The 57,671-nt window shown below is 39.1% G+C and carries 46 protein-coding genes and 10 tRNA genes; 14 read left to right on the top strand and 42 right to left on the bottom strand.

The window, feature by feature from the left end:
- Positions 1-329: 329 nt before the first annotated feature.
- Complete coding sequence (locus C9J45_RS17655; protein WP_107208315.1) at positions 330-1,415, bottom strand: linear amide C-N hydrolase; 1,086 nt, start codon at positions 1,413-1,415, stop codon at positions 330-332.
- 145 nt (positions 1,416-1,560) lie between these two features.
- Complete coding sequence (locus C9J45_RS17650; protein WP_107208314.1) at positions 1,561-2,928, bottom strand: NCS2 family permease; 1,368 nt, start codon at positions 2,926-2,928, stop codon at positions 1,561-1,563.
- A gap of 481 nt (positions 2,929-3,409) precedes the next feature.
- Between C9J45_RS17650 and C9J45_RS17645 the strand changes: the two genes are divergently transcribed.
- Positions 3,410-4,705: a serine dehydratase subunit alpha family protein gene (locus C9J45_RS17645; protein WP_107292825.1), complete on the top strand. Its 1,296-nt coding sequence runs from the start codon at positions 3,410-3,412 to the stop codon at positions 4,703-4,705.
- A 37-nt stretch (positions 4,706-4,742) separates the two neighbouring features.
- Here the strand turns inward: C9J45_RS17645 and C9J45_RS21575 are convergent, their stop codons facing one another.
- Positions 4,743-4,880 (bottom strand): hypothetical protein, encoded by a 138-nt coding sequence (locus C9J45_RS21575; protein WP_158260231.1) that lies wholly within the window; start codon positions 4,878-4,880, stop codon positions 4,743-4,745.
- Positions 4,881-4,998: 118 nt separating this feature from the next.
- Here C9J45_RS21575 and C9J45_RS17640 point away from each other — a divergent pair, with 118 nt between their 5' ends.
- On the top strand, positions 4,999-6,321 hold the full coding sequence (locus tag C9J45_RS17640; protein WP_158260230.1) for an amino acid permease: 1,323 nt from the start codon (positions 4,999-5,001) through the stop codon (positions 6,319-6,321).
- 92 nt (positions 6,322-6,413) lie between these two features.
- Here the strand turns inward: C9J45_RS17640 and C9J45_RS17635 are convergent, their stop codons facing one another.
- From C9J45_RS17635 to C9J45_RS17570, 14 genes are all read right to left on the bottom strand, one after another.
- Positions 6,414-7,307: a DMT family transporter gene (locus tag C9J45_RS17635; protein ID WP_107292824.1), complete on the bottom strand. Its 894-nt coding sequence runs from the start codon at positions 7,305-7,307 to the stop codon at positions 6,414-6,416.
- 276 nt (positions 7,308-7,583) lie between these two features.
- A complete protein-coding gene (locus C9J45_RS17630) occupies positions 7,584-7,913 on the bottom strand; it encodes an SMR family transporter (RefSeq protein ID WP_107292823.1) in 330 nt (109 codons plus the stop codon).
- A gap of 17 nt (positions 7,914-7,930) precedes the next feature.
- Entirely contained in the window at positions 7,931-8,296 is a 366-nt protein-coding gene (locus C9J45_RS17625; RefSeq protein ID WP_107208310.1) for an SMR family transporter, read from the bottom strand.
- 189 nt (positions 8,297-8,485) lie between these two features.
- Complete coding sequence (locus tag C9J45_RS17620; RefSeq protein WP_107208309.1) at positions 8,486-9,400, bottom strand: LysR family transcriptional regulator; 915 nt, start codon at positions 9,398-9,400, stop codon at positions 8,486-8,488.
- 128 nt (positions 9,401-9,528) lie between these two features.
- A complete protein-coding gene (locus C9J45_RS17615; RefSeq protein WP_107208327.1) occupies positions 9,529-9,990 on the bottom strand; it encodes a GNAT family N-acetyltransferase in 462 nt (153 codons plus the stop codon).
- Between the two features lie 56 nt (positions 9,991-10,046).
- Positions 10,047-11,975: a transcription antiterminator gene (locus C9J45_RS17610; protein WP_107208308.1), complete on the bottom strand. Its 1,929-nt coding sequence runs from the start codon at positions 11,973-11,975 to the stop codon at positions 10,047-10,049.
- A gap of 172 nt (positions 11,976-12,147) precedes the next feature.
- Positions 12,148-12,888: a KDGP aldolase family protein gene (locus C9J45_RS17605; RefSeq protein ID WP_107208307.1), complete on the bottom strand. Its 741-nt coding sequence runs from the start codon at positions 12,886-12,888 to the stop codon at positions 12,148-12,150.
- A gap of 20 nt (positions 12,889-12,908) precedes the next feature.
- Positions 12,909-14,012 (bottom strand): DgaE family pyridoxal phosphate-dependent ammonia lyase, encoded by a 1,104-nt coding sequence (locus tag C9J45_RS17600; protein ID WP_107208306.1) that lies wholly within the window; start codon positions 14,010-14,012, stop codon positions 12,909-12,911.
- Positions 13,996-15,129 carry an amidohydrolase/deacetylase family metallohydrolase gene (locus tag C9J45_RS17595; RefSeq protein ID WP_107208326.1) on the bottom strand — a complete coding sequence of 378 codons (1,134 nt, stop codon included), beginning with the start codon at positions 15,127-15,129 and terminating at the stop codon, positions 13,996-13,998. Before C9J45_RS17595 ends, C9J45_RS17600 begins: the two co-directional genes overlap by 17 nt.
- A 55-nt stretch (positions 15,130-15,184) precedes the next feature.
- Positions 15,185-15,835, bottom strand: a complete 651-nt coding sequence (locus tag C9J45_RS17590; RefSeq protein WP_107208305.1) for a DUF4310 family protein — start codon at positions 15,833-15,835, stop codon at positions 15,185-15,187.
- A gap of 20 nt (positions 15,836-15,855) precedes the next feature.
- On the bottom strand, positions 15,856-16,632 hold the full coding sequence (locus tag C9J45_RS17585) for a DUF4311 domain-containing protein (RefSeq protein ID WP_060989726.1): 777 nt from the start codon (positions 16,630-16,632) through the stop codon (positions 15,856-15,858).
- A 46-nt stretch (positions 16,633-16,678) separates the two neighbouring features.
- Entirely contained in the window at positions 16,679-16,975 is a 297-nt protein-coding gene (locus C9J45_RS17580; protein ID WP_107208304.1) for a DUF4312 family protein, read from the bottom strand.
- 1 nt (position 16,976) lies between these two features.
- A complete protein-coding gene (locus tag C9J45_RS17575) occupies positions 16,977-17,339 on the bottom strand; it encodes a glycine-rich SFCGS family protein (RefSeq protein ID WP_060989724.1) in 363 nt (120 codons plus the stop codon).
- Positions 17,340-17,341: 2 nt separating this feature from the next.
- Positions 17,342-17,689, bottom strand: coding sequence for a transcriptional regulator (locus tag C9J45_RS17570; RefSeq protein ID WP_107208303.1), 348 nt, complete (start codon positions 17,687-17,689; stop codon positions 17,342-17,344).
- Positions 17,690-18,182: 493 nt separating this feature from the next.
- Between C9J45_RS17570 and C9J45_RS17565 the strand changes: the two genes are divergently transcribed.
- Genes C9J45_RS17565 through C9J45_RS17555 form a run of 3 tightly spaced genes read left to right on the top strand, consistent with a single transcriptional unit; the run spans position 18,183 to position 21,288 of the window.
- Positions 18,183-19,055 (top strand): hypothetical protein, encoded by an 873-nt coding sequence (locus tag C9J45_RS17565; RefSeq protein ID WP_107208302.1) that lies wholly within the window; start codon positions 18,183-18,185, stop codon positions 19,053-19,055.
- Positions 19,056-19,069: 14 nt separating this feature from the next.
- The gene (locus tag C9J45_RS17560; protein WP_107208301.1) at positions 19,070-20,197 is read left to right on the top strand and encodes a BamA/TamA family outer membrane protein; all 1,128 of its coding nucleotides are present in this window, start codon (positions 19,070-19,072) and stop codon (positions 20,195-20,197) included.
- Positions 20,197-21,288: a DUF4056 domain-containing protein gene (locus C9J45_RS17555; RefSeq protein WP_107208300.1), complete on the top strand. Its 1,092-nt coding sequence runs from the start codon at positions 20,197-20,199 to the stop codon at positions 21,286-21,288. Before C9J45_RS17560 ends, C9J45_RS17555 begins: the two co-directional genes overlap by 1 nt.
- Before the next feature lie 106 nt (positions 21,289-21,394).
- On the opposite strand, the gene C9J45_RS17550 is transcribed toward C9J45_RS17555, so the two are convergent.
- The 13 genes from C9J45_RS17550 to C9J45_RS17490 form a co-directional block, all read right to left on the bottom strand.
- Entirely contained in the window at positions 21,395-22,834 is a 1,440-nt protein-coding gene (locus tag C9J45_RS17550; protein WP_107208299.1) for an EAL domain-containing protein, read from the bottom strand.
- A gap of 643 nt (positions 22,835-23,477) precedes the next feature.
- Complete coding sequence (uvrB, locus tag C9J45_RS17545; protein WP_107208298.1) at positions 23,478-25,448, bottom strand: excinuclease ABC subunit UvrB; 1,971 nt, start codon at positions 25,446-25,448, stop codon at positions 23,478-23,480.
- Between the two features lie 243 nt (positions 25,449-25,691).
- Positions 25,692-26,252, bottom strand: coding sequence for a 3'-5' exonuclease (locus C9J45_RS17540; protein ID WP_107208297.1), 561 nt, complete (start codon positions 26,250-26,252; stop codon positions 25,692-25,694).
- Between the two features lie 410 nt (positions 26,253-26,662).
- Positions 26,663-26,738 (bottom strand) — tRNA-Asn (locus C9J45_RS17535).
- A 7-nt stretch (positions 26,739-26,745) separates the two neighbouring features.
- A tRNA-Tyr gene (locus tag C9J45_RS17530) sits at positions 26,746-26,830 on the bottom strand.
- Positions 26,831-26,839: 9 nt separating this feature from the next.
- A tRNA-Thr gene (locus C9J45_RS17525) sits at positions 26,840-26,915 on the bottom strand.
- Positions 26,916-26,958: 43 nt separating this feature from the next.
- A tRNA-Asp gene (locus C9J45_RS17520) sits at positions 26,959-27,035 on the bottom strand.
- A 39-nt stretch (positions 27,036-27,074) separates the two neighbouring features.
- Positions 27,075-27,165 (bottom strand) — tRNA-Ser (locus C9J45_RS17515).
- Between the two features lie 455 nt (positions 27,166-27,620).
- Positions 27,621-27,696: transfer RNA gene (locus C9J45_RS17510), tRNA-Asn, on the bottom strand.
- Positions 27,697-27,703: 7 nt separating this feature from the next.
- Positions 27,704-27,788: transfer RNA gene (locus tag C9J45_RS17505), tRNA-Tyr, on the bottom strand.
- Between the two features lie 9 nt (positions 27,789-27,797).
- Positions 27,798-27,873 (bottom strand) — tRNA-Thr (locus C9J45_RS17500).
- 43 nt (positions 27,874-27,916) lie between these two features.
- Positions 27,917-27,993: transfer RNA gene (locus tag C9J45_RS17495), tRNA-Asp, on the bottom strand.
- 39 nt (positions 27,994-28,032) lie between these two features.
- Positions 28,033-28,123 (bottom strand) — tRNA-Ser (locus C9J45_RS17490).
- 268 nt (positions 28,124-28,391) lie between these two features.
- On the opposite strand from C9J45_RS17490, the gene C9J45_RS17485 reads away from it, so the two are divergent.
- A complete protein-coding gene (locus C9J45_RS17485) occupies positions 28,392-29,015 on the top strand; it encodes a hypothetical protein (protein WP_107208296.1) in 624 nt (207 codons plus the stop codon).
- Between the two features lie 73 nt (positions 29,016-29,088).
- Positions 29,089-29,892, top strand: a complete 804-nt coding sequence (locus tag C9J45_RS17480) for a helix-turn-helix transcriptional regulator (protein WP_105061658.1) — start codon at positions 29,089-29,091, stop codon at positions 29,890-29,892.
- A gap of 44 nt (positions 29,893-29,936) precedes the next feature.
- Here C9J45_RS17480 and C9J45_RS17475 read toward each other — a convergent pair whose 3' ends face one another.
- The 4 genes from C9J45_RS17475 to C9J45_RS17460 all read right to left on the bottom strand — a co-directional run bounded on the left by C9J45_RS17475 (position 29,937) and on the right by C9J45_RS17460 (position 39,735).
- Positions 29,937-30,221 carry a hypothetical protein gene (locus C9J45_RS17475; RefSeq protein ID WP_105061657.1) on the bottom strand — a complete coding sequence of 95 codons (285 nt, stop codon included), beginning with the start codon at positions 30,219-30,221 and terminating at the stop codon, positions 29,937-29,939.
- A gap of 244 nt (positions 30,222-30,465) precedes the next feature.
- Positions 30,466-34,863 (bottom strand): M36 family metallopeptidase, encoded by a 4,398-nt coding sequence (locus tag C9J45_RS17470; protein ID WP_107292822.1) that lies wholly within the window; start codon positions 34,861-34,863, stop codon positions 30,466-30,468.
- 403 nt (positions 34,864-35,266) lie between these two features.
- Positions 35,267-37,567, bottom strand: coding sequence for a patatin-like phospholipase family protein (locus tag C9J45_RS17465; RefSeq protein ID WP_107208294.1), 2,301 nt, complete (start codon positions 37,565-37,567; stop codon positions 35,267-35,269).
- Positions 37,568-37,734: 167 nt separating this feature from the next.
- The gene (locus tag C9J45_RS17460; RefSeq protein WP_107208293.1) at positions 37,735-39,735 is read right to left on the bottom strand and encodes a replication initiator protein RctB domain-containing protein; all 2,001 of its coding nucleotides are present in this window, start codon (positions 39,733-39,735) and stop codon (positions 37,735-37,737) included.
- Positions 39,736-41,092: 1,357 nt separating this feature from the next.
- On the opposite strand from C9J45_RS17460, the gene C9J45_RS17450 reads away from it, so the two are divergent.
- The 3 genes from C9J45_RS17450 (at position 41,093) to C9J45_RS17440 (ending at position 45,483) form a co-directional block, all read left to right on the top strand.
- Complete coding sequence (locus C9J45_RS17450; protein WP_045085008.1) at positions 41,093-42,307, top strand: AAA family ATPase; 1,215 nt, start codon at positions 41,093-41,095, stop codon at positions 42,305-42,307.
- 7 nt (positions 42,308-42,314) lie between these two features.
- Positions 42,315-43,289: a ParB/RepB/Spo0J family partition protein gene (locus C9J45_RS17445; RefSeq protein WP_045085007.1), complete on the top strand. Its 975-nt coding sequence runs from the start codon at positions 42,315-42,317 to the stop codon at positions 43,287-43,289.
- A gap of 100 nt (positions 43,290-43,389) precedes the next feature.
- Positions 43,390-45,483 (top strand): tRNA(Met) cytidine acetyltransferase TmcA, encoded by a 2,094-nt coding sequence (locus tag C9J45_RS17440; RefSeq protein WP_107208291.1) that lies wholly within the window; start codon positions 43,390-43,392, stop codon positions 45,481-45,483.
- Between the two features lie 839 nt (positions 45,484-46,322).
- Here C9J45_RS17440 and C9J45_RS17435 read toward each other — a convergent pair.
- Positions 46,323-48,275 carry an EAL domain-containing protein gene (locus C9J45_RS17435; RefSeq protein ID WP_233217825.1) on the bottom strand — a complete coding sequence of 651 codons (1,953 nt, stop codon included), beginning with the start codon at positions 48,273-48,275 and terminating at the stop codon, positions 46,323-46,325.
- 269 nt (positions 48,276-48,544) lie between these two features.
- On the opposite strand from C9J45_RS17435, the gene pdxH reads away from it, so the two are divergent.
- Positions 48,545-49,180, top strand: coding sequence for a pyridoxamine 5'-phosphate oxidase (gene pdxH / locus C9J45_RS17430; protein ID WP_107208290.1), 636 nt, complete (start codon positions 48,545-48,547; stop codon positions 49,178-49,180).
- Between the two features lie 41 nt (positions 49,181-49,221).
- On the opposite strand, the gene C9J45_RS17425 is transcribed toward pdxH, so the two are convergent.
- Both C9J45_RS17425 and C9J45_RS17420 read right to left on the bottom strand, forming a co-directional pair.
- Positions 49,222-49,938 carry a PAS domain-containing protein gene (locus tag C9J45_RS17425; RefSeq protein WP_107208289.1) on the bottom strand — a complete coding sequence of 239 codons (717 nt, stop codon included), beginning with the start codon at positions 49,936-49,938 and terminating at the stop codon, positions 49,222-49,224.
- A gap of 372 nt (positions 49,939-50,310) precedes the next feature.
- The gene (locus C9J45_RS17420; RefSeq protein ID WP_107208288.1) at positions 50,311-50,742 is read right to left on the bottom strand and encodes a YhbP family protein; all 432 of its coding nucleotides are present in this window, start codon (positions 50,740-50,742) and stop codon (positions 50,311-50,313) included.
- A gap of 592 nt (positions 50,743-51,334) precedes the next feature.
- Between C9J45_RS17420 and C9J45_RS17415 the strand changes: the two genes are divergently transcribed.
- Positions 51,335-52,597: a tetratricopeptide repeat protein gene (locus C9J45_RS17415; protein ID WP_107208287.1), complete on the top strand. Its 1,263-nt coding sequence runs from the start codon at positions 51,335-51,337 to the stop codon at positions 52,595-52,597.
- A 58-nt stretch (positions 52,598-52,655) separates the two neighbouring features.
- On the opposite strand, the gene C9J45_RS17410 is transcribed toward C9J45_RS17415, so the two are convergent.
- The 5 genes from C9J45_RS17410 to C9J45_RS17395 form a co-directional block, all read right to left on the bottom strand.
- Positions 52,656-53,021: a DUF333 domain-containing protein gene (locus C9J45_RS17410; protein WP_107208286.1), complete on the bottom strand. Its 366-nt coding sequence runs from the start codon at positions 53,019-53,021 to the stop codon at positions 52,656-52,658.
- A gap of 31 nt (positions 53,022-53,052) precedes the next feature.
- Positions 53,053-53,316, bottom strand: a complete 264-nt coding sequence (locus C9J45_RS17405; RefSeq protein ID WP_107208285.1) for a DUF333 domain-containing protein — start codon at positions 53,314-53,316, stop codon at positions 53,053-53,055.
- Between the two features lie 316 nt (positions 53,317-53,632).
- The gene (locus C9J45_RS17400; RefSeq protein ID WP_233217824.1) at positions 53,633-54,004 is read right to left on the bottom strand and encodes a DUF333 domain-containing protein; all 372 of its coding nucleotides are present in this window, start codon (positions 54,002-54,004) and stop codon (positions 53,633-53,635) included.
- 66 nt (positions 54,005-54,070) lie between these two features.
- Positions 54,071-54,208 (bottom strand): hypothetical protein, encoded by a 138-nt coding sequence (locus tag C9J45_RS21570; RefSeq protein ID WP_158259297.1) that lies wholly within the window; start codon positions 54,206-54,208, stop codon positions 54,071-54,073.
- A gap of 219 nt (positions 54,209-54,427) precedes the next feature.
- Positions 54,428-54,883 (bottom strand): hypothetical protein, encoded by a 456-nt coding sequence (locus tag C9J45_RS17395; RefSeq protein WP_107208284.1) that lies wholly within the window; start codon positions 54,881-54,883, stop codon positions 54,428-54,430.
- 76 nt (positions 54,884-54,959) lie between these two features.
- Here C9J45_RS17395 and C9J45_RS17390 point away from each other — a divergent pair, with 76 nt between their 5' ends.
- Together C9J45_RS17390 and C9J45_RS17385 are read left to right on the top strand one after the other, a co-directional pair.
- Positions 54,960-55,622: a CatB-related O-acetyltransferase gene (locus C9J45_RS17390; RefSeq protein WP_107208283.1), complete on the top strand. Its 663-nt coding sequence runs from the start codon at positions 54,960-54,962 to the stop codon at positions 55,620-55,622.
- 429 nt (positions 55,623-56,051) lie between these two features.
- Entirely contained in the window at positions 56,052-57,257 is a 1,206-nt protein-coding gene (locus C9J45_RS17385; RefSeq protein ID WP_107247877.1) for an acetate/propionate family kinase, read from the top strand.
- Positions 57,258-57,671 lie beyond the last annotated feature (414 nt).

Raw genomic sequence — 57,671 nt, 5'->3', positions numbered from 1 at the left:
TTGTGCATAAATGGTAGATTCAAATTTTTTTAATCTTTTTCTGGTTTTATCTTAGGAGTTATAAATACGCAACCCAACACCTTCTTTAAAGAAGAATAATAAGTTTATTAAAAACAATAATATAAATTATAAAAAGATACTAAATAATGACACAATCGCGCATAAATAGTATGGGGTACGCAATAATAGTAGTGAATAATTAACGATCAAGTATGAATAAAATGCAAGATTGCAAAAATGATCGTTTCTAGATTCATTTTTGACACAAAAAAAGACAATAAAAAGGGCAACATGCTGTTGCCCTCATAATAGCGACTAGGTGTTTGTGGTTATTTAATCACTACATCTTGAGTAGTAAACTTACCATTATCAAGTGGTTGCTTGTGTTCTGTCTTCGCATTGAAATCTAATTTAGATAACTCTACACGACGAATAGTACTGTCATGCATCGTTTTATAGAACAGTTCACCATTGCCTTGATCAATAACAGATGTCCACTGAGTCGCACTTGGTAAATCAGGGATATGTGACTTATCGTTAAACTCACTGCCAATTGGAATATCGAAGTTATTTAAAATATGGAAAGCTTGTGATACTGCTTCTTGCGATGTCTTCAATACAGGTGCGCTATTTACATAGAATGCAGCGCGAACAAAACGTGACGGTGGAGAAATATCACCAGGTAAGCCCACAAAGTTAGAGCCGACACCAAACGATTGGGCTTCTACCCCATTGATCTTTTGTGGCGCACTGATACCCGGGTGAAGGTTAATATAGTTATTTAAATTCGTTACCTGCCACTTGTAATCTGGCGAGTTAGTTAGCACTTTAGCCGTGTTCTTATAAATATTTATCTTACCGTGATCCATTATCTCAATCACGATGCTGTTACCTTGCTTATCCGACACACGCCAGTGCGCCGTTGGTGATGGGTTACCTTCAGCATCAAAGTAAACAGTGACAATCTTGATCTTACTTAACGCAGCTTCAACTTCTGCAACCGTTGAATATTGACTTAACATCCAACGTACGAAATCCATATCCGTGATGTTATTTGCGGTATTGTTAGGATCATATTTCGCAAGTGAGCCATAACCACGGAAATAGAATAAACCCGCCGTTAAGCCTTTTTCGTTAATACCTTCAGCAATAAAACGATCATCACTAACAGAGATCCCAGCAAAGCCATATTTACTTTTCCAAGTTAACCCTTGCTTTTGATCTGGCATTATCGATGTATAGCTATAATTACGAGGAGAAACAATTAACTTACTATTTAAATCGCTATGACCCCACTCGATGGTACGAGCTTGAATATGATCATTGCCTGTTGTGCCAAGTGTAATTCCAGTACAAGCACTTGCAGCGGAGCTAAAACATGACGCCAACAGCAATGTTAATATCGTTTTTTTCATAAATATGCCTGTGAATGTGAACGCATATAATTAATCCTTGATAATAGTCCATTATGGAAAATAAAAACAACGTGTTATATGTTGATATGTATAAAAAAGCCCACTTTTAGTGGGCTTAAAAAATACTTTACTATAGAACTAGTCGCTAGATAGCCCAGCCGCCAGCATAGAAAACAACTAAGGCAATCGCAATAACGACAGTACCTATATTGAGCTTTTTCACTTCACCAGAAACTAATCGACCGATAACTAATGCAGTAAAACCAAGCATAATACCAGTAACAATATTACTTGTTAGAACAATGAAAACAGCACACAGTAAGCCAGATAATGCATCAACAGAATCTTCCATATCTAACTTGCTAACATTACTTAGCATTAATAGGCCAACATACATCAGTGCAGGCGCTGTCGCATAGGAAGGGACTAAGTAGCTTAATGGTGCAAGAAACAACATGAAGATGAACAGTACACCTACCGTAGTTGCTGTTAAGCCTGTTTTACCACCAGCAGCTGTACCTGCCGCAGATTCAATGTATACCGCAGCAGGAGAACCACCAACTAGGCCTGCAAAAATGCTACTAACAGAATCAGACGTTAATGCCTTACCACCATTGATAATATGACCACGTTGGTTAAGTAAATTCGCCTGTCCTGCTACTGCACGAATCGTACCTGTTGCATCAAAAATTGCCGTCATCACAAGTGCTAATACTGTAGGCAAAATAACTGGGTTTAGGGCACCCATAATGTCCATTGTACCTAATAAGGATTCGCCATCATGACCAAATGTCGGCATTGCAAAGAAACCGTGGTACGTCACTTTCGGATCAAAGATAAGACCAATGATAGAAATGGCAATAATCACTAATAAAATGCCACCAGGAACACGGCGCTTTTCTAATCCTAAAATAGCCGCCAAGCCTAAAATAGACATGAAGACTGGAAACGCGGTGAAATCACCAAAAGCAACGGGTAAGCCTTCAGCTGGGTTTTTGATCACTAGCCCAACGCCATTCGCTGCAATCAAAAGTAAAAATAATCCAATACCAATCCCAGTACCATGAGCAATACCATTGGGCATATTTTTCATGATCCAAGTACGCACACCCGTTACCGTTATTAATGTAAAGACAACCCCCATTAAGAATACGGCACCTAAGGCAACAGGCACACTCACGTCTTGCCCTAGTACTAAGCTAAATGCAGTAAATGCGGTAAGTGAAATAGCACAACCAATGGCCATCGGTAAACGCGCCCATAACCCCATAAGTAATGAACCAAATGCAGCCACTAAACAGGTTGCGATAAAAACCGCACCTTGATTAAAACCCGCAGCACCCAACATGCTAGGCACCACAATCACGGAATACACCATGGCTAGAAATGTGGTTAAACCCGCAATTATTTCCTGTTTGACATTACTGCCGCGAGCTGTAATTTCAAAATAGCTATCTAGTTTACTCTTAGGTTCTAAATGAGAAGGGCGTTGATGTGTGCTATCAGCAGACATGGTAAATTCCTATTTGATCAAAAAAGCGATATTTTTCAGCAAATCTAATGTATTGCCAAATTAACGCAAACGTTTCCGTTTCTATTCAAAATAAAAGGCTGATGCTAGCACCAACCTTCATTCTATGACGACGTGATCATACCTATAAATAGCCTCAATTCGCTAGTGTTAAATCAATTTTCCAGTTGAAATACTCTGCATTTTATCTCCACTACCTAAATGGACTTATCATTTAGATAAAAACATAACCTCTAAAAATGTGATAAACACAACAGAACATTCAACAATAAATAAAATAATAGAATATTTTTCTATTTTATCTTTAATTTTCATTTAAATAGGAAATTTATTTCTTCGTTATCGAGCGTATATTTGCAGCGATTAAAATACCCATGAAGTTAAAGAGGATATTAAAAAAATAAAGCCTCCTCTCTTCGTTGTCGGTTTATTTTCCTCCGGTTGGAACATTAAGGTAGTAGTTATGAAAACCCATCTTTGGCCTGCATTTATTAACGTGATCAAACGTGATGTTGTTCCTGCTTTAGGCTGCACAGAGCCTGTGTCTGTGGCACTTGCAGCTGCTATTGCGATGGAACAACTTCCACTTCATGAACGCAATATCACCCATATTGATGTGCGTGTTTCTCCTAACTTGATGAAAAATGGCATCGGCGTCATGGTACCCGGTACGGGAATGGCAGGTTTAGCTATTGCATCAACTTTAGGTGCACTGGCTGGCAATAGCCAAGCGAAATTAGAAGTATTAAAGGACATTACGCCAGATAACGTTAAACAAGCTAAAGCATTATTAGATGCCAATAAAGTCACGGTTAACGTCGCTGATGTCACTAATATTCTTTATGCCAAGGTAAGTATTTATAACCAAGCTCATTGTGCGACAGTGACTATCGCAGATAGCCATACTCAAGTGATCAGTATTGAACTTGATGGTGTTACAGTTTTCGAAACGTCACCTAACGAGCAAAAGGTCATTGAAATATCGAACTCACCTTTTAGTGATGCTGGCGTTCAAGATATTTTTGATTTCGCGACCAATGCGCCTATTACTGATATTCAATTTATCGAACAAGCTTATGAGCTCAATAACGCATTATCTTGTGAAGGGCTAAAGGGCCAATATGGATTAGAAATTGGCGCGACATTTCAACGTAACATTGATCGCGGTTTATTATCAGGCGGTCTACTCACCGATGTATTACTCCGCACGGCTGCCGCTTCTGATGCGCGTATGGGAGGAGCTATGAAACCGGCGATGAGTAATTCAGGCTCTGGTAACCAAGGTATTGCCGCCACCATGCCTGTAGTGGTCGTTGCCGATTTTGTAAATGCTGATAATGAGCATTTGATCCGCGCCTTAATACTTTCTCATTTAATGGCAATTTATATTAAAAGCTATCAAAACAAGCTGTCTGCATTATGCGGCGCAACAACTGCGTCAATGGGGGCGGTATCTGGTATTACATGGTTATTGGGCGGAAATGTGGAGCAAATCAGTGCAGCGATTTGCAGTATGATCGGAGATATCACCGGTATTATTTGTGACGGCGCAAAAGCCAGCTGTGCGATGAAAGTCTCTTCTGCTGCCGGATCTGCTGTTAAATCTGCCTTAATGGCATTAGATGGTATTCGAGTAACGGGCAATGAAGGCATTGTCGCTGATGATGTCGATACGACTATTCGTAATTTATCTGCATTAGCAAATGGCGCTATGACCCATACTGATATTCAGATCCTTGATATTATGATTAACAAATAATGTTCTAACACATGTGATTAATAAATAATCGACAAGACTAAACCAGAGCTATTTTGCTCTGGTTTCCTATTTTTAATCGCTTAAATGCCTTTTCTTTTTTCCTCTTTAAAAGAGCATTCTGTCCTCTTCTGTCATCGCTAAAAGTAAAACAATCATTAAAAGCACCTAATTGCATCTTTTATACTCCTATAGTTTATATATTATAACTTTTAGTTATTTAGTAACTATACGACTAGATCCATAATCCAGCTATTCGCTGTCAGCATAACAATGATAATAAGCTGGAATATATAATGAAACCTACTACAGAAACCGCCCTTTCAAACACCAGTGTCCCCCTATACCAACAGGCAAACATGACACCTCAACAATGGAAGGCTGCAACAAAATTCGACAGTGTTGATGTCGGTTGGATTGTCATGAGCATCGGTATGGCCATTGGCGCTGGGATTGTTTTTCTCCCAGTACAAGTTGGCGTCATGGGATTATGGGTCTTTTTACTGTCTTCTGTCATTGGCTACCCTGCCATGTATTTGTTTCAGAAACTCTTTATCAATACTCTTGCTGAATCAAAGAAATGTACCGATTATCCAGGCGTGATCAGCGGCTACTTAGGTAAAAACTGGGGCATCGCATTAGGCATTTTATATTTCATCATGCTGGTGATTTGGGTATTGGTTTACTCTCTCGCCATCACTAATGACAGTGCCTCGTACCTATATACTTTTGGCGTTACTGAATCTCATTTAAACCATAATATTTTCTATGGCTTAGCATTAATCTGCTTACTGAGCTATATCGGCTCAAAAAGTGAAAAGTTCCTGTTTAAGATCTCAGGGGTTATGGCGGTAACGGTGATCACCTTAGTCGCGGTGATGGGCGTACTGCTGATCCCACAATGGAATTTTAGCAATATTACCGCTGTTAGCGACTGGGACAAGATGCTTAAAGATGCAATCATCACCCTACCTTTTACCTTAACCTCGATTTTATTTATTCAATCGTTGAGCCCAATGGTGATTTCGTACCGCTCACATGAAAAATCGATTGAAGTGGCACGTTATAAAGCATCACGTGCGATGAAAATAGCCTTTAGTATTTTGTTTGTGGTGGTCTTTTTCTTTGCCATCTCGTTCACCTTTGCGATCAGCCAGTCTGAAGCACAACATGCGATGCAAGAAAATATCTCTGCCCTTGCGATGATTGCACATTACTTCCCCGGCAGTTGGGCAACAATCGTCGGTATCGTGATCAACATCTTTGCGGTCGTGACGTCGTTCTTTGGGGTGTTCTTGGCGTTTAAAGAGGCGTGTAAAGGGCTGGCAATGAACATGCTTGAACGTAAGTATGCTCACCACGACATCAATACTGAGTTAGTAAATAAACTAACGACGGTATTTATTATTCTGATCGCATGGGCGGCAGTGGCATTGAATCTACCGATCTTATCGTTCACTTCTATTTGTTCACCAATCTTCGGCATTGTTGGCTGCTTGATCCCAGCCTACTTGGTATACAAGGTACCATCATTGAACAAATATAAAGGCACAGCAACCTACTTGATCATCCTCACCGGTATTTTGCTCTGCATCTCGCCGCTATTAGCTTTCCTTTAATAGCTAACAGCTAAATTTCTGACACAAAAAAACGCCGTTGTACGCAGCTTAAATAAGCTTCAATACAACGGCGTTTTATATCAATGTCGTGCTTAAGCAGGTGTCATTGCCACTTTTGCTTTCTTCGCTTTAATGCGTTTCTGAGCCAGCGCAACACCCGTTAATACCATGATGCCACCAATATAATGGTAAGACTCTAGTTTCTCGTTGAGCATCACGCTCGCAATACCTGCCGCCATAATTGGCAATAGGTTCATGAACATCGCGGTACGATCGGCACCTAAACGTTCAATTGATAACATCCATAACCAAGGTGCAATCACTGACGCAAGCAATGCAGCATAAGCAATCAAAGGGACTGCAGATGCTGTAATTGCCATACGATCGCTACTTAGTAGCAATGGCGTTAACATAATGACCGCAAATAAACACTGAACGTACACAGATTTCCACGTCGAGAACGGCATTTTCCAGCGTTTTAACAACACACAGTAAAGCGCATAAACCGCTGCTGCAATCAACATCAACATATCGCCTTGCTTGATACCCTGTGAGATCAAGCTTTTCACATCGCCATGGCTTAGCATCAATACTAAACCACTTAGTGATAACACTGCGCCAACCAATGCGAACGGTGATAAGCGTTGACCTAAAATAGGCACACTTAAGAACATGCTGATCAACGGCACTAATGAAATGATCAGGGCAATATTCGTTGCCGTGGTGGTCGCTGCTGCGAAGTAGCCTAACGATTGGTTTAGCACCATACCTAACAAACCAAGGAATGCTAATTTCGCTAGATAAGGTTTAATCACCGCACGATCACGCCAAACAGATTTAGCAACAAAAGGAGTTAACATGACTAATGCGAAGAACCAACGATAAAACGATATCGCACCGGGATCGATGACACTGAATGCCATCTTGTTGACAATGGCGTTCCCTGCCCATATTGCAACGGTAATTAAGGGTAATAGATAGAACATTGTCTGCCTTTCTCAGATTTTTCTAGTCCAGATACCTATATCTGAATCATTAACGAGGCTATTCTGTCACGTCTTTTAAGATACATATATCTCTAATCGGACATAATAAGTCTTTTGTCAGACATATTAATCAACAAAAAAGCAAGACTATTTCAGCCTTTAGAGCAGAACATGTTGAATTCTCGCTATTAATTTTTTCTCCCAATATTCACCGCAGAAAAAAGGCAACAAAAAGCCCAATGGATTCAACATCACATTGGGCTTTAAAATACGTAATTACGCTGTTTTCATAACAATCACAGCGGAGATCATCACAGCAATCCCCACCCAACCGATAGGCTTAAGTTTTTGCTTAAACAGCAGCGAGCCACCAATCGCGGTACCTAAAATACCGATAGCTCCCCATGACGCATACGCCACCGCTAAATCGATCTCTTTGACCGCTTGCGCTAGCAGGGTAAATGCCAATATGACTAAGACGATCGCAGTAATACCCCAACGTTTATGACTAAAGCCATTTGATCGAGTTAATGCCATGTTCGCTAAAATATCGACAAACGCAGCAAGGACAACAAAACCAAATGATAGTGTAAAAAATTGACTCATTTCATTGCCTCCTGTTGTTATGCCGACACGCTTGTGGGCGAATGACTGGGTTTATCGCTGTGACTTTCACCAAGTGTCACTAATACGATCCCGACAGTTGCCATCGCTAAACCAATCAGCTCTTGCGTATTTAATTGCGCATCAAGCACAAACACCGAAACCATTGTAATAAGCGCAATACCTAGCCCTTCCCAAACCGCATAGGCAACACCAATAGCGATCTTTTTTGCTGCCAACGACAAGAAAAAATATGAAATACAAATTAAGCTATACATCACCCAGTACCCCCAATTTCCACCTTCACTGGAAATAAGGCTCATGGTACTGGTACCAGCCACTTCTGCGGCAATGGCTAATAATAAAAATATTCGTGCTAACCACATGATTGACTCCACTGTGCTAATTTTTTAGGTAGATAGCATCAAATTTCACGCATTCTCGTAGTGAAAATACATAAAGTTAATGCATCTACTCGCAAGACTACCGCAGCGCACAAAAGCACAATAGGTAATTGAGATATTCAAATTTGAATATCTCTAAAAGGGTAAATAGCGCAGAAATGATCAGAGAATTTAACCGAATGCGGCCTGTATCACCTGATGTAAATGTTGGTAGAGCGGATAATTACGATGGGTTTGAAGATAACCACCTGAGACCACAAAATGGCTGAAATTACGGTTCACCACAGGCATCGGATAGGCATGTAATTCCGGCATTAAATCGGCAGTACTTTCGCTAGCAAACATGATTGCGTTGGTTTCCAACAGCATTTGGCAAGCGACCCGTAAATTAAAGGTTTTGAGTAACACTTTTGGCTCATAACCCATGCGTTGATATTCAGATTCAACGGTACACAAAGGTTTATAAGCGGCAGGCGCTGGCAGCGAGACCAATGACAATGGTGCTATCGATGCCCAATCATTACTATCGAGCCGTAAACTTGGGTGATCTTTTTTCGCCAAGATCACTCGCTTTTCCTTAAATAACGGCTGCATGTAGATATCTTTCGCAATGTCCGTTTCTTGATCCAAAATGCAGTAATCGACTTTCCCTTCCAGCATGTCATCTTGGCTGATGCTATCCCAATTAGAAAACACCAATGACGCCTTTGGAAATGCCTTGTGACAGCAAGATAGTAGGTGTTGACCATGCTCATCCATCAAATAGGGATCAACCACAAGAGAAATCGAGCCTTGGTAGGTTTCTGGTTTAAATTCAGAGAACTCCAGTAACACTTTTTCTATAGGCGCTAAGATATTATCAAATTCATCAGCGAGACGAATCGCAAGGGGTGATGGTTCTACTCCATGGGCTTTGCGCACAAACAGCGGATCATTAAAGAACTGTTTAAGCCTCACTACGCCACGACTGGCACTTGGCTGTGAGATCCCTAACTGCATGGCTGCTAATTTAATACTGCGATGTTCCACCACCGCTTTTAATAACCGTATTAAATTCAGATCTAACTCTTCTAACTGATACGACATTTGCTTTCTCACCGATAAAACGTCTTTACTGATAATAAAGCCTAAAACAAAACAAGATAGCCAGTTTAACAGCTATCTTGTTTAAAGATGAGGCCAAATACGGCGCAGAGATAAACTAAAAAACGGTATTAATCCGAGCAAACGTTTCGGGCAATCATAAACACTTCATCAGCAGAATAGAGCGATTTGATCGTCATTTCCACCTCGGCGCCTAATAGCTTCTGATAGATCTGTTGCGCATAGTTATCAGCACGAGTATTGACCAAAATATGCTTTAATTTACTGTCTTGTTCCGCTAATCGCTGTTTCACTTGTGGTAGTGATTGAGTGATAAGTTGTGTCGCTATCCCTTGGTTATGATGGCTTGGCAACACTGCAAGTTGCTCTAACTCTAAAATCACTTCAGGACGAAAACCGCTTTTTTGCCCCCAAACGATATACCCCACCACTTCACTATTAAGCTCAGCGACAAAATTTAAAAAGCGCGGGGCGGCATTAAAGTTACATTCGATCCACTCATAGGAGCGTTGCTGACGTACAAACGCCTGTTGATGCACCTTTGCTGCTTGCTCTAAATCAGCGTGTTCCATTACACGAATAATCACATTAGTTCCTTCTATTATATCGACCACTTACAGTTGATAAATTACCAATCTTTCTTGCAGTTATTCCAACACTCATTGGCAACATGGGTAAAGTGCTCAAATGAATAACATGCCAACAAATGTTCGACCGCCTTACTCTTCATTAAAGTGACAAAGAGATCGTAAAGCCCCATGGCTTCTTCATAATCATCTTTGTTGATCGCTAATAGGAAAATGACATAGGCACGTTTTCCTTCTCCCCATTCAATCCCTTGTGGCGAAAGGACGGTATAGACTGCACTTTGCTTAGCACATAGACCGAGAGAATGCGGGATCGCAATACCGTCACCTAACATGGTCGAAGTAATATTTTCTCGCTCAATAACCGATGGGTGAAAATGGCTTGGCACAATCCCTTTTGCTTCTAGCTCTGTAGACAATTGCGCAAAAAGTTGATGTTGCGTCATAGGCGTTTCAATTCGAGTGAATAAACTTGGCTGAAAGAACTTACCTAACGCATTAATATGGTTACTATTCTCATGCACCAGTTTATTCAATTGCTCTAATTGAAAAGAGCTAGCAATCGGTGAAAACACCATGGTTGGCTTATTTTTTACCACCAGCTTTTCTGTTGAAACCACAAAGTCTTCAGTAACTTCATGTAATGCATCGTATTCACGTATCGAGTGCATTTTATGGATCACTAACTGTGGGATAGCTTTAAGCAATTGAGATTCCAACATTCGGATCACCGATGTGCCAGAGTTACATACCAGCAGTACTATCGGCTGCTGTTCTTTTTTTTGCACATAATTACGCTCTATTCCAACACCAACATGCATCACTAAAAAACTAATTTCACCATCTGGGATTTGTCGTCCGTCCCAACTAGATACAGCACCCACAGTCATATCATAAGCAAGCGGATAATAACGTTTAATATGATCAGCTAATGGATTGGGTATCGTTATTTGATGCTCAACACGCAGTAACATTGGATGAACATGAGCCAGTAAGTCATGTTTTAGCTGCAGATCATTGAGCAAGTTGTAATTAAAGTGATCGTTAATAAAATGAAGTAAATGATCAATAAAAGCATCAGCATCATTGTCATTACGATCATCAACATGCCAATGCTTGATCCCAGTAACGCGACGGGCAGCAATTTGAATCGCGAGATGATTTAGTTCACAAGGTTCGATAATGGTTTGAGTTTCGCTCGCCATTAAGGCTGCGATTTCTTTGGCTGCTGATAGTGCATTATTTGGCACGTTAGCACATGTGGTTTGATCGCAACCCAAACCACGCTTTAAACGGCTGATCGCCACGCCACAGTAAACCATTAACTGATGCAGACCTTCATCGGTCAAATTAATACTATTCTGCTGCATTGCCGTTAACAGTGGCTGCTCTAATTGTGCAAAATCACACTCAGAGTAAAATAGCTCACATAAATTGATAAATGTAGGATCTGACGCCTTAAATTGGTACAAGATATGGGCAATACAAGCACGTATGGATGACTCTTTGCCAAACACTAACAGCCCATAATGGGGCTTGCTGTCTATCTCTAAATGGTATGACTGAAACAACTCACGTACTTCGGTCATATCAGCCTGTAAACAGGTACGGCTGACAAACCACTGATTAGCCAAATCATCCAATTTACAGCCATCTTGCTGGTTCAATAAACGCAACATCAAATATGTCACCCGATCTTTAACACTACGTGGTGACTGCTTCATTTGTTGGGTTTGCTGAGTGATATTGCTGTAACGTTGCTGATCATAAATATCAATGTAATACCCTTCACCTCGACGTAATAACAACTGAGCACCGTAGTGCGCTAAGGTATCATTTAATGCTGAAATGTCAGTACGAATCGTTCTGGTAGAAACATCAAAACGTTGTGCCAACTCTTGCTGCGGCAGTGTCTGCATCAGCAGTGCATCAAAAATTAAATTAAGACGAGGATAAGGGAATTGAATCATTGAATAATCCGTTAAATGATGTCCGTTTATATACGGAGGCTAACATTTGAAAACAATGCGTCATAAGACCTGGGTCATATTCACATTGGTTTCTAAATATTAACTGTTTCACAATATTTCATAGACTTATAAATATTAACGGACCGTTTCCGGTCCGTTAAATCAGATCACGTTATTTTAACAAATTCTTGGTCATATCAAGTAAAACACGCACATCTTGAGGGCGAGTATTACCCGTTTCTTTATCAATGATTGAGCTATAAATATGTGGAATGATTTTAGTTACACCGGCCTCTAGCGCAATTTGCATGATTTCTTCAAAGTTTTCTAAATCAATCCCGCCTGTCGGCTCTAACCAGAAATCTTGCTCAGCACACGCTTTAGCGACATAGGCGAATTCTTCACGGGTTTCTAACCCTCCCATTGGGAAGTATTTCACCGAGCTACCACCCATGTCTTTCAGCATCGCAATCGCTGATTCCACAGGAACGATCGCTTCTTTATTGCACGAGCTTAAAGGGCCGGTTGAGATCTTCACCATGCCCACAGTGCCTGTTGGTGAAATTAAGCCGTTAACAATACTTTGATCTTGACCGACTAATGCACGACTGGTTGCCACGCCAGTAAATACCTGATTAATGTGTTGTGGCTGAATATGCTGAGAGATCAGCGAAACCATCATCGATTGGTTTGGATCGCCAGCGCCAAGGCCAACAGAAACAGCGTTATTGATCTTATCGCTGTATTTTTTCATCTCTTCAACCGCTGTTTGTACATCAGGGTAGTTCTTAGATAGTACGCCAACTAAGACATGACCTTCTGCGGCATCATAGATTTCTGCTGCGTTATCAATAGAGCCAGCCAACACGTTTAAACATACGCGGTTTTTGTAGAATTTTGCTTTCAATGACATAGTGGTGTTCTCTTAAAAATTTAAAATAATGCTTTAATATTCTGATAAATAACGTCAAGTTGTGCGCTTGTGACACTGCGTACATCTATTTCAATGATCCCATCATTAGCTTTGTAGCCACGACAATAAATCGCAGGATCACCACCCTGAAGTCGTGCCACAATCTCAGGTGTTGTCATTGCTAATACCGTTTCATCAAAACAGATTTCTGCACGTGCAATGTCGCGTCCTGCGCTGTCCCAAACCACACGGCAATCAATGCCATTAAGGGTCTTGAGTTGCGCCACAAAGTGTTCCATTTTGGCCACCATTTGCTGACCAGTTTCTTTTTCAGTTTGCAGGTACTCGGTAATGGCGTGGGTTAAACCTAAAATGCCTTCTTTACCAACTTTCATTGCACGACCAATACCTAATGACTGCTTACGCACCCATGCAATATATTGGCTACGTCCAACCACTAAACCACTGGTTGGCCCTTCAATGGCTTTTGCACCACTGTAAATAACCAGATCAGCACCCATGTTGTAGTAACACTGCAGATCTTCTTCAGCTGCAGCATCCACAATCAAAGGTAAGTCATGCTGTTTGGCAACGGCTGCCGCTTCTGCTACGGATAAAATGCTCTTTTGTACACAGTGATGGGATTTGATGTATAAAATCGCTGCTGTTTGCGGGGTGATCATGGCGGCTAACTGAGCAGGCGAACACTCATTGGCATAGCCCGCTTCTTTTAGTGTGCCACCACCTAATGTCACCATGGTGCCGACTGGTGCACCAAAGTTAACGTTGTGGCCTTTTGGCATCACAATTTCTGACGCCACGTTATGAGCGTGAGCGTGTAAATTTTCGAGTAAATACGGATCGTCTTTCACAATCACCGCAGCCACTGATTGAGCGATACCCGCCGAGGCACAAGAAACCACAATCGCATCTTCTACATTTAGCAACTTGGCAATATAAGCACCGGTTTTCACCACCAGATCTTTCATTTCAAAATACTGGCCAAGACCATCACGCACCGCATCCATCACGGTTTCTGTTGGTGTCGAAACACCTAAAATAGTCATACGACCTGACGCATTAATGACTTCTTTTAATTGGTATTTTTCATGAATTGAAGACATCGAATCCTACTCCGTAATTTGTCGTCATGATCTTGCCAGCAACCATGGCTGCGGCAGGTTTTAAGCTCGTCTTGCCACTGCGCTGATCATTATCAGAATCCACCAGCTCAACAGTTTCAGTGTTTAAATGGAAAAACGTTAAATCCGCATCTTTACCTACTTCTAACTGCCCTTTATTTTCTAACTTAAGTAACTTGGCAGCGTTTACTGTGACGCAATCAATCACTTGTTGTAGCGGTAAACCAATCGCTAAAAACTTATCCATAATGTGAGCGAGACTACGCACCGGGCCATGAATACGATTCTTGCAATAAATGTCAGAGCTAATCATGTCAGGATAAATACCTTGTTTAATCGCTTGCTCTGCCACTGCAAAACTAAAGCTTGCACCACCGTGTCCCACATCGAGTTTCACACCACGCTCAAGAGCACGTTGCATCGACGGTTTTAACTCACCTTCTGCAGTTAAAATGCGATTCGGTTTGCCGTTATAGCAATGGGTAATGATGTCCCCTTCACCTAATAAATCCGCTACGTCATCTAAATTAGGTGGGTTATTACCAATGTGTACCATCAAAGGTAATGGGCACTGATTACGTTGGATCTCTTTAGCTTTTATCAACGGTTTTAAACCATTGGCTTCCACCACACTGCCACTCATTCGGGCTTTGATCCCAACGATAAAATCGGGATACTGATTGACGGCTTGTTTCACTAACTCACCATCAATGTCTGCCATATCGGCTAATTCGTTTTGTCGCAGCAAACCAATTCGAGAAATATTTAAGATACTGTAAACATTGGTTTTTACTTGCTGACAACAGTGATAGAAATCACCCACATCATCGGCACCTACGCTACCAGCATCAATCACAGTGGTAACGCCAGTCTCAACCCCGACTAAGTCTGGTTCATCGTTATAAATCGGTGATTTGGAGTAGCAATGGGTATGACCATCAATCCACCCCGCGCTGATATAAAAATCACCCGCTAAATCCACCACCTTTTTTGCTGTTACATCCAGTTGACCCAGTGCTGCAATCTTGCCGTTCAGAACCGCAACATCCACCACTTCGCCACTCACTAACTTGCCTTGCTTAATTAATACGTCATACATTGCTTTGCCTTTATTGTGCTCTGCACCCAACATGCAGAGCACAACCTTTCAAGGATTAACTGATAGCAACAGGGAACAGTGAACCAAACACCATTGCACCGATAATCGCACCACCTGTAATAGGTTTATTCCATTGATAGAAAGCAAGCGCACCAATTAAAGAGCCAATACCGATTGGTAGTGATGCTGCAATTGCTGATAACACAATCAGAGGACCTAAGAAGCGACCCGAAGAGTTACCTGCGCCCATCATGACATCGGCACCGTAAGTCGAGTTACTTTGGTTGATGGTGTACTTTCGCGCTAGGATGATCACATAACCAATAGCGACACCAAGGAAGAAACCCACAACCAATGAGGCAGCAAAGTTTTCGAGTGGATATACAATACCTGCGCCTAATAACAGTGCTGGTACACCTAAACCAATACCAGTTTGAATAGCACCACCGATATCTAAGATACCCACCAAGGAACCTTCAATGATGCGAGCAAAAAGGAAACTTGCACCAAACGCCGCTACTGCACCGTAAACACCGGTATCCATACCCGCTCTTAACATGGCGACGAAAGCCACCTCGTTAAAAGCACCGATACCGTAGAGGTAATACATGTGTGTACCAGCAAAAACACCTGATGACAGCAAACCAACAAAGAATGGGAAAGACCAGTCAGCGTACCAAAAATCATTCTTTAATTTATCGTCCATTTTCTTCAACTCCGGCTCGGTTATTTACCGCTGATACTTCCGTGGATGTAATGCAGCCAATCAGGAACAGTTAGGCTAAAGGATTCTAATACCGCAATATCAAAGCCACGGAAGAAGCCACTTAGAACAAACAGAGCGATAACGGCAAACAACATACTTTTCGTTACTTTATTCCAACCGCTATCTTCCACACCTTTACCAATCAAGATACCAAGTACTAAACCAGGCACGGCGTTACCCATGATCATTTGTGCCAAACCACCGAAAATAGTTGCCCAAAAACCAGAACGCTTACCTGCTTCAATCGCTGCTAACCAGAAGATCACCGGCATCGCCACGTTAACCAGCATGTTTGCTGCCGGAACCAGCACTTTTACCGCTGTAATTTGTAAGCTTTCAGGTACCGCTGATGCGGTTGAGTTAAGAAATGCCACGACAATCATACCGATGATGCCGCAGGCAATACCCATCTTCTTCGGATCATGTAAGGTTTGGGTGACATCACGATTTTTTACCATCAATGCCGCTGCGCCCCAGTTCGGTAAAATACGGTGGTCAACGTCTTGGGTAAATGCACCAGCAGCGACTGATGATGCCCAAGCATTGAAGAAAAAGCCTAAACCGAAAGAGAAGTGAGAAGCAGGATCCCCTTCACACGAGTTTAATTCCCCTAAAGTACGGAATGCCCCCATACCTTGAATAGTTGGAGCGTGATACATACGAGCAGCGCCGACACCCACGCCAACACCCACTAATGCACCAATAATTAGTGACTTTATTAAAATAATGAAGAACATTTATATACCTTTATATGTAGACACAAATAATGTTCGTAGCTAATAATTAGATTTGTTTGAAATTTAATTCATCAGTTTCTATTAATGTAATATTTACAGTGACATTAATAGTGATGGAATAAATAGATTTTTCTCGTGGTAAGAAAAAGAACATAAACTTCTCAGTAGTTTGTTTATGTTCTGCACTTATTATTTCAACATCCACAGGTTCAATTCGTAAAATAACGTTATTAGTTTCTTTTAGAATTGTTTTTTGAACATTATTTAGTGCAGAACTAAAAGCTGATTGTTTTGTATTTCCTTTACCACTGACTTCAACCGTCGTAGTAATAGATTTTTTCATATTAACCGTGATGCTTTTTAATAAAGGCTTCAACTAACTTTTGACCAAGCTCTTCTTTATCCATAAAGCCAAAGCCTAAAACGTTACAACCTTCATTGATAGCTGTTACACCTTCTTCAACAGAACGCATACCGTAACGTGCTTTGTAACCATATTTGGTTTGGGCAGTAATTGCCCCAGCACCACCACTACCACAGAATGAAATACCAAAATCAGCTTGCTCTTGGTGCATCACATCACCTAGCTTCATATCTGCTGCCATACCAGGGATCACCGTTACAGCGCCGCCTGCAGCTTCAACACCCAAACCTACTTTTTGACCTTTACCTAAACGATCACCAATTACTACTTTAATAGTTGTCATAATTACACTCCTAATTCACACGTTAATTCGTTTTCTTTTGCCACTTCAAAGTGGACTGATAATAAATAGGTTTCTTCGTACGCTAAGGTAGGGAACCAAGAAACCACATCTGCTGATAATTGATGAGATAGTGGGGAAATATCTTCAAACATATCGACTTCAATTTCTGGTAATGACTCTTTTGTATAAGAGCGAATGACCATTGCTTTTAAATGTGTAAATAACATTTGTTGCTGAATAGCATCAGGAAAAATATTATTTTCTTTTAAAAGTGAAATTGCTTTTTTATAGGTTTCTTCGCATTCCAACTCATAAATGCTGTAATCAACCGAAAACTTATTTCCAGACACTTTATCTCTCCTTAGTAATATAAGTGTCACCACTTATTGAATATGGTCATAATATTGATACGTTGAGCTAATGTGTAGATGATTGATTTCCATTTCAAAGCGGAAAAGGAAATTAATAGCAGATCTATGTCATATTTTTCTTATTAACCGCATATAAATCAGTAATTTATCAATTAATAAGAAATAAAAAACCACCAAAGAAAAGAAATACTTATCGTTAATTCTGTGATTTCCTCCACAAGCGAGCAGAAAACGGCAAATAAAATAGCGCTATAAACATAAAGGTATATGCAATTTGGAAATAGAAAACGATTACACTTCTTTGCTTTCTTTGAACTAGGGACTGTAACAATGTTCTGAATTCGGTAACTTGAAATCAGTTGGGTATAGTTATGTAACATATACTTACATTATAGATAAATCATTAAGTATGCTTAAATCAAATGTCAACTTAAAATGCGCGCCATTATAGAATTTAACTGGCATTACACACATGCGATTAGCGCATTCACTTTTCCTTAGTAGCCTAGCGTTTTCCTCATCCACTTATACATATGCTCAATCTTTTACTCTCCCTCTTTGGAAAGAAGAAGCTCAAGCTTTAGGTTACGAATTACCCAAACCGATTGGCTTTAATTTGAGTTACATGGCATTAGAGCAAGGCATTGATGTAACTAGCATTGGCTTTAATGGCCTTAACCTACCTTCTTTTGTGCGCAACATCGATATGCAAGCAGAGCAAGGCAAACAAACCAGTGAAGTGCTCACCCTACGGGCGGATATGTGGCTATTTCCGTTTCTGAACCTCTATGTCTTAGGTGGCAAGATGACGGGTAAATCGGAAACTGCAGTGAACTATGATGTTGCTATTAAGCCTTTATTCCCAAACCGCCCAGACCGTCACCTCAAAGGCCGCATTGATAACTTCAAGCTTGATCTTGATGGCTACTTATATGGTGGTGGTGTAGTGCTTGCCGGTGGCTATAAGCGATTCTTTGGCTTAGTTGATATCAGCTATACCGAAACAGAGCTAACCGTCATCGACGGCAGTATTTCTGCATGGGTGATCAGCCCTCGTGTAGGTTACGACTTTTATCAACAAGGTGTACCACTACGAGTTTGGGCCGGTGCGATGTATCAAAATGTTGAGCAATCGCTATCTGGCAAACTCACCGATCTCAATCTTCCTTCAGGATTACAACCTTGGGTTAAAAATGGCAGTTTCCATATCGAGCAACAACTGTCGACACCATGGAACCCAATCCTCGGGATGCAATATCAGCTCAATCCAAGTCTGTATTTATTGGCAGAAGCCGGCTTTGGCGATCGCTCCAGCTTATTTACATCCATTGATTTTCGTTTTTAAGTCAGAGATCAGCAATGAAACCTTGGCAACTTTCCCCATTATTGATTATTTGTAGTTTTTCTCACTTAGCCTGTGCTGATACAACACAATCAGGTTGGGTAGATCAACTACTGGAAAAACTCGGCGCTAGTGAAACGATTGATACTTCAGAAGGTATTGATTGGGGAGTATTGCCGGGGCCTTTTGCTAACCCTGAACAAGGGGTCGGATTTGGAATGGCTGCGGTTGGGCTTTACTCACCGACAGGCTGGACACCCAGTACACCGTATTCAACATTAGCGATTAAATCCTATCTATCCTCAACTGGCTCTTATGGATTAGGGGTTGAAAATCGCAGTTACTTAAATCAAGACAAACTGCGCTTGATCGGTGATGCATGGATCAGCCATTCCCCCCAACATTACTGGGGAGTAGGAAAAGCTGCCGCACAAAACGACAACAATAAACGTGAGTATAACGGCCAGATCATCAAACTTGCGCCAAAGGTGTCATACCAGTTTTTACCTCATCAATACGTCAGTGTTGGCTGGGATTATCAACATTATTCACAACAAACCTTAGCAAAGACTAACGATGTTGGTGAGCACAAACTTTCAAATCAACAAAGCAGTGGTATAAGCATTGCGTTGGAATATGACAGCCGAGATTTTGAACCCAACCCATACCGTGGTCAATTGTGGTTCGCGGAATGGGTTGATTACAAAACCACATTAGGCTCTGATCAAAATTACACACGCCTGACCATGAACTACCGTCAATATGTTCAACTTGATAGCAATAACATTATTGCTTGGGATGTCTACAGGCAACGGGTTGATGGTGATATTCCTTGGTATGGCTATGCGGAAATGGGTAACGATAAACGTATGCGTGGTTACTATACAGGGCAATACCGTGATCGTTATTTACTGTCTGGACAAATAGAATGGCGTCATCGTTTTAACCATCGTCATGGTATGGTGACCTGGTTTGGCGGAGGTAATATCGCCAATAAAAGTGAGCAGTTACTTTCAAGTAAGCTATTACCTAGTTTAGGTGTCGGCTATCGCTTTGCCTTTAAGCCCCGAATAAATGTGCGTGTCGATTACGCCATTGGTAAAGACAGTTCCGGTTTTTATTTTCACATCAATGAAGCTTTTTAATGAAAATACACGCACCTTTGATCGCAGCATTCAGCCTTTGTGCTTTATTCGTCAGCCCATACAGTAAAGCATTGGATGCGCCTATTGGCGTACGTCCATGCTGTGCCTTTGGTCAAGATTTAAAAACCGAATTATTAGGTATGCCCATTCCTTTTTTCTCAGTAGAGAATATTGTCGATATACCAATGCTCGGTAAACATAGCTACAACGATGGATCGCAAAGCGTTATTTCAAGCTTATTCGGATTAGGCGGTGAATCTAATGGCTTAATCTTTACGAGTAAGGGGGGATTTATCGATACAGCTCACGTCCGAGATACGGCAGATTTCACTTATTATTTATATCAACAAATTCGCCAGCATCTTGGATCCCATTATCGAATAATCTTACCCACGGAATTACGGGCGCGCCACATTCGGTTACAAGAGAATAAGCAACTACTTACAAATAAAGAGAAACAATCACTGAGTCTCGAGCTTGCGGCTCTATTAGCTTTTCGATTAGCACAATGGCATGAAATCGCACAGTGGTTTGGCTATGAATCAATTATTGGCTTTCCTGAATATGTCTCTGCTTTTTCACCTGAAGATCTCTATTCCAACATGTTAGGTGCTATCACAGCTAAACAAGTGCTAGAGCAGCAACCCGATCTTTCTCCGTCAGATTTTTCTCAAGCCATGACTGATGCTTTTAACGATCAATTACAGCAATTAGGCAGTGTTTCAGCAGAAGAAACCAAACGCAACATACAGCAGTTAAATGGTCAGTGGTGGGATCACAATACACGTTTGCCACAAAAGTGGGTGGTGTTAAAACGTGATTATCAACTGGGATTAACTCTCTACCCTAATGGGGTAAAAAACGGAGTTCCTCTTTCTTTATCTACCGAACTGAGCAACGGTGATAATAATGGTATGTGGGCGGAGTTGTATTTACATAATGTAGGCAATGAAGAAACGTTTAACGCGCTCGCTCCTGAGCTCACAAACAATATGGTCTGGCAACCCGCTCAATTTCAACAACTCGCTACTTTTGCAAAACAACAAGATTATAAAGAACGCGGCAAAACTACCCAGGTAGTTAAAGACTAGAGTTAGCAAATACTCACTTACGATTAACCTTATAAAATGACAGAGCTAAAAAAACTCTTCTTCCACAGAGTACAAGAAGAGTCAGGGTTCTCACTAAGATGCTATATTAGTGAGAACTATATATATCCATAAAGCTTTCTATTGACATCGGCTTATAAAAGTAAAACCCTTGATATTGCTTAATTCCCCATTGATCTAACATCTGTTTTTGTTTTTCTGTTTCAACGCCTTCAGAGATGACAGAAAGCTCCAGTTTTTGGGCTAATAGCACTAAAGATTCAACAACATAAATCGATTTAGGATTATGTTCAATTTGCTCAATAAAACAACGATCTATTTTTAAATAATCAAAATTATAATCCGTCAAATAATACGGTGAAGAGTACCCTGTACCATAATCGTCAAGCGCAAAGAACATGCCATTTTGATGAAATTTTTCCATACGCGCTTTCACATGAACATTCGAAAATGGTGCTGATTCCGTAAACTCAAGCACCAGTTCAAACTTAGGCGCCAATAATAAACTCGCTTTATAAATACTTTCGTCAAACAAACAACGTTCCGTCAAATTAAAACTCAATTTTAGTTGTTTACTCAAAACCATTAACTGACTTTGATAAACCTGTGTCATCAAAGAGCAGGTTAACAAGGATGTTAAGTGTTGACTCTCTATATAGGGTATAAATAAATAAGGCGGTAAAACCTGACCTTTTTTAGTAATCCAACGAGCTAAGACTTCAGCCCCAATAATATCGCCTTCCTTATTAACAATGGGTTGAAGGTATGGACGAATAATATTGCGTTTGATACAAACTCGTACCCAGATTTTTTTGCAGTAAGCGGCCGATGTATAACTACTTACCATGCAGCCCAATAAGAGCATTAACAAGTAAACATATTTAGTTTCAATAAATTGTTTTAGAGCGAGTGCCGGATCAACATCAACAAAAAAATCAGCGTCGTCGAGATGAAAATAGTACTCATCGCGATGATTTAACAAATCATGCTTAACTAACTGATTACCTTCACCAATTTCAATATTATCAAAAACGGTAATATAGCCTCTACCAATACTATCGATAACATTAAAACGAAGCGGTTTAAAATATATTTTTAAGTAAGTATTCGCTCCAACTTGCAACGTATAAGACAAGGTTGGCTTATGCGTTAGTAAGCTTTTTACCTTAATATTAAAACCTTTTACTGCCTTCATCTTCATTGAATACAGGCGATTTCCAAATGTACTGTATACATAATAATCATTATAAATCACAGATATACTGCTAACATCTTTATGATCGGAGACATAACGCTTTAACTCCCTCTGCTCAGCTAAAGTCGGAATCGTCATCTTCGAAAACATAGGAACTAGTGTATCTTTACTATCAACAACTGAATAAAAGGTTTTCCGTTGTATTTCATGCTCATTGTGAATTTTTGTATCAATATCGTGTTGATAAAGTAGATAAGTACCGCATGCAAAGATAATGAAAAAGAACGTAGAGCACACGATCAATGTATAAAGCTTCATGTATTTAATGTTCATATAAGAACGATCCCATTTAAAGCCATATTTATTGCGTTGTATAGCACCATAACAACTCTTTATAACAAACTAAAGGAAGCAATTACGCCCCAGATTCATTCTTATAAAATGAATACACTTAAATTCTATTTTCTATCGTAGCATATGATTTTCCAGCACGATGACTGATAAAACTAAGATCTTTTATATTAAGAATGAACATACGCTCTTTCTCACCATATAAAATATACATAGCTGTTATTCGCGCGCGACGTTGTAAAAAGGCCAATATAGCTGGAGGGGTATTCACCAAAATGATGACTGCTTTTATCTATTCAACTTTAGAATTTTTATACCGTTTATTTTCTATAAAAATCGGGCGGAGTATATCAAAACTTAATGTAATTACAATCACAACACAAAAACAAAACCACCAAACAACACAAATAAAACGTAAATTCATCAATGAGATAAATTTACAATAAAATTCACTTATCTTGTTAATAAAAATATATTGCAATAATTCAGTTTTGTTCCTTACTTTTAATTAAAGTCATACTTATCTTATTCAATAAGAATATAACAGATGAATATAGTTAGGTTGATTGTGAGTAATTAAGGCCGAGTCATTACGACCTTAATTAGATGTCAATTAGTATCCTTTTTACATAAATATGAACTGACGATATAACTCATTGAGCTTTTCTCTAAAAATACCAACGTGTATTTCATCATTCGTATCACAAGCCACCAATAGTTCTTTTTCTGTTGTCGTAATTTGCTGGCATAACTCTGATAGATTAGAGCAGAACTCAACACTATGTTGTGCGGGCTCATTATTATCTATCCTTGCTTTTTTACGTTGAGAGGAGGCTGGTGTAATATTATGCGCTTTATTATATTCCACCTGACGCTCTCGGCGTTGTTGTGATTCATTCATCGCTTGCTGCATTGCAGGCGTCATTTTATCAGCATATAAAATCGCTTTACCGTTTGCGTTACGAGCTGCACGACCAATGATTTGAATCAGCGCCTGTGTTGAACGCAAAAATCCCGCATGATCGGCATTTAACACTGCGACCAATGAGGCCTCTGGAATATCTAATCCTTCTCGTAACAGGTTTATCCCAATAAGCACATCAAATTTACCTGCACGTAAATCATCTATAATTTCAACCCGTTGCTCGGTTTTTACTTCTGAATGAATATAACTGACCTTAATACCTTGCTCTACCATTAACTCATACAATGCCTCTGCACTTTTTTTCGTTAATGTCGTCACCAATACGCGTTCATCTTTTTGCGTACGCTCTGATATTTCTTTTAATAGATCGTCGGTTTGAGTCGCTAAAGGACGCACTTCAACAATAGGATCAAGCAAGCCTGTCGGGCGAATGATTTGTTCTATAACATGCTGCTGAGATTTTTTGAGTTCGTACTCACCGGGGGTAGCTGATACAAATACGGTTTGTGGTTTTATTTGCTCAAATTCTTTAAACATTAAAGGTCGATTGTTCTTCGCTGATGGCAACCGAAAGCCATAATCAATTAATGTCTCTTTACGACTCACATCACTGCGATACATTGCAGAAATCTGCGGGATCATCACATGGGATTCATCAATAAACAGTAAGCCATCTTCCGGTAAATAATCTAATAAGGTCGTCGGTGGCAAGCTAGGATCGCGATCGTTTAAATAACATGAGTAGTTTTCTAATCCTGAACAATATCCAAGCTGCTGCATCATTTCTATATCATGTGTCGTGCGCTCATACAGCCTTGCCGCTTCCACAATACGATTTTCATTATTTAATTCAGCGACACGCATTTCTAATTCTTTTTGAATTTCAATGCTGGCTTTCAGTAACTTGTCTTTTGAAGCGGCATACAAGGTTTTTGGAGAAACAAAATAATGCTCAATGTCGCCCAACACTTTCCCTGTAATAGGGTCAAGCCATTGTAGTTGCTCAATGGTGTCATCAAACATCACCACACGTATTGCTTTTGATTCTGAATCTGCTGGATAGATATCAAATATTTCACCATGGACACGGAAAGTTGCTCGTTCAATCGTTCGCTCACAACGGCTATATTGCAGCGCGACAAGACGTTGAATAAAGTCTTCCCTTTCGATGGTCATACCCACTGATAACGGAATTTGTACCGCGCGATATTGAGCTGGATCGCCTAAGCCATAAATAGCAGATACCGATGCCACGACAATCACGTCTTTACGTTCTATCAACGATTTGGTGGTCGATAAACGTAATCGTTCCAATTGTTGATTCACTGCAGAATCTTTACGAATAAAGCGATCACTACCAGGAATATACACTTCAGGTTGGTAGTAATCGTAATAAGAGACAAAATACTCGACAGCATTTTCAGGAAAGAAACGTTTCATTTCACTATAAAGTTGTGCGGCAAGCGTCTTGTTATGGGCCAATATTAAGGTAGGACGCTGAAGACGATGGATCATATTTGCCATCGTGAAAGTTTTCCCAGATCCGGTAACCCCTTGCAGTGTTTGGTGTGTAACACCGTCTTGAATATTACCGATTAATCGCGCTAAAGCTTCAGGTTGATCGCCTGATGGAGGATAAGCGGAATGCAAAATAAACGTATTCTGTGACATAAAAGTGACCTTTTAATGAGCGGCTTTTGTCAGTATACATAACGCATTATATTTTGCTGTTTAAACACTTAATCCCTTGCTACAAACTAATATTAATATTTTAGTTATCCAACTATCTCCTCAAGTATTGGCACCGAATCACAAAATATAAACAACAGCATTTTCATCGCACGAATTACATCATACACATAAAAAGCCGACTCTATCAGTCGGCTTTACTAAACAAATCGATTGGAAGTAACACTATTCCTGTGTTGAATCTGTGTCTTTTTCGCAGAACATGGTTGCCGCTAAACGCGCAAGGTTATACGCATCGACATAACCCGAATGCTGACGCCCTTCCCATTCAACACCAGCAATTTCCATTGCGGCACGTTGACCTAATCGTTTATTCGTCACATGACGCTGTAATTTAAATAAAGTGGCAAGATTTAAATATTCACGAAAAGGGACTTTTAGCTCTTTAGCTAAACATTCCTTTTTCAAAATACGATCATCATGTCCCCACGCTGCATAGATCTTATGTCGACCACCAAACTTTTGTTCGATCGATTTTAATATCACAGAAAGCGGCTTGCCATTTTTTTCAACGACCTCAGGTTTGATGCCCGTTAGTTCAGTACAAAACGGCGAGATTTCATCTTTTGTAGGACGCACATAATGTTGTGCCCGACGAACAATTTTTCCGGTGTTGAGATCAAGCTCTGCCACACCAATTTCGATGATTTCACCGGTTCTAGATGTGCGGCCATCATTCCAACAACACATTTCGAGATCGAAACACACAATACGGTCAAAATTCATTAGTTATCCAAGTGTCACAGGCAAAACAGCCGTTAATAATACCATTTTGTGTTAACTGCTTCATCCGTTAAGAGATGAGAGAAACCTATTCTATGGTGTTAATAGAGAAAAACATACAGCGAAATAATTAAGCTCACACTATCTGTAAGTACCGATCAACAACGTACATTTTTCCCTTTAGTTTATACCGTTTTTAATACTGGATTACATATCAGTTGATAAGAAAATCAAAGAAGATGCCGCTTGGATTGTGGGATCATCGTGTTCTAACAGTAAATTGCATAATCCTTTGTATGGTTACGTCAGTGAGTTAAGAATAGTTAATAGACCTTTATCACCCAATGAGTTGTTAACAAAAGCCTAGATTTCAAATGTAAAAAAGCCCGCAATTACTTGCGGGCTTTTTTATTTGGCTCCTCCTGCTGGACTTGAACCAGCGACATACGGATTAACAGTCCGCCGTTCTACCGACTGAACTAAGGAGGAATTATAATGGTGGTGGGGGAAGGATTCGAACCTTCGAAGGCAGTGCCGGCAGATTTACAATCTGCTCCCTTTGGCCACTCGGGAACCCCACCGAAATTTAATGGTGCCGACTACCGGAGTCGAACTGGTGACCTACTGATTACAAGTCAGTTGCTCTACCTACTGAGCTAAGTCGGCACTAAAATTTCGTCTATTTAACGTAACCGTTAAATCTAAATGTTGGCGGAGCGGACGGGACTCGAACCCGCGACCCCCGGCGTGACAGGCCGGTATTCTAACCAACTGAACTACCGCTCCAATTCTTTATGAAACCCGATAAATCGAATCTCTAGAATATGGCGGAGAGATAGGGATTTGAACCCTAGATACGCTATAAACGTATGCCGGTTTTCAAGACCGGTGCTTTCAACCACTCAGCCATCTCTCCGTAAGTGCGGCGAATATTACCGATAGATGTAAAACCTGTAAAGCCTATTTTTAAGAAAAAACGCTCACTCGATTAACAAACGCACATTTTGATAATATTTTTTGCAAATATGATAGTTATTAGATGGTTATGATCACTTAATCTTCAATAAATAATACAATTAAAGCTAAAAATAGATCATTTAATAGCAACACCTAACCTCAAAAGAATCATAGTAGATAACCAAATTTGCGGTTAACGATCACAAGAGATAAGAGGTAATCACCAAGTGAACTAAGGGAGAAATGGTAAGGTAGGTCGAGAGGAAAGATACCAATAACCAAGCAGCTACTAAGCTACTTACTAAGCTACTAAGCTACTAAGCTACTAAGCTACTAAGCTACTAAGCTACTAAGCAATGATTTTCCAAATTTAAGATGTAAAAAAACCCGCAATTGCTTGCGGGCTTTTTTATTTGGCTCCTCCTGCTGGACTTGAACCAGCGACATACGGATTAACAGTCCGCCGTTCTACCGACTGAACTAAGGAGGAATTGTAATGGTGGTGGGGGAAGGATTCGAACCTTCGAAGGCAGTGCCGGCAGATTTACAATCTGCTCCCTTTGGCCACTCGGGAACCCCACCGAAATTTAATGGTGCCGACTACCGGAGTCGAACTGGTGACCTACTGATTACAAGTCAGTTGCTCTACCTACTGAGCTAAGTCGGCACTATAATTTCGTCTATTTAACGTAACCGTTAAATCTAAATGTTGGCGGAGCGGACGGGACTCGAACCCGCGACCCCCGGCGTGACAGGCCGGTATTCTAACCAACTGAACTACCGCTCCAATTCTTTATGAAACCCGATAAATCGAATCTCTAGAATATGGCGGAGAGATAGGGATTTGAACCCTAGATACGCTATAAACGTATGCCGGTTTTCAAGACCGGTGCTTTCAACCACTCAGCCATCTCTCCGTAAGTGCGGCGAATATTACCGATAGATTTAAAATCTGTAAAGCCTAATTTTAAGAAAAAACACCACTCGATTAACAAATAATCAGAGTGTTAATAAAGGTAACAATATCGCCATTTGTAATCCATTTCGACGTTTATTTTTCAAGCAATACCGCGCTTTACATATCTTATCTTCTCGCAAGGGATTAAACACAATGTGTAAAGCTTGCATATACTAAAATCAGTTATCGCGCTTTTTAAGCGTTACTGAGATACACAAGGATGTTATATGCCATTCTATATAATACTTATTGCTGTTATCTTTTTTTGTTCGGGCTGTGTTGCGCTCTATCCCGCTCAATGGCAAGCCATCACGGTTATTGATGAACTCACAGGTGAGCCTGTTTGTCGTGTACGCGCAATCTCTCCAATGCAAACAGATAGCAGCTATTATCCTATTGTTGATATGGTTCATGATCAGGTAAGAGTCGGCATGCACAGCCCAGATCAAAACCCCTTGCCCGTTGGCGATATCCAATTACAGGTAGATAGTCATTATCGTTGGCTAATCAAGCAACGTGATATGCCCTATTACCTTCAACAACAAATGGATATTACACCTCATATTCTAATAGGATACGATCATTACTTAAGTCATATGAACATGCATCAGCGTGATGAATTACAACACAGTTTTAGCACTGTAACGGCAAAAGCGTTGGCTTCAAGATCGCCTTATACCGTTGCCACAGGTGATGCTGCTAAATCTTTATTTAATCAAATGCTAACAGGTGAGTTTTTAGAATATCGAATATTTCAAACTCCATTGCATGGATTAACTGTAGGCCGCTACCCTTTAGCCCATGATTACCTTAAAGCACTACAAACTTGCGGTATCGACTGGTACCCATAAGTTATCAAAGTAGATCAATAACCTAAAACCTGCGTATACTATTCTTATCACATCATATGACAGCTAAAGTTCAATGAAAAACGTATACCAACCTTTATTTGATGATAATAATCCACCCGGTGATATCTTTTTTGGTCATACGATTTTTCTGCCAAATACAGGAACAATGAAACATGCTCATCCGTGGGGACAATTGCAACTAATCAGTGGAGGGATCATTGAATTAAAAGCGGAGAGTAAACACTTTCTTGCCCCTCCCCAGTTTGCATTATGGGTACCACCAGCAATGGAGCATCAAAGTTATATTCGTCGTAGTTTAAATTATTGTTCAATGAACATTACCAAGCCACTCGCTAATGCGTTGCCGAATTATGCCTGTTTATTGGAAGTCAGCCCATTAATGCAAGCCATGGTGAGTGATTTACGCGAGCGCCGGATTGTTAGCCCTGAAACCCCGCAAGATAAACGCTTAGTGAAAGTGTTGTTTGATCAGGTATTAATGAGTAAAGAACACCATCAATACTTACCAACAAGTGATGATAAGCTCCTACAAACAATATTGATTGAACTTGAAAAAAACCCAACCAATAATCGCAGTTTAGCGGAATGGGCAAAAATGCTTCATACGACAGAGCGTACCCTTGCCCGTCACTTCAAAGATAAACTTGGGATGAACTTTACCGAATGGAGACAACGACGAAAGTTTATCTACTCACTACATTTACTGCGTAGTGGTTTATCAGTAAAAGAGATTGCATTAACACTGGGCTATCATCAGGCATCTCCCTTTATTACTGCGTTTAAAAAGCAATCAGGCAGTACACCCGATCAATATCGTCAGCGCTTAGGTGATGAGGCGATGCCACCGAAAATATAATTGTCTATATTGTTACTGCTCGCATCCATATTACTGATATTAAATTACTTACGATTCCAACGAGCAAATAGAATTTTACTACTCAGTAGAGTAAATACACTGCATTCACCATCGTGGATATAATCAGATTGAAATTCAGCAGTGGCATTATTCGCTAAATTTTTCACATATTGCTTGTTATCCACGATCACGATTTTAGTAAAACCACGCGAATACGGTGATACATCGTACTTTAAAAATTGTAAAGCGCGCTGTGGATCCCGCGTTGTGGTAATAATATCAGGGTAATGAGAAAGTCCATGCGTAATTTTTAATTTAAAAAATGCCATCACACGTTGTCAGTAACTTGAATTTTCGCGATAGTATTAAGATACGATTGACGCAGCAAGCACTCCCTTTTCGCTATTTATTCACTGTTACAGTTAATTACCATCTACTCGTCATTAGACATGTTTTGATACAGGTATTTGATAATTTAAGAGTCATTATAGACGCTAAGAGTAAACATACGATTTAACCAACAAAAGAAAGCCCCGCTAAATAGCGAGGCTTAAATGTGTCACTTATTAACAATTAATGACGTAATTCATCGAGTGGATAAGCATCTAACTCATCAGGGACTTGATCATCATCATCATCATCATCTTGGATATCAGGTTTCTGATCGTTATCCGTATCAGTTAAGTGAGTACGCGTAATAATTTCATACGATACACCACCAATTTCTTGATTATTACCCGCAGCCGTTGTACCTAACTGCATCACATCAAGATGGTAAAGTGCACTTTCTTTGTCTGTAATAGGCATAGGATCGGCGCTAAAGCGTAATTGCACATTTGCTTCATTAGCATTACCTGTTGGGGTTTGTAAATTACGAATAATAAAGGGTAATTGAGTGATCTCTTGCCATTCATCAACGCCTGTAAACTCAAGCAAATTAATCGCTAATTTACCACCATCAACTAAGAAGCGTTGCTGTTCATCATGACCTATTTGCAAAACAATCTGTTGATTATTCGTCTCGATCCCTCTAGCAATAAACGATATTTTTTGCTGCTGATTAATCAATAAATCAACCACATTCATATTCCGCCATGCAATATTATTGTTCTGACGGGTGTTATAGTTAATGCTCGCTGTTTCAGGGAAGCTCATTGGATCTTGTGGGTTAATTAATCGTGCCACTAAACAATAATGTCCCGTTGTTGGTGGTTCCCAAGCAACTGTCGCTTCTACATCAGCCCCCACGGGTAGAGTGCCGATGGTATCAGTACCCAGCAATGTCCAATCCGCAGGCCACGTTAATCCAGTAGATGCATGTGCCCAATACACTTCAACAGTGGTATTAAAGGCCGTTGCTGCACCACGGTTTTTCACATTAACGTAAATTTCATTTTTCTGGCCAAACTCTGGATTTTGATGCGGACCAGGGCTACCTGCAACCACACGGTTCCAAATCGCTTTACTGCGCCACATCGATTTACCAACCATATTGGCATCAGGCTCATTGCCCGTATCAGGTGCAGGACCAAAGTAATCATAATGGGTATCTTCAACCCACACATCAGCGGTCTCGTCACATGAGCTTGGAATACCAAAGCCATTAGTAACATTTAAACTATTACTACTTGGTGATATTGCATCAACACCAAGTCCAAAGCCTGCAAACGTACGCCAGATTAAGCACACATCTTCACCCGAATAGTTATCGATAGCAGCTTGGATAATACCGTCGCGTGTATCAATAAAGCTTGGTGAACAAATGGTATTTTTCAACCCTTCGGTGAAATACAACATGGCACGTTGGTTACCGCTTCCCCCTAATGAATTATACAAGTTAATATCAAAACCATGTTCATCAACCAATGCCCAGTACACTTCCCATGCCGCTTGTGCCCATACAGAGCCGACCCCATGAGGTACTGACATACCTGAGGTAATACTTTCATAAGTATAATTATTTATCGTTGAATCAGTACTGTAACGTTGCGGACGTATACCAGCCCCCGAGGTTGGTTGACCTAATACATAGGTCCCCATCGCACGAGGATCGGCCCCTGTGAGCCCAGCTGGTTGAGTCATCATTAAGGCATAAAGATCACTGATCCCTTCTGATGGTCGTTGGTAATTACTTAAACAATTTACATTGGCAGGGCCACCGACTAAACGATTGGAAATACCGTGAGCATACTCATGGACAATAATCGCATTATCAAAATCACCGTCACGCTGTGGAGTGGTATATGACCATAGGTACATTTGCATTCGAGGGCGTGTACCATCAGCAGGCGTCCAGAAGTTAGCATTATTCATTCCCCCGCCATCTTGCGCTTCGGCTTTAACATCATCGCCACCAGCACCGGGTGCTCCATATTGATTGACTTGGAAATTCCCTGAAGCTTGATCAAAGCCATATAAATAGGTGATATCGTGAATAATGTTATTCCAGTGGAATAAGTTTGCTACAGCCGCATCGCTGTTGTCTTGTAGTGGTAGAGTAAAATCCAGTGGGAAGACACAACTTATACCCGCCAAACAATCAGGCTCGACTCCTGTTGGTGAACCTGAATTATTTGAATCATTATACGCATGAACATTGTTACCTCGCATGATGGTATATTCATTGCCAATGGTGGCATTTATATCATGCCATCCCCATGGTGAACCGGGACTTGCCGCCGGATTAACTTCAATTTGTCGAGCGTTAACAGGTGTTGCATGATTCGGTGATTCAACAGGATATTGAAACACTTCATAGCTGTGCTCATCAACCTGATCAAAGTAAGCGAGAAGTTCACCACTATTGGCATCAACCAACATTTGATAGACATGACGTTGATCATGAGTAAAGAGTAAGAAAGACCATGCCAAACGTAGTTCATCATTTTTGACTGGCATGTAAACTAATTTAGCGTCAATCGGCTCTCTTGAAGCACTGGCGGCATTAACTTTTGTTGCTTGATCATCTGCGCCAAGATCTTCATTTTCAATGGTTGGCTGGTGGCGAACCTTGATCCCTACTTTTTCAGCCGCATTAATGATCGCTTGCTTAATCGTTATGGTGGGTGGTTGCTTACTCAAAATCACTTGATCAATATGTGGTGAGAAGGTGTTATTCACACTTAAGATACGACCATCACGATTCACATTTACTTGTAGCAAAGCATTAAAGACATCACGCCCATGGATTTTTTGTTGTAAGTAAAAACGCTTCGCACCTGTCGCTGCAGTTTCATAAACTTGTTGCTCTACATTGGCAATATCGGTAGGTGATAAATGTAATAATCGTCGATTATCTTCAAGAAAATCCATCACCACTTGCTCTGTGGTTTTACTTGGATCAGCATCAGTCAAATAGCCTGTCTGATTATAAAGAACACGCGCTACACCTGTGCGTTTTTCATAATCAATTTTCACCGGCGGTATTCTTACCATCATGTCATTAGCAAGGTTTATTTGCTCTGTACTGGGTAAAATATTGATATTTTCAGTTAAAGATACCCGCGTATCATAGTTTCTTGATTCAACAGCATCTGCTGGTGGTGATTCAGGGATCATTAAATATAAATCAACATTATTGATGCTTAGAGGTGCAGCATTAACGACTTTTTCAGCGACATAACCAATCGCTTTAGCCTTAATATCGTGTTCACCTATAGATGTATTGAATACCAGCGCACCATCACTGGTCGACGGATCTTCCCCAGTTACACCAATAGGAGTTGCTGCATCATCAATAAAGATTTGAGCATCTTTAACAGGGTTACCGTTGACATCATAAACATTCACCACAAAATGGGCATTAAGTGCCGTTACAACATCAATCGTTGTATCGTTAAACGTCACCTGACAGCCTAAGGTTTTATCATTGTGCTCTAAATGAAAACTCTCTGAAGTACAACTTGCAAATGCAACAGTCGGATTATCCGCGGTATCGAAAAATTTTAATGTTAAAAACAAACCATGGATCTGTGTTTGAGCAAAATTCAAATTCATCGGTAGCGTTGCGATGTAACTATCAGGTGTATTTGGATCTTGGGTAAATATCACTTGATCATCAAACACTATCATATTGTTAGGATCTAATAGCTTAAGCTCAGTATTAAGATCTGATAATTGCTGAACATGGGTAATAATCGAGTTAGGAATTTTAACCGTGATATCTGTAGTCTCTCCTTGCTCATTAAATGTAATGACGCTGACCCCCATCAATGGAACCACATCATAATTCGCAATAGCAGTATTTTGATCAATATTTAATACTTGGTTTGGTATATCTAAATGTCCCACTTTTTCAGTGTCATTGTAGAAATTAATATCAACGAAATAGCTACCATATTGGATATTAAAAAAAAGATCAGATTGCGCTGAATTTTTGTTGATTAAAAACTTCATTTCTTGATTATTATCAAGCCCAATACCAACAATAGGGGTTCCTAAACCTAATAAATTTAATTCGTTAGGATCGACTTTAAAAAAGAGTTTAGCCATTTCAGGATTAACAGAAACGTCAATATCAAGTTTGCCTAATACAGGGGTTAAATTCATCGCAATAGGGGAATTACCATCGACAATATTGGTGTTCGCTTCACCATGATATTTTTGTCCATCATGCTCAATATCAAGCATAAGATCATAATTACCCGGTGTTAAGCCAACCGTTGTTTCCGATTCCACTTTAAACGTATCAAGATGTAGATACGCTTTCCAATCGAACTCATCGACAGCATTCGTAGCTGTATTCGTTGCTTGTAAAGTCCCCACTAATAAGATTGGTGATGAAGTATTTTTTCCTATTTGTTCATTTTTTGTGGAGGGGATAGCCATACGAAATGCAGTGAATTCAGGAGTAAAATCAATGACTACAGTTTTACTATCACTACTGGGTGCTACTGTATCTTCACTGCTACCATTACAACTCACAATACTTATTAGCATTGCGAGCCATATAAACACTCGGATAATTTTCATGAGCAAGCCTCTATTTATCTCAGTTTACTTTGCGAATACAAATTAACTTTGTGATTATAGAAACGGTTTATTTTTTATTTGTCTTGTTTAAAAGAAAGAAAATACTTAATAAATAAGTACCATTGAAATATTAAAAATAGGATAAATATAACAAGTAATTAAATAAAATATTAGTTAAAAAAAAAGCGAGCAAGATGCTCGCAAACGTAATATACAATACAAAAGTGATTATAATTCAAGATCCTTCTTAAATAATTAATCCTTAGTACGATAAGACAAAGGTTATATCGGTAATTATTTTGCCATATACGTAGATATATTTGTCATAACAATGTAAATACACAACATATTCAAAATTAAAATAAGCAAGGTTAAGTAAATTTACTTAACCTTGCTTTATTGATTACCACGAAGAGCCAAGAGAAAGGTAGAACGAGTTATTGCCGTCTTCTGCTTGACCATAACTCAAGTAAACAGGACCTATAATAGAGTCAACAGCAACATAAACACTGCCTGCAGTCACAGCTGAGCCCCAAGACATTTCTGAAGATTTAGCCCAAACTCCCCCATGCTCTAAAGACCCTCCCACATAAACAGGTAATTTAAATGCGCCAAAGTTATTATCCATGACACGATAACGATAGACAATGCTAGTAAATGCACTGTAACGGCCATTTAACTCGTAACGGTGATAACCAGATAAATTAAATAAGCCACCTAACGCCTGAACAAATATCGGTAATATTTCGTCTGAATCAGATCCAGCCGTTTTCGCATTTAACACCAAGGTATGTCGATCATAAGTAAACGGTTTTTTAATCGATAAGTTATAAAAAGTGGTATTGCCATTTACTTCACCCTTATCTTTATACTCACTGGTTGTTTGGTTATAACCCGTGGTTGCATTCGCATATAAACCTTTTGACGGAAAATAGAAACTATCTAAGTCATCATAAATTAAGTTTATATAAGGGCCGTGCACGAAATAATTCTCTTTATCTCGTTTTGAAAGGACCGTGATAGAGCCTTTTTGAACACTGTATCCAAGAACTGCTTCTGCTGATGATTTTAAATTCCAACCAATAGCAGCATAACCATTAACATGTCGATATTCAGTTTCGATATTAAACCGATCATCACTATTCCCATCGACATAATTAATAGTAGGACGATTGAATTTCCTTACCTCGTTACTTGCACCAGCACCAATTTCTGTAAAAAATTGCTGTTTATAATCGAGTGGGAAATAAAATTCAGTATTGATATTTTTCCAACTACCTAATGAGAACTCTGTTAGCCACTCTCCCCCTTTATCAGTGAGATCGGTATATAGATATTGAGCACCAAAAGAGAAGTTTGAACGATTGACAAAATCATCTTCGAACGCCAAAGTAAAGTTTAAATACCCCGGTCCCCATGATTTTTCATTAATATCCATATCAAGCACGTTTTCGCCGTTTTCTTGCTTAATTTGGTAAGTAATTCGACCATAAACATCTTCACTTTGTAGTCGTTTAACTGCTTGCTCTAATTCTTCATTAGAAATTACTCGACCAGTTTTTAAATCCAACTGAGACAATAAGGTTTTTTCAGGTAAACGGGTATTATTCTTTATTTTTATCTTATCAATGTAATAAGCAGAAGCTGCGGTTAATTGGCTTCGACGATTTTGTTTTTGTTTAATATAAGCTTGATAATCGTGATCTGATAATTGATAACGAAGTAATTTTGGTAGCGAAGCCGTTGCCACTTTCCTTCCCGCTAAATATGCTTTTTTCATTTGATCAAAATCAGCGGCAGTCATAAATGACACATCAGGCTGGAGATATACATCACCTTCGGCCATGAGACTTTTTTGCAGATCAGCACTCGCATTGGTCATATAAGTCGTTAATTGAGCAACGATATTTAACGCACTATCAAGATCTTTACTTGGCATTAAATTATCACGTAAATCAACCGCAATAATGGCATCAGCACCAAGCACTTTGGCCACATTAACAGGCATATTGTTAACAACACCACCATCAACCAATAGTTTCCCATTTAAGTGAACCGGCTTTAACGCCCCTGGTACTGTCATTGATGCTTGCATTGCTGTCGCTAAATGACCTGAACTTAATATAACAGGTTTCACTTTAGCAATATCGGTAGCTACACTTCGATACGGGATTGCGAGCTGATCAAAAGATTTTAAAGCAGGAAGGTTATCAGTCACATCTCGTAGAATTTTAGCAAATCCTTGACCTTGAAATGCGCCTGAACGCGATTTAAATTCACCATTCAGGTCGAGACCAATATCAGTATGTAATTGATATCTATCACTTTGCTGCTTTCTACGTAACGTAAGATCGTTACGACTAGCACGATCGAGGTAACCTTCTTCCCATTTAACACCAAAGGTACGACGTTTTACTTCTTTAGCACTTAACCCCATGGCGTACATACCGCCAACATAAGCGCCCATACTGGTACCGGTTACGATATCAACAGGAATGCGGTTTTCTTCTAGTACTTCCAGTACGCCGATGTGAGCAGCTCCTTTTGCACCACCACCGCTAAGAACAAGTCCAATCCGTTCTCGATTCAGTTTGGGACGTTCATCTACACTCGCATACACTGTAAGAGACTGTACACTGAGTGCCATAAATAATACGGTTTTTATTATTCTATGCTTTTTCAACACCATGAAGTTCCCAATCATTTAGCGCTATCACAATGAAAATATTTTAACCAACGAGTTCCTCTCATCGTTAAAATATTCACTAAAACTACGAATCGCTTAATAAAATACACTAAATACTAAATATTCCGTTAATAAAATGAAAAAAGAGCGTACAAAACGCTCTTTTTCTTTCTAACGCAACAGCTTTAAATGCCTTTGGCGACATCATCAAGTGCTTTTAAAACCTGCTCATTAATATGGCCTTCATGGACAAGTTGACAGACTTTTCGTCTAACAGCTAAGCCTGAAATTAAACGTTCAATCGATAAATGACGTTCGTCTTGGCGACTGTTATATAACTCAACGGTACGACTTAAAGTTTCATAACTGACTTTTTGACCAGAAACATATAACCAATCTAGCTTCTCTAAGTATCCGTGGCACTCTTCAGTAATAACTGATGATGGATGACCAGTCATTGCAGATAAAGCCGTTATGCTTCGCTGGAGCGCTTCTGGTGAGGTATATTTAGATAACACAATCGTTAATTCATCTGCATTAATCTCAACAAGATGCTTACGCAACTTAATACGACGCCCTAATCGGCCTTTCGGACGCGGTGCCTTTCGCTGAATCGGTTCAAACTCACCATCAATAATGGCGGATAATTGTTCTAATTCTTGCTTTGGCATGATCTCATTACGTAACGGGTTTGGCATTGTTGGTGCCATCGTACGCTTACCTTCATTGGTCGTTTTAGCACGTGAATATCGGATCACTTCATCAGCATCACATTTAATATCAATACGATAATCTGTGTAACGTTTATCAGGCTCTTCAGCACTGATCGTTAAATGGTATCCCCATAAATTCACCGCAAATATCGTTTCTGTTACTTTTCCTTCAGCTAATTTTTTCAATTCTCGAATAAGATCAGAAGAAAAACGTCGCCATTCAATATTTCTAGCAAGCTTTTGATTTAAATCACTTAAAAGCATAGAGTCATTGACACGACGAGACATGCGACTACGGAAAAAAGTATACAACTGAAACACAAGCGTATGCTGACGTAAAATTTCAGGTGGAAACAAGAAAAAATAATCGCGTGTTAATAGTTCATCAAAAAATGACGGTTCCCACACCAAAATATACAAATTAGGTTTGATCCTGATCTCACCATCTTCCCCTTCTTGAGGCGCTTCTTCTGAAGCCGTGATCGTTCTAGCAATAAAACGAAAACGATCACTCTTAAACCCTTCAGGCATATTTTCACTTAGCCAACGACCAGTGAGTTCGTGTAATTGAAAATCAGTAAATTCAATACGATCAATACTTTCTCGAATAGAATCGCGTGCCGGGCCACTGTCTTTTTTGCCTCGTAGAGCCAAAATATCAGTGATATAGACTGGCGTCTTATTTACCATCGATCGCGCTTGAATTTCATAATCAGCGATATGGTGATCATGGTACTGAACCGTTAGGGTAAACAACGCAAACAGTGTCATGAGATCATCCACCGTCATGATCGACTTTGATGATCGTGTCTCAATGATCGCTTTCGTACCACTGATCGCAACCATTGATTTTTGATAACTTTTTTTAGTTCTCGGTGGCGCTAACGCTTGATCAATGATCCCTGCCCAGCTGGTTGGTGAAACCACAATTTGATCAGCTTCATCAGGCATACTAGGTGGGGTGCCTAAACCATGTTCTGTCAGTAAGCGTCGATTAACATGATTTTGTGCTAATGCTTTTGAACGTTTTTGTTTTTCTTTTTCTTTAAATTGGTCTGATTGTAAACTCCCCGTGCCCAATTGAGAGATCAGCAAAGATGGATTGATGAAGTGATGCAGCATGGTTTTACCGGCTAAGCCTTCTTCGAACCTTACAGGCTGCTGATTAAATAAACCAACACTCACAGCTGCACGTAAACGTTGCTGAATTGCCGCTCGCGTTAATTGACCTTCCGTTGCTTCAACAAGTTCAGTTGTTGATACATAACCATCTTTGCTTGATAAACCACGTAGCGAAATAATATTGAGCAATTCAATAATACTTTTGGTGACCCCTTTGAAATGTTGATATTGCGGAAGCCAATCGACAAGATTTGAATGGATCAAAAATAAATGACCATCTTTGTGCGATCTAGGGGCTTCGATCAATATTTTTTCAATTGGGGCATTTTCACTATTACGAGGTTGTTTCATTTGTCATTGGCCGTAGATTCATCATCTTTCCGCAAAGATTAATAGAAAAAGATCAATAAATAAAGTTTTTTATTTAAAGATTTTTAATACTGATCTTTATGATTAATTCTGATCTATTTGATTAACTGATCTAATGATCTGGTTCTATTTTACAATGTAACATTTTGTTTTAAAAGAAGATAAAATAGTGACGTTACGGAACAATGATCATGGTTTTATCGGAAGTGTGATCAACAGTTGATTGAAAACATGATCATCATAACATAGGAAGCATGATCATCTGGATTCTGAAACGATGATCAACATTCAATTGAAAGCATGATCATAATAGATTCAATGCTTATTCACAGGGTTATCCACAGTAATCCTTTATCTGTATTGATTGATCTTTAATTCCACGCTGTAAAAGTCATTTATTAAGGCGTTTTTAGTCGGAACAATGATCATGTAAGTGCCGTTCGAACCATTTTGTTTAAATTCTATTCACTTTTAAAAGTCGGATAAAAAGTAATTACCGCGACCATAACGATTAATCCATATTACATTGATTCGTTATGTTGCTAAAGAAGTGCCTATTTTGTCGTTTAATATTAGGAAAAATGATCAAGTAAATGAATCTGCATTTCAAATATCTGTACTATTTATTCAATATTGACCTTTTGGACACCTTCTAAGGGAGGTTTTGTGTGCTAAACCCTTATTGAACCTACATTCACCGTAACTTATCACCTTTCGATCATGCTTCCGTAACTATTGTTGTAAGGCGCTAGCGCCTCCCTTTTACCTTGATCATTTTTCCTGAAAATTTGATCTTATAATCGATTGAAGTTCTGATTTATATTGCCGTTAGAGCACTTGATCATCGTTTCGTGATCGCAGCTATTTTCTCGGAACAATGATCAAGATTTTGTTCGCTCTATTTCGACTTTTAGGTGATGAGATCTGGCTTTATTTGCTATTTCATAATTTTTTTAATGAAATAGCTATGAAATTATTCAATTTCATCATAGTGTTAGATCTTATCGTTATTTGTCTAATTTTAGCTGTATCTGAAATTGAAATAACATCTCCCGTAACTTAGCTTGTTTTTCTCATGCTTCTGTAAATAGCTAGCTAAAATCAATTTACATTGTAAAGTTGTGACGTTGTAACACTTTAAATCTGTCTCTTATTTCGAGTAGTTAATCACATAGTTAACGTCATAAAATGTTCAAATATTTATCTCATATCTGCTTTTATCAAACATAAAGCTTTTTGACTTTAGATTAATATCACACTGATTGTTCAGCTTTTTATTGTTATGTTCTGTGTTTGTTGTACAATATTGCTCAGTCTATCATCATGGCGAAGAGTGATAATGAATAGGGAACAGACGATCCAAAATTTGCTCAACATTGCAGAGCAAACAAAACAAGTACAAGCGGACCGAATTGAGATTGTTTTAGAAGAGCGTCGTGAGGAGCTATTCCCTCCGATGTCTAAGGCTTTAATGGAAACACGCTCAGGGTTAACAAGACGTAAACTTGATGATGCAATTTCTCGTATGGAGGCTGATGGTCATCAATTTACGAAAAATAATGCTAATCACTACTCTATTACATTAGAAGAAGCCCATAAGCTGATGAAAGCTGCAAAAAAACCGGCTTTTCATGAGAGAGAAGGAGCTGGCCGTAAACCTTGGGTTGTTAATGTTCAGAATCAGAAAGGTGGTACGGGTAAATCAATGACAGCGGTTCATATCGCTGCTTGTTTAGCATTAGATTTAGATAAACGCTATCGTATTTGTCTTATCGACCTTGATCCACAGGGTTCATTACGTCTGTTTTTAAACCCTCTTATAAGTGTGGGAAAACAAGAAACGATTTATTCCGCTGTTGACGTTATGCTTGATAACGTACCTGATGGCGTTGAAATGGATAAAGATTTCTTAAAAGATAATGTGGTTATGCCAACCCAATATCCTAACCTTAAAACGATAGCGGCCTTCCCTGAAGATGCGATGTTTAATGCTGATGCATGGCAAGATCTTGCAGTAAATCAAGACCTTGATATTGTTCGTTTACTCAAAGAAAAAGTCATTGATCCAATTGCAGATGAGTTCGACATTATTATGATTGATACGGGTCCTCACATTGACCCACTGGTATGGAATGCAATGTATGCATCTAATGCGTTAATCATTCCTTGTGCTGCAAAACGTCTTGACTGGGCATCTACTGTTAACTTTTTCCAGCATTTACCGACTGTTTACGAGATGTTCCCTGAAGATTGGCATGGTTTAGAATTTATTCGTTTAATGCCGACAATGTTTGAAGACGATAATAAGAAGCAAGTTTCTGTGTTAACTGAAATGAATTACCTGCTTCGTGATCAAGTTATGATGGCAACAGTGCCACGTAGCCGTGCATTTGAAACTTGTGCTGATACCTATAGTACGGTATTTGATTTAACGGCAGCAGAGTTTGAAGGGGGTAAAAAGACCCTTTCAACCGCCCAAGAGGCTATTCAACGCGTTGGTTTAGAACTAGAACGCGTTATGCATAGCCACTGGGCAAATCTTAACGAGGAGTAACTAACAGATGGCTATTAAAACAACTGATCTTAATGCTCGTCTGTTCGGTAAAGCGGACAAACGTCGCGCGACTAATGTAACAGAAGCACAAACAGCTGCGCGCGATAAAGCTGCTGTAATAGAATTAGCGGTAGCGGGTGAAGAAACAGTTGCGTTTGAATTAATCAAAATTAATGCAGATGATGTCAGTACTAAAACCACTGTTTTTGCTGAGAATGCACGTGAACAAGCATTTTTAAATGAGCATGCACTCGCTGATATATTATCGACATTGAAAGATCGTGGACAGCAATATCCCGCTGTTGGTCGTTGGTTAGATGATGGTCGTATTGAAGTTTTAGACGGTAGCCGCCGTCGAATGTCTTGTATTTTAGCTCATAAAGATTTCTTAATTTATGTTGCTAAAGGCATTAATACTGAACACGCTAAATTTTTATCTGACGTCGCTAACGCTCATAAACCGTTAAGTTTATTTGAGCGTGGTAAAGAGATGCAACATCTCCTTGATAGTGGAAAAGTTGCGGATCAAAAAGAGTTAGCGCGTTATTTACAATGCAGTGAAGCCCTGGTGAGTGGCGCTTTAAAAGCGGCAAGTTTACCGATGGAATTGCTGATGGCTTATCCTAGCGTTGGCGAACTTGGCCGTCCTACGATAGTTAAACTTCACCGTGTGTTTTTTGGCTTAGACGCTGAACAACAGAAAAAGATGATTGAAGAGCTAAGTGCAGAAAATACGGCACTTTGGAAAACAATCAAAGCACAAGGGATCAGCCGTATTACTCGCGAAGTGACGGTTAAACTTGAAGAGATGGGTGATGCACTTCAGCCAAAAGCTGTTGTTGAAAAACCAAGTTCTCAAGAGCTTATTAAAGGTAAAGTAAGTTATACCCGCGATGGTGATAAGTTACAGTTACGTTTGAAAAAAATGAGCGATCGCCAAGTCAGTGACATTCTTGATTATTTAAATGATTATCTGAAATAATCAATTCTTATTAAAACCACGCACTCTAGCGTGGTTTTTTTTCATCTCAATTTTGTTTCACATGTTATGATCTCAGCAATCATGTTGTTCAGGTTATTGTATGTTATCACTTCTTCCTACGTTTATTTCTAAGCTTCATGGGGACTCTCTTGCAGCTAATTGCCGTCGACTTGTTATTGTTGAAGGTGATCTTTGCTGGTCAACTCAGATCACGCAAGTATTTTCTGAACACTATTCAGCGATGCTTTGGGCGGGTGATAATGCGCCTGACTCTATGCTTCATTGTCCTTTTAAAACAGCGAAAAAGTGGTTGGGACAAGAAACAGATTGTATTGCAATTAACGCTCATCACGGTATTGATGCGAATGTTATTGGTGCGTTGTCCGGCACAATAAAAGGGGGCGGGGTAATGTTATTACTCTTACCTCTTGGATGGAAAAGCGATGCTAATATTTCTCCATTTATGAAGCGGCTATCATTATTGTGTGCAGATCCTGATGTGATTACGTTATGCCAAGATACGCCTATTCCGATATTTAAACCTTGGATTCACCAGTCACCTAATAGTGTTGATTTTATCTCTAGTGCTCCTCGGTTTTGCTTATCGCAACAACAAGAGCTTGCGGTAGATGCCATTATCAAAGTTGCTGTTGGTCATAGGAAGCGCCCGTTAGTTTTATCGGCTGATAGAGGGCGAGGTAAATCGTCATCGTTAGGTATTGCTGCTGCTGAATTAATGCTAACGCGTAAAATGAAAATTGCGGTGACGTCTCCTTCTTTTTCTTGTGCATCTACCGTTTTTTCGCATGCCCAGCAACGCTTGGTTGACGCTGATACCACTCACCCTCATCGCTTATTATGCCAAGGGAGTGAGCTACATTTTATTGCGCAAGATGTTATTTGTGATGTTGCAGATAATTTTGATTTTATTCTTGTCGATGAAGCTGCAGCGATTCCTGGTGATACCTTGATCGCGTTATTAAATCGACATAATCGGTTAGTCTTTGCCACGACGATTCATGGTTATGAAGGGACAGGGCGTGGTTTTGAAATTAAATTTAAGCAAGCCCTCAATAAAAAAATGCCGCAGTGGAAAGCGCTTCATATTGAGCAACCTATTCGTTGGCAAGTCAACGATCCGTTAGAGCAGTGGGTTTTCAATGCATTACTGCTTAATGCAGAGTACTCAACAATAGAGACATTATCTGATGCGACCATTTCTTATGAACGCGTTACTAAGTCAGAGCTTGTTGCCAATAAAAATTTATTGTCTCAAATAGTTGGTTTATTAATTCATGCCCACTACCAAACCTCTCCCAATGATGTTCAACAACTTCTTGATGATGCTAGCCAACACCTACTCGTCGCCCGTACGGAACAACACGTGATTGGTTGTTGTTTGCTCGTCAAAGAAGGCGCGTTTGATGAGGATTTAGCGCAAGCGGTTATGCTTGGACAGCGAAGAATCAAAGGGCATTTATTAGCGCAATCTATCGCAGCACACCTAGGTTTAAAAGCGGCAGCGAAACAGTCTTGTTATCGAATATTACGTATTGCTGTTTTACCGGCACTTCATCGTCAGGGGATCGGTCATCAGTTATTATCTCGTGCTGAGAAGTACGCTTTGTCGTGCGGCGTTGACTATATTGGTACAAGTTTTGGTGCTTCTGATGAACTAGTAAATTTTTGGCATAACGCAGGTTTTACTCCTATTCGTTTAGGCATAAATAGAGATGCGGCCAGTGGGCTTCATTCATTACTCTGCGTTAAGGTATTCAATCCTTACTGCTATGATTCTTGGTTCAATGATGCTGCTCTTTTATTTTCTGCGAGTTTTTGCGCTCAAAGAGTAGAACAGTTCCAACAACTAGCACCTGAATTATTTCTTCGTTTATATAGAAATGGGAAGACTCAATCAATTGATTATCAACTTCCTGAACCCTTTATTCAGTCTCAACTTAAAGGCTTTTGTTTGGGGGCGTTAGGCTATGATTATGTGGTTGCAAGTATTGAAACAAGGTTATCATCTTATTTACTAAGTGATGATTGTACTCGAAATGAAGAATTGTTTTTTGTAATCGCAAAAGTGATGCAGCGCCAAGCTTGGACTGATGTTATCTCTACGTTCAAATATACTGGACGAAAACAAGCAGAAAGCATTCTTCGCCAATTTGTCAGCGAGAATCTTATCTAGTGATGGCTTCGATTTTGGGAGTACTGTTTACAGTGTAAATTGTTTCTCTCTTTTATTTACAGTGTAAATTGGATATTCACTTTACACTGTAAATTACCCGTTTATTCTTTTCTTACTTCTTACTTCTTACTTCTTACTTCTTACTTCTTACTTCTAAGCGCCTCTACAGAACTTGCCTTGTATATTTTATTTTTACCGTAGAATGGTGCTTTTTATTTCTTCCGTCGAAAAATATTTTTATATTAATTTGTGGCGTTTGGAAGAGGTAGCTGGTACTCACTTATTTAATTGAAAGGTTGGGTGATAACGTATGTCCTTACTGTAAATTATATATGCAATCTAATGTATATATAATTTACAGTGTAAATATTTAAATTGCTGACGAGTATTTACACTGTAAATATAATGAATGATGGTTAATTGTTTATTAATATTTTCTAGATGCTAGATGCTAGATGCTAGATGCTAGATGCTAGATGCTAGATGCTAAAGTTGAAGTGCTATATTTACACTGTAAATGAAGAACCAGTTCTAACTCGTATTATTTTTCGAGAATGAATTATATTGTGAAAATCGATAAGACGATAAAAGAAGGGGTAACAATTAAAGCATTGATAGGTTGGGAATTGAAAGTGCACCTATTTGCCGTTGTCCAATTCAAACCGTGATTAGAGTGATTAAAATAAGGTAGAACCTTCACCTTGCTTTCTTGAAATTAAAAGCTGTGATAACCATTTGCATCCTATAAGTTGAATCAGTTAGATAATAAATAGAAATTAAAAAAAACCAGTACAAAGGTACTGGTTTTCGGGGGAAATAATATTTACAGTGTAAATGACCTACGCCGATTCTAACTGTGTGTATTTTTCAGTAATAAAGCCTTGATAACCACTTACGAATAAATCAGATAACCGTTCTAACTGTGTTTCTGTTTCAACGCGAGTTGCAATAGCCTTAATATCTAAACTATGTGCGGTTCGACATATGGAAGATAATACATTTGATTTTGTTTGGTCATTTAATTGATAAGTATATGCGTAGTCGATCTTGACGTAATCAGGATTAATTTCTTTTAAGTAATTTAATGATTGAAAATGACGTCCATAGTTATCTATTCCCACGCCAAAGTGGTAGCGTTTTATAATACTGCACAACAGGCTTGTCGCATCAGTGTTTCTGATACAACTGATTTCTTGTAATTCAAAAAATAGTCGAGAGGCTATCTGCGTATTATTACTCAATAGTTTATCTAACCAGCGAGTAAAACTCGGATCGCCAATACTGCTGTTAGTGATGTTTATTGCAAATGGACCTATTGTTCTATCGGCATTAAGTCGGTTAACTATGGTTACGATGACATGTCGATCAAACCAACTGCCGATCTTCAAATCTTCTATAGCACCTAAAAACTGACCAGCTGAATAAAAGTTCTTATCTTTTTGTATCGCGGTGAAAACCTCATAATGGTAAACACTTTTATTTTCTAATGTTGCAGGCTGAAATTTATATTGAAATAAATCTTCATTTATCGCTTGCTCCAGTAATTGTTTCCACTGTTGTTTTCCTAAGCTGTTATGGCTATTAGGATCTTTTATTAAAGCAATGGATTTATGAGGAGTAAGCTTTGCTTGTGTTAATGCGTTATCTAATTGGGTTAATAATTGGCTTGGCGTAATTTGCGCTTCGTTATAAACCAATCCAATATCTGTGGTTGATGGGCTAACTAAATTTGAATTATTAACGATATCATCAAATATTTTAAGCACCATTTTTCCAAGCAATTCTAACTTTTCAGAAGATAGGTTAGGAATAAGAATGGCGAATTCATCACGAGATAAGCGTGCTATCGTGGTGTAATTATAATTAATGACATCATTCAAACGTGCTGCGATTTGCTTTATCAGTTTATCACCCGCTTGATAGCCTTCCTGCTCATAATAATCACTGATTAGCGTTGTTTGGATTAGTGCTAATCCACCTTTATGTGATTCATCCAACCAAGAGCTAATTTGATGGATAAAGAAACTTCGATTGCCTAAACCAGAGATAGGATCAAGATAAGCTTGTTCTCGCAGTTTTACGGCTTCGTTTGCTTGACTCTTAAAGTTGACATCTAATTGATAACTAAGCTTATTAAAAGCTCTTACTATTGTTTTAATATCTGATTCATCAGGCAATGCTAAAGGTGCTTGATTGAGATTATCTATGTTATACGCACGGTTGGTTAGCGTGCGTAACGATGTGAAATGCTTTTTACTAATAAAGTAAATCGCGCAGCCACCAAGAAGCATGAGTAATAAATGTGAAATAAGGGTGTTACTAAATAACTGCCAATATTTTGTATATGCCCAGCGGGATGACGCGCTCAGGGCTAGGATACCGACATCAAAATTGTCATTATTTATTATTCTTTTTTCAATATGTTCTGGGATCTTAATTAAAGATTGAAACCATTGTGGAACATTAGTGATATCACGGTTATTATCTATTCGTATCAAAGGTGTTGAATCGGCAAGTAACAACGATGCGTGGTTATATTGTTGTGCAGGAAATAAATAATTTAGCGTATCAACAAGTTGTTCTTCTTGCTGTCGTGAAATTATTAAACTGTCAATAATTGATAATTTATCCGGTAATGTAGTAAGCGCACGATTTATATCTTCATGAGCTGTCGCTATATGCTGATCACTAATTACATGATAGCCAGTATACAACTGCGTACCTGCAGAAATGCCAAGTATAGAACACATGAGTGTTGTAATACTTATTATTTGTCGTTTAAAGAGTGTCATAGTCTGAGCACCAAAGTAGAGTACTAGCCCAACATAAACAGTAAAAGAGAGATATCTTATGCTGACTAAATCATTGATTTTGTATTAGTCTAATTTATCAAAAGTCGCATCTTGCAACTGTACTCTTTGTTATTTATTGTTGAAATTCGATAGATGTGTCTATTTGTTTTTGCAAACAAGACTAATATTCATAAGAAAATAGTGTTTGCTTCCAAAAGGAAGTCACAATATTGTAGAGAATAAATTATTTATACTTTATGGAGATAAAGATGGAGTTGTCCGATATTCGCAGGGAGTATGCCAAAGGAGGTCTACGACGAGATGATTTACCGAGTGATCCACTCGTCTTATTTGAACGATGGTTAAAGCAAGCAGTAGAAGCACAGTTACCTGATCCCACTGCAATGACGGTTGCTACCGTCGATGCTTCTGGACAACCTTTTCAACGTATTGTTTTACTAAAACACTTTGATGAGCATGGCTTTGTATTTTATACCAACCTTGGTAGTCGTAAAGCTCAGCAACTAGCCATTAATAATAAAATCAGCTTGCATTTCCCATGGCATATGTTGGAAAGACAAGTACATATTACCGGACATGTTGAAGCGTTATCAAAGCGTGAAGTGCTAAGCTATTTTTCTTCTCGTCCAAAAGAAAGCCAAGTTGCAGCATGGGCGAGTAAACAAAGCCAACGCTTAACAGCAAGACAAGCATTGGAAGGGAAATATTTTGAATTGAAACAAAAATTTCTAGCAGGAGAGGTACCTGTACCTACCTTTTGGGGAGGCTTTCGCGTTAAATTCAATTCGATTGAATTTTGGCAAGGTGGCGAACATCGTTTACATGATCGTTTTTTATATCACGATAATAATGAAGAATGGACAATTGATCGATTAGCACCATAACAATAAAGAGCAGATAACTACTCTTTTATTGTATGGAGTATTTAATCTTTTAAAACAATAGACAACTGTGTTTTCAACATACTTTCTGGAATGTTTGAACCATAACCTAATTCTAATGCCAAATCTAAAAGCTCACCTTTAGAATTGGCATTAAACTTCTCTCGTAAGCGCAAAACATAATTCTCAATTGTTTTGACAGAAACACCTAATGTATTCGCGATATATTGCGGTTTCTTCCCATGCAATAGAAGAAATAATACTTCAGATTCTCGAGTATTTAATCCAATGTCTTCCTTTTTGATGTTGATTCTTAACATAGAAGAATTTTTTTGCTGTTGAGTTATCCCTATAGCACGGCACAACCAATGTCCAACTTCTAATACAGCTGTGTCTGTTAACTCAATACCTGAAAAAATAGTCCCTATTACTTGATTATTATGATCACGCCATGGTGTTTTAGTAAAAAGGTGAGCGCGCCACTTACCATCATGATAAGGATGAATATCAAGCACACGAATTGTTCTCTCTGTTTCTATTACAATTTGATCTTGTTCAACATATTTATCTGCGTAATCTGTCGATGTTATAGGCATTTGATAATCCGTTTTACCTATACAATCTAAATGATTATCAAATCCAACCATTCTTCCATACTCAGGATTTACATAAACAAATGTTGAATTGATATCTTTGCAACCCCAGCAGCCAGGTAACTGATCAAAAATTTCGGGTGAAAATGAGGCGTTTTTATTATTCATATATTGCCTAAAAATACAGTCAGCGAAAACATTCTAGTCACTTTATCGTATTTGTAAATATATAGGTAATAAGATGCTTATATATTAGACAAAAATATAAAAAAAGCCGGCCAATATGGCCGGCAAAACAAGAATTGGCTCTAGGAGCATAATTCTGTACGACGTGTAGAAGAGATAATCAGAAAAACGAAGTGAGGTACATTATCGTTTTCGCTGATTTATCCTTTTGGATAATGCTCGTTTTCTAGGTGAAATCACCTTAAATAACGAACAAGCATAACTATAACTAAGCTTCTATTAACAAAATAGGGGGGAAATCACCTATTGACAAAATTCTAACTCTCCTAACTATCTTCTAACGTTATGACACATTTAAAGCTGATGTCTCTGCCAGTTAAGTTTAAAACCAAATTTGATACGATTATCTGTCATTTTTATTTCATTTAATGCTATTTGCCAGATTGAAGATGGCAGATTTTTCGCTATCGGAAATTTTGCATAATATAACGCTAATGCTTGTTGTTCATTGCTTGAATCGATCAAATTAATCTGACCAGAAAACTGTATACCTTGAATATCACTAACGTCACTAGGTTCAGGTGCGATAGTACCTGCAATACGGTGGTTTTTTAGCATTAGGTTTCCATGACGTGTCTCTGGAGAAGTCATGATATACAGCATCATATGGTCACTATCGAAAACATAGTAGCAGTTAGCACTCCAAATATTATCGTTAAAACTAGCGCATAATGTCAGTAGATGGTGCTCGGCAATAAAGTGTTGAATATGTTTTAATTCGTTCATATCAGTGCCCCTATTGTTTTATTTCGTTAATGATTACCCTACCTGCTTGATAAGAACAATATACACAACAGATTCTTTCATACCATAGATGAATTAACTCTTTGTTTTTATAACGGAACGATGATCATGTGAGCTGAATTAACGGTCAGTGTCAAATGGACTGGAAAGATGATCAAGGATGATCCTGTGAGTAAATCAGACAAAAATAAAGGAAATCAGCGACTTTTTAATACCTATTTTATGAATATGAATTAAGTGAGCGTCGAGAGGTATGGAAGCATGATCATGGAATATTCCGACATGGAACACTTGTAATTCCCGCGATCTTAAGTCAAGAAAGAATAAATTCAGACAAGGACCTATTAGGTGATCCGTGGAGGTAAAGCCTGACGTGCTCCTAAGATTATTCTTTTGTCTTTAAAGGGCGTGCTCGTAGGTGGTGAGTCAGGTTTAGTGGTGTATAGAGTAATAAAATAATTGAATAGTCGTTTAAATCGCAATATTGGCAATGAAAATACTGGAACAATGATCAAGGTCTAATGGTTATAGACAGTGACTTTAGTTTATTGTGTCTTAGCCGATAATCACTCCTATGCGTCCGCGACTTGAGTTAGTGATTATGTTTGATGTTACTTGGCTGTTTATTATTCCTATTATCGTTTTAGGCTGGTTAATTTCACGTTACTTTGCTACCAGAAATATGCAGCAGCAAGAAAAGCAGCAGCAAATACTGAAAGACATTAAATATAAACAAGTATTAGAGAAGGCCAAAAAGGCGGAACGAGAAGAAAAAATTTTTAAAGCCAGTACAGGGCATATACCGAGTCAATTATCTTTAGCAAAAGAATGTGAGGTGACGAATCCTGTTGCGGCAATTGAGTGGTACGAAAAAGCGGCAGCGCAAGATAATGAAATGGCGCAATATGCTTTGGCACGTTTGTATCGTCGAGATCCCTTGGATCAACAAGCAATGCTAAAAGCCAATTACTGGCAAGCGTTTATTGATGTAAAGCAAAAATCACCTGAATCACTGTTTCATTTTGGCTTGTTACTGATCCAAGGCAAAGGGGTAGAGGCTGATCCTACTTTGGGTATCGATTATATTCAGCAAGCAGCAACTGAAGAGTTTCTTCCTGCTGCACTGTTTCTTTCTGATTGGTATGTTGCTGAAGAAACCGATCATTACTTACCTCAACAAGCCTTTTATTGGCGGATACAAGCGGCGAAACACAATGATCTTGATGGATTAATGAAAACAGCATTTTGTTATAAAGTTGGATTGGGGGTTGAAAAGGATGTGGATCGTGTCAAATACTGGTTAGAGCGCGCAGCGGAACATGATCATCCAGAAGCACAATATCTTGCAGGTAAAATGTATTTAGGCGCATGTGCAAATAATGCCGCGATTGCTTATATTTGGTTTTCAATGGCATATGCTGGCGGTTATAAAAAAGCAAGAGTAGCAAGAGATGAAGCCGCGCCTCTCATTGGTATTGAATCGATCCTCAATGTTCAAAATATTGCGAAGGAAATCTATAAAATTCTAAAGAAACAGCCTGTTACTCCTCATTCGATTATTACTTTATTAGATAATTGCTATGGCCGAAAAGGGTATCGTCCAACCCTTGCTGATATTGAATCATTGGGCGAGACTCACGATGACATGAGTGATGATCATGAAACATCAATAAAAGAAGAGATAGCAATATCGATGACAGACGCTAACGCGATAGAAACGGATAATTCAAACGAAAAGCCAGCAATGAAAGTGGATGATTGGACGACATCATGGGGATCATCGTCAGATATGATGCTTCAAACAACATCGATAACTAGCGATGAAACAAAGAAGTAAAACGAAAACAGCTCAACCACTGTTGAGCTGTTTTTATTTAATATTATGATTCAGAGGACTAATATACTTTCGGGTGTTTATGGTGGTGTTTTTTACAAGAGCCATTATAAAAGGATTTCAAGCTACATTGCGTACCTTGTTTATTAAAGTGGCACTTATTACCAATAGCAGTCCCTTTGTGTTTTACACAATAGTTCACCCATTTTTGTTTCTTGTCTTGTGCATGCTGTGAACATTTACCTTCTTTGTAAGCCCACTCATCACACATTTGACCGCTAGGTAGGCGGCAGTAACCTTGGCCATCAACAATAACGGATTGACCACCATGGTGTTCACAATAGATAGAAGCAGGATTTCCGTGCGGACCGCCAGCACAAGCGGCCGTTGAAATTAATAGTCCAATCAGTAATAAAAACTTTTTCATGTTAATTTTCTCTTTTTAATAATGACTGAAATTAGTACAAAATTGGTTTGTCAGCAGCGGGTTTACACTCACCGCGTAGATATTCCCATCCATCACATTGGCTACCGTTCTTGAAATGACAGACGCCAGCTTGGCTACCATCTTCATTCGTTGTGATTTGATAATTGCCACCATGTTCAACACAGTATGTTGCTGCTGGATTTGCCATGTTTGCAGTTGGTTGAGTAGGTAGTGTTTTACAACCAACCAATGAGGCTGAAGCAATAAGAGAAAGTAGCAATAATGTCTTTTTCATAATCTAATCCTTATGTAAACGATGGCTTCGTTTTATATCCATTCACGTGATGAATGATTTGAGCGTATTGTGCATTTAAAACACTGTTCGAATGTCAGCGAAATGACAAAAAATAACTCTCAGTAAGGTTGCCGGTTATTTAATGGTGACGGATAGTAAATGCTTCATTGACGATAAATATATATGATTAATGGCTAATGTACGGTTATAAGGAAAGGGGAAATAAGAGGAAAAGCTTGAAGATAAAAAATACAGCTTAACATTTGCTAAGCTGCATTGTTTAAAAGTGATTAATCAGGGGGAAGAGATTAATTACTTAGTAAACGCGATTACCTTTTTTACGGTTACATTTGTGATTGTAGAAGTCTTCTAGATCACATGTTGTATTCCATTTAGCAAATTTACATACATCACCGGTTGCAAATCCACCTTTTTTAACACAGTGGTCGACTAATTTTTGTTTATGCGTTTTACCTGAAGGTTTACATTGGCCTTTCATAAAGGCGTATTCTTCACATGAGCTACCGTCGTTAAAGACACAGTAACCTTTTTCACCATCGCCACCCATTGGAGTACGAATTTCAACATGACCACCATGTTGTACACAGAAATCGGATGCTGGATTACCAAACGCAAAAACAGAGCCTGAAAGCAGTAAACCAACAACAAGTAGTAATTTTTTCATCATTAACCTTCCGATATTAATAATAGAGCAATTGGACAATCAATTAGTGTGTTGAACAACCGTCCATGTCTAAGCATTGACCGCCATGATCAACACAATACGTTGCTGCAGGGTTTGCCATGTTTGCATTGGATCGAATAGGTAATGATTTACAGCCAACGAATGATGTTGCAGTAAGTAGAGAAAGTAAGAGTACTTTCTTTTCAAAATCTAATCCTTGTTAAACAATAGCCTCGTTTAATCGCGAGTATTCAGCAACTGAATGTGTTTTATTCATTGTTAATTAAAAACATCGTTCAAATGTCAGGGGAATGAAAGGGTCTGGTTATCTGGCTGTGAAAAAAGTATGTGAATTAAAATGAATTTGTTAATTATCAGTAGGTTATTAGAGCAAGGAGGAAGGTGAATCTTGCTCTAATAAAATCATTAGGCGTATTTATTAATAAATGTTGTCAATATATCAAGGGCGCTGTTATCCCCTCGTTGTTCTGCCAGCAAATAATCATAAATCGCATTTTCATGATCAGCGACTAACGTAAATAAATAGCGATGCTCTGTGGCTTCATCAGCCTGTTGTTGGTAGCGCTGCTGATAGGGAGCAACCCATGGCACCATGGTATCGACTAACTCTTGCCAAGGTAATGCAAGCCATTTATTAGCATCGGCAAGACCTTTATTCTCCATATCTTGATCGTAATCAGGGCAAGGGTGTCCTAACGTTTCCAGTCCATCCTTTAAACATTGCGCCGTGAGTTCCTCAACCTTTATTAATGTTTGCCATTTGTTGTTATGGCTATCGTCACTATACTTTTCAGCAAAGGTCTTAAAAAAAACAATGCCATAAAGTTCACCTAAATAAGCGTTATAGAGTTGAGCAATCATTGTGGTTATATCCAAAAAGGTTAATACAACATTAATAATACGCTTTTTACACCAATAAACACAAAGAAGGTTTGATATGGAATCCTCTATTTTTCCCTCTTGGTTAGGAGGGTATGAAATTAACCGTTATATCACTAATCCTAATATTAAAGTTGGAGATTACAGTTATTATTCTGGCTACTACCATCAGCACCATTTTGAAGATCAATGTGTTCATTATCTACTGGGTGATAAATCCACGATTGAAGCTTGGCAGTCAGGTATTTTTGGTGATGTTGATCAATTAATTATTGGCCGTTATTGCTCTATTGCCACAGGAGTCGTGTTTATGTTGTCGGGTAATCAAGGACACCGACATGATTGGATCTCGACATTCCCATTTGATTTCCAAGAATTTGGCGATGGCGTCAAAACCGGGATCCAACGAGCGGGCGATACGGTTGTTGGTAACGATGTTTGGTTCGGGGCTGAATGCGTTATTTTACCTGGCGTAAAAATAGCTGATGGTGCCGTGATTGGTACTCGTGCCGTTGTAACAAAAGATGTTGAACCCTATTCTGTTATGGTGGGTAACCCATCGCGATGTGTTAAAAAACGATTTACAGAGCAACAGATCGCTTTATTGCTAGAGATGCAGTGGTGGAACTGGCCAAAATCTGCATTAAAAGCAGCAATGCCGTTGATGTGTAGTACGCAGGTCGATGAACTCTATCAATATTATTTAGATAACATAAAATAATATTGTAAGTTTAAAACTTTTTTTAGTTACTTTATAAAAGCATTCCTTTTTTGATGTGCTTCCTTTCTATATATGCCTTTTTGTTATTAGTTTCAGTCTAGTTTGAAAAAATTACATTGATTTACAATTATTCAATGCTGAAAATGTGTATTTTATGGTTAACTCTACGGTAAATGATCAACTAAATTTGAAATTCAGATGAATTTTTATGCTTTAAAAATCGATTTTTAGTTAAAAAATTGATCTGAACCAGTAAAAATTCAATTTTTAAGTTTTTTTTAAAACAAAAGTTGAGATATTCAAATTAAATTGAGTAAGATGGTTGAGCCAGCTTGTTGACAGATACCTTTTTCGACATTTTCAGTGAGCTAGCTTCAAGGTGGATAGTGATATCCGAAATTTGCCCTTAAAAATATTGATGAGATAACCATGAGCAATTCTTTAGTTCTTGTAATCAATTCTGGTAGTTCTTCACTTAAATTTGCTTTAATTGATACTGTCAACGGTGAAGCTACGTTAAGCGGCCTTGGTGAGTGCTTCGGCCTCCCTGAAGCAGTGGTTAGCTGGAAAGTCAATGGTGAAAAGCACGAATACAAGCTTGATGGTTTAGATCATCACCATCAACAAGCGATTGATCGTATTGTCGATTTAGTCGACGAACTTGGTCTAAAAGAAAATATCGTCGCTGTGGGTCACCGTGTTGTTCAAGGTGGTAACTTATTTGATCATACTGTTAAGATTGATGAAAAAGTTATCGCTGATATTGAGTCGCTAAGCGATCTAGCACCACTACATAACCATGCACACGTTATTGGTATGCGTGCAGCAAGCAAAGCATTCCCTACATTGTCTCAGTATGCAATTTTCGATACTGCATTCCACCAAACAATGCCTGAAAAAGCATATACTTACGCAATTTCTCAAGAAGTTAGCAAAGAGTACAACATCCGTCGTTACGGCTTCCACGGCACAAGCCACTACTTTGTAACGCGTGAAGCAGCGAAAGTCGTGAATAAGCCAGTTGACGCATCAAGCTTTATTTCTGTTCACCTAGGTAACGGCGCATCAGTATGTGTGGTTAAAAACGGTGAAAGTATTGATACATCAATGGGCTTCACGCCACTTGCCGGCTTAATGATGGGGACACGCTGTGGTGATATCGACCCAAGTATACTTGAGTACTTATTAAAGAAAGGCTGGAGTAAAGAGCGCCTAGAGAAAGAACTCGTTACGAATTCTGGTTTCCTTGGTGTTTCTGGCTTTACAAGCGACTGTCGCGGCATTATTGAAGCAATGGAAGATGAAAGCCATCCTCACCACCACGGTGCTAAGCTCGCGTTTGAGCTATTTACGTACCGCGTAGCAAAATACATTGCATCATACATGGTGGCACTTGATGAGCTAGACGGCATCATTTTCACTGGTGGTATCGGCGAAAACGCAATGCCAATTCGTAGTGAAATTCTACGTTTAATGAAGATCTTTGGTTACCAAGAAGATATAGAAGGTAATGCCGCTGCACGTTTTGGCGCACAGGGTATTATCACTAAGCCAAATACACCACTAGCAATGGTTATCCCAACCAATGAAGAGTGGGTAATTGCAAAAGAATCAATGGCGCTATTGCACGCATAAGTGACAATGACGTACTAGATTTCCGAGTGGAACGGCTCGGACGATACTTTGGTTTGGAACCCCAAAGTATATGGAACGGAAAGACGGCTCTTTGCTTTTGCATCGAGCCGTTTTTTCGTTATTGGTTGTTACCAGAAGATGTCATCAATTCTCTGAAGTTATATATATCCATGAGCTAACTCATTTTTGTCGAGTAGACGACACTTGTTACCAAGTGCCGTCCCTCTAAGAACCGTACGTGCAACTTTCACTGCATACGGCTCAAGCCTCCACTAAGGCACCGATTGGCACCCAGCAACTTACAAAGCAGCGAGAGCAGGTTCATGCCAAGAGTTGCGGCATTGCTTCTTTGATTTTCTCTTTGCCAAGTATTCTTGGTATTGAGGATCAAAGGGCGTAGCGGCACTCTTGATT

The organism is Photobacterium sp. GB-1 (assembly GCF_003026165.1).
Taxonomy (GTDB): domain Bacteria; phylum Pseudomonadota; class Gammaproteobacteria; order Enterobacterales; family Vibrionaceae; genus Photobacterium.
This window is presented reverse-complemented; position numbering and strand designations above follow the sequence as displayed.

What these genes read in the sequence shown, in the direction of transcription:
- C9J45_RS17615 (WP_107208327.1), bottom strand. Translation starts at nt 9,990, where the DNA reads ATGGAACACGCTGATTTAGAGCAAGCAGCAAAGGTGCATCAACAGGCG.
- uvrB (WP_107208298.1), bottom strand. Translation starts at nt 25,448, where the DNA reads ATGTCACAGAATACGTTTATTTTGCATTCCGCTTATCCTCCATCAGGC.
- C9J45_RS17645 (WP_107292825.1), top strand. Translation starts at nt 3,410, where the DNA reads ATGAAAACCCATCTTTGGCCTGCATTTATTAACGTGATCAAACGTGAT.
- C9J45_RS17450 (WP_045085008.1), top strand. Translation starts at nt 41,093, where the DNA reads ATGAATAGGGAACAGACGATCCAAAATTTGCTCAACATTGCAGAGCAA.
- C9J45_RS17435 (WP_233217825.1), bottom strand. Translation starts at nt 48,275, where the DNA reads ATGACACTCTTTAAACGACAAATAATAAGTATTACAACACTCATGTGT.
- C9J45_RS17620 (WP_107208309.1), bottom strand. Translation starts at nt 9,400, where the DNA reads ATGTCGTATCAGTTAGAAGAGTTAGATCTGAATTTAATACGGTTATTA.
- C9J45_RS17650 (WP_107208314.1), bottom strand. Translation starts at nt 2,928, where the DNA reads ATGTCTGCTGATAGCACACATCAACGCCCTTCTCATTTAGAACCTAAG.
- C9J45_RS17395 (WP_107208284.1), bottom strand. Translation starts at nt 54,883, where the DNA reads ATGATTGCTCAACTCTATAACGCTTATTTAGGTGAACTTTATGGCATT.
- C9J45_RS17425 (WP_107208289.1), bottom strand. Translation starts at nt 49,938, where the DNA reads ATGAATAATAAAAACGCCTCATTTTCACCCGAAATTTTTGATCAGTTA.
- C9J45_RS17420 (WP_107208288.1), bottom strand. Translation starts at nt 50,742, where the DNA reads ATGAACGAATTAAAACATATTCAACACTTTATTGCCGAGCACCATCTA.
- pdxH (WP_107208290.1), top strand. Translation starts at nt 48,545, where the DNA reads ATGGAGTTGTCCGATATTCGCAGGGAGTATGCCAAAGGAGGTCTACGA.
- C9J45_RS17550 (WP_107208299.1), bottom strand. Translation starts at nt 22,834, where the DNA reads ATGAACATTAAATACATGAAGCTTTATACATTGATCGTGTGCTCTACG.
- C9J45_RS17630 (WP_107292823.1), bottom strand. Translation starts at nt 7,913, where the DNA reads ATGAGTCAATTTTTTACACTATCATTTGGTTTTGTTGTCCTTGCTGCG.
- C9J45_RS17470 (WP_107292822.1), bottom strand. Translation starts at nt 34,863, where the DNA reads ATGAAAATTATCCGAGTGTTTATATGGCTCGCAATGCTAATAAGTATT.
- C9J45_RS17465 (WP_107208294.1), bottom strand. Translation starts at nt 37,567, where the DNA reads ATGATTGGGAACTTCATGGTGTTGAAAAAGCATAGAATAATAAAAACC.
- C9J45_RS17480 (WP_105061658.1), top strand. Translation starts at nt 29,089, where the DNA reads ATGAAAAACGTATACCAACCTTTATTTGATGATAATAATCCACCCGGT.
- C9J45_RS17595 (WP_107208326.1), bottom strand. Translation starts at nt 15,129, where the DNA reads ATGTATGACGTATTAATTAAGCAAGGCAAGTTAGTGAGTGGCGAAGTG.
- C9J45_RS17625 (WP_107208310.1), bottom strand. Translation starts at nt 8,296, where the DNA reads ATGTGGTTAGCACGAATATTTTTATTATTAGCCATTGCCGCAGAAGTG.
- C9J45_RS17565 (WP_107208302.1), top strand. Translation starts at nt 18,183, where the DNA reads ATGCGATTAGCGCATTCACTTTTCCTTAGTAGCCTAGCGTTTTCCTCA.
- C9J45_RS17475 (WP_105061657.1), bottom strand. Translation starts at nt 30,221, where the DNA reads ATGGCATTTTTTAAATTAAAAATTACGCATGGACTTTCTCATTACCCT.
- C9J45_RS17605 (WP_107208307.1), bottom strand. Translation starts at nt 12,888, where the DNA reads ATGTCATTGAAAGCAAAATTCTACAAAAACCGCGTATGTTTAAACGTG.
- C9J45_RS17460 (WP_107208293.1), bottom strand. Translation starts at nt 39,735, where the DNA reads ATGAAACAACCTCGTAATAGTGAAAATGCCCCAATTGAAAAAATATTG.
- C9J45_RS17415 (WP_107208287.1), top strand. Translation starts at nt 51,335, where the DNA reads ATGCGTCCGCGACTTGAGTTAGTGATTATGTTTGATGTTACTTGGCTG.
- C9J45_RS17440 (WP_107208291.1), top strand. Translation starts at nt 43,390, where the DNA reads ATGTTATCACTTCTTCCTACGTTTATTTCTAAGCTTCATGGGGACTCT.
- C9J45_RS17485 (WP_107208296.1), top strand. Translation starts at nt 28,392, where the DNA reads ATGCCATTCTATATAATACTTATTGCTGTTATCTTTTTTTGTTCGGGC.
- C9J45_RS17575 (WP_060989724.1), bottom strand. Translation starts at nt 17,339, where the DNA reads ATGACAACTATTAAAGTAGTAATTGGTGATCGTTTAGGTAAAGGTCAA.
- C9J45_RS17585 (WP_060989726.1), bottom strand. Translation starts at nt 16,632, where the DNA reads ATGTTCTTCATTATTTTAATAAAGTCACTAATTATTGGTGCATTAGTG.
- C9J45_RS17655 (WP_107208315.1), bottom strand. Translation starts at nt 1,415, where the DNA reads ATGAAAAAAACGATATTAACATTGCTGTTGGCGTCATGTTTTAGCTCC.
- C9J45_RS17410 (WP_107208286.1), bottom strand. Translation starts at nt 53,021, where the DNA reads ATGAAAAAGTTTTTATTACTGATTGGACTATTAATTTCAACGGCCGCT.
- C9J45_RS17640 (WP_158260230.1), top strand. Translation starts at nt 4,999, where the DNA reads ATGAAACCTACTACAGAAACCGCCCTTTCAAACACCAGTGTCCCCCTA.
- C9J45_RS17385 (WP_107247877.1), top strand. Translation starts at nt 56,052, where the DNA reads ATGAGCAATTCTTTAGTTCTTGTAATCAATTCTGGTAGTTCTTCACTT.
- C9J45_RS17390 (WP_107208283.1), top strand. Translation starts at nt 54,960, where the DNA reads ATGGAATCCTCTATTTTTCCCTCTTGGTTAGGAGGGTATGAAATTAAC.
- C9J45_RS17400 (WP_233217824.1), bottom strand. Translation starts at nt 54,004, where the DNA reads ATGATGAAAAAATTACTACTTGTTGTTGGTTTACTGCTTTCAGGCTCT.
- C9J45_RS17445 (WP_045085007.1), top strand. Translation starts at nt 42,315, where the DNA reads ATGGCTATTAAAACAACTGATCTTAATGCTCGTCTGTTCGGTAAAGCG.
- C9J45_RS17580 (WP_107208304.1), bottom strand. Translation starts at nt 16,975, where the DNA reads ATGAAAAAATCTATTACTACGACGGTTGAAGTCAGTGGTAAAGGAAAT.
- C9J45_RS17555 (WP_107208300.1), top strand. Translation starts at nt 20,197, where the DNA reads ATGAAAATACACGCACCTTTGATCGCAGCATTCAGCCTTTGTGCTTTA.
- C9J45_RS17635 (WP_107292824.1), bottom strand. Translation starts at nt 7,307, where the DNA reads ATGTTCTATCTATTACCCTTAATTACCGTTGCAATATGGGCAGGGAAC.
- C9J45_RS17540 (WP_107208297.1), bottom strand. Translation starts at nt 26,252, where the DNA reads ATGAATTTTGACCGTATTGTGTGTTTCGATCTCGAAATGTGTTGTTGG.
- C9J45_RS17560 (WP_107208301.1), top strand. Translation starts at nt 19,070, where the DNA reads ATGAAACCTTGGCAACTTTCCCCATTATTGATTATTTGTAGTTTTTCT.
- C9J45_RS17590 (WP_107208305.1), bottom strand. Translation starts at nt 15,835, where the DNA reads ATGGACGATAAATTAAAGAATGATTTTTGGTACGCTGACTGGTCTTTC.
- C9J45_RS17405 (WP_107208285.1), bottom strand. Translation starts at nt 53,316, where the DNA reads ATGAAAAAGACATTATTGCTACTTTCTCTTATTGCTTCAGCCTCATTG.
- C9J45_RS21575 (WP_158260231.1), bottom strand. Translation starts at nt 4,880, where the DNA reads ATGCAATTAGGTGCTTTTAATGATTGTTTTACTTTTAGCGATGACAGA.
- C9J45_RS17600 (WP_107208306.1), bottom strand. Translation starts at nt 14,012, where the DNA reads ATGTCTTCAATTCATGAAAAATACCAATTAAAAGAAGTCATTAATGCG.
- C9J45_RS17610 (WP_107208308.1), bottom strand. Translation starts at nt 11,975, where the DNA reads ATGATTCAATTCCCTTATCCTCGTCTTAATTTAATTTTTGATGCACTG.